The following is a 56,301-nucleotide window of genomic DNA, read 5'->3' on the forward strand; positions in this document are numbered from 1 at the left end:
TGCGATCCAGCGCGCGTGGGTCGCCCTCAAGCTCGCGGAAGGCCGCACGCTCAAGGGGCACAAGATCGGCCTCACGTCGAAGGCGATGCAGAACACGTCGCAGATCGACGAGCCCGATTACGGCGCGCTGCTCGACGACATGTTCTTCGACGACGGCGGCACGATCCCGGCCGGGCGCTTCATCGTGCCGCGCGTCGAGGTCGAACTCGCGTTCGTGCTCGGCAAGCGGCTCACCGGCCCGAACTGCACGATCTTCGACGTGTACGACGCGGTCGATTACGTGGTGCCCGCGCTCGAGATCATCGACGCGCGCAGCCAGTCGATCGATCCCGATACGAAGCGACCGCGCAAGGTGTTCGACACGATCGCCGACAACGCGGCGAACGCGGGCGTCGTGATCGGCGGGCGGCCGGTGCGGCCGCAGGACGTCGACCTGCGCTGGGTCGCGGCGATCATGTCGCGCAACGGCGTGGTCGAGGAAACGGGCGTCGCGGCCGGCGTGCTGAACCATCCGGCCAATGGCGTCACGTGGCTGGCGAATCGGCTGTCGCGCTTCGACGTCGCGCTGGAGCCGGGGCAGGTCGTGCTCGGCGGCTCGTTCACGCGGCCGTGCGCGGCGCGCTCGGGCGACACGTTCAGCGTCGACTATGGCCCGCTCGGGACGATCCAGTGCTATTTCGCGTGAGGTGAGCGAGCGATGCAGATTCCGTCGAATGTCTTCAAGGCCGCGCTCGCGCGTGGCGACGCGCAGGTCGGGTTGTGGCTCGGCCTCGCGAATCCGTACAGCGCCGAAGTCGTCGCGGGCGCCGGTTTCGACTGGCTGCTGATCGACGGCGAACATGCGCCGAACACGGTGCCGACGATCCTCGCACAGTTGCAGGCGATCGCGCCGTATCCGTCGCAGCCGGTCGTGCGCGTGCCGTGGAACGATCCGGTGATCGTCAAGCAGGTGCTCGATCTCGGCGCGCAGACGTTGCTCGTGCCGATGGTGCAGAGCGCCGACGAAGCGCGCGCGGCGGTGGCCGCGACGCGTTATCCGCCGCACGGGATCCGCGGCGTCGGCAGTGCGCTCGCGCGTGCGTCGCGGTGGAACCGCGTCGGCGATTACCTGCATCGCGCGAACGACGAAATGGCCGTGCTCGTGCAGGTCGAGACGCGTGCCGGGCTCGACGCGATCGATGCGATTGCGCGGGTGGACGGCGTCGATGGCGTGTTCATCGGGCCGGCCGATCTGGCGGCCGATCTCGGGCATCTCGGCAATCCGGGGCATCCGGAGGTGCAGGCGGCGATCGACGGCGCGATCCGGGCGATCAAGGCGGCAGGCAAGGCGCCGGGCATTCTCAGTGCGGATGAGGCGGCGGCGCGGCGGTATCTGGAAGCGGGGGCGTTGTTTGTTGCGGTGGGGGTCGATACGACGCTGCTGGCGCGGAGTGCGGAGCGGTTGGCGGCGCAGTTCAAGGGGAACGGTGGGGGCGCGGTGAAGAAGGGGGATGGGACGTATTGAGCGAAGCGGACGGGATCTTTTATAAGGGACGCATTCTGTTTCGTTTGTTGAATCGTACGGGATACGGGAATCGGCTTGCGTCATCGCCGCGCATCGCGCCGACCTTATCGTCCCGCTTCCATATACCTTCCCGGCGTCGTCCCCGTCGCCCGCCGGAACATGTCGATGAACGCGCTCACGTTGTCATACCCGAGATCGAGCGCGATCGTCGTGACCGGCACGCCGTCGGCGATTTTCTCCAGCGCCCGCAGCAGCCGTGCCTGCTGACGCCACTGCGCGAACGTCAGCCCTGTCTCGGCGACGAAGCGGCGGCTCATCGTCCGGGCACCGATGCCGGCCCATGCTGCCCATTCCTCCAGTCGCCGGTTGTTCGCGAGGTTCGTGGCGAGCGCATCGGTGATCTTCATGAGCCGCGGATCCTGCGGCCGCACCAGCCCCAGTGCTTCGACCTCCGACGACGCGATCTCGTCGAGGATCACGTCGGCAATGCGCGCCTGCGCGGCATCGAGTTCCGCATCGCCCCAGCTTGCCGCGCGCTGCACGGCTTCGCGAAGCAGCGGCGTTGTGCGGATCGCGCGCGGCGCGTCAGGCAACCCCGCGCACCGCGCTTCGGCGACGAACGCCGACCATCCGGAAATCGGCCCGAACGAGCGCAGCGAATGCCGGCAATGCGGCGGAATCCAGATCGCATGAATCGCCGGTACGACCCAATCCTGATCGTCGAGGCCGATCGACACCACGCCGCTCAGTGCGCCGACGAGCTGGCCGCGCGCGTGCGCATGCGGCGGCGTGATGCGCGGGTCGCGCTGCGACAGCACGGCGGCGACGACGAACGGGCCGTCGTCGGACGTGACGAATCGGGCGGGCAGGAGTGGATCGGTCATGGCCGGATTTCAGTATCGAATGACTGTTATACCGGAGATCGGCCGGCTGCGCACGCCTAAACTGCGTCCATCGATGACAACCGGAGTACGACGCGATGCGAGCCGAACAGATGCTTCCCGACCATGCCGACCGGATCGAGGCCGGCGGAACGACGATCCGCAAGGGCACCGTCGGCGCGTTCCTGGTCAACGCGCGCGTGCTGACCGATCCGGATGCGGCGCCCGCCGAGCGCGCCCGTGCCGAAGCCGACGCGCTCGACGCATTGCCCGCGCTGCGTGCGCTCGGCCTGTTCGACGTGCTGGAAGTGCGCGATCCAGCACTGCGCGCGTGGCTCGACGCACGCTGATACACGACGGAACCGTCGATCGAGATCCATCAATCAAGGAGTCGGCATGAAAGCAGCAGTCGTGACGGGCGCCGGCGAGCGCCCCGTTCATATGGAGTTCGAAGCGCCGCATGCGATACCCGGCCACCGTCTGATCGACGTGACGGCATCCGCGTTGAGCCGTCTTGCGCAGGCGCGCGCGGCGGGCACGCACTATTCGTCCGGCGGCGGCTATTCGTCCGGCGGCGGCTATTCGTCCGGCGGCGGCTATCCGTTCGTCGTCGGCGTCGACGGCGTGGGGCGCGGCGACGACGGCCGGCGCGTCTATTTCTTCGGCGCGCCCGCGCCGTTCGGTGCGATGGCCGAATGCACGATCGTGCCCGACGCGCAGTGCGTGCCGCTGCCGGACGACCTCGACGACGTGACGGCCGCCGCTATCGCAATTCCCGGCATGTCGTCCTGGGCGGCGCTGACCGAGCGCGCGCGGCTGGTCGCGGGCGAGACGGTGCTGGTCAACGGCGCGACGGGCGCCTCGGGCGGGCTCGCGGTGCGGATCGCAAAGCATCTGGGCGCCGCGAAGGTGATCGCGACGGGCCGCAACGCGGCCGCGCTGGACGCGTTGCTGAACGCCGGTGCAGACGCCGTCGTGTCGCTTCAACAGGACGACGCGCATCTGGCCCGCGCGCTCGAACCGCATTTCCGCGCGGGTGTGGACGTCGTGCTCGACTATCTTTGGGGGGCGAGCGCGCTCGCACTGCTGATTTCCGCCGCGAAGGCGACGCCCGACGGCCGTCGGTTGCGCTTCGTGCAGATCGGCTCGATCGGCGGCGCGGACGTGCTGCTGCCGGGCGCCGTATTGCGTGCCACCGCGATCGAACTGCTGGGCAGCGGTATTGGCAGCGTGTCGCTGCCGGGGTTGCTGGCTTCGGTGCGCGGCGTGTTCGACGCGGCAGGCCCGGCGGGGCTGACGCTCGAAACGCGCACGGTGCCGCTGTCGGCGGTCGGCGAGCACTGGGGCGATGAGAACAGTCGGGTGCGCCCGGTATTCACGATGCGCGGCGATTGACCGGCCGCAGGCCGTGGACATGACGCGATCGGTGCGCGCACCGGCGGCAGCCGGGCATCCACCGTCGCGTCGAGCCGTTAGACGATTGCGAACGCGCGGTGCGAAGCAGGTCGGTGGTGTGTACCGACAACGGGCGGCGCGACATGAAAGTCACCCGCCGCCCGCGTCGTCACACTCAGAACCGCTGCTGAATCCCCGCGGTCACGCCGACCTGCGTCGTGCCATACCCGGCGAAATCGCGCGACACGCCGACCTTCTGGTCGTGTTTCGCGATCGCGAACGCGCCGGCCGCGTACAGCACCGTGCGCTTCGACAGCGCGTATTGCGCCCGAACCGATACCAGCGTCGGGTCGGCATCCGTGCCGCCCTTGATGTTCTGGTGATAGACGGCCGCGATCAGCGAGAACGTCGGCGTGAACTGGTACGACCCGCCGAGCCAGTACATATCGCTCAACTGGTTCGCCGCCGCGGTGCGAAACGTGCGCTTGTAGTTGCGATAGCCGGCCATCGTCTTCAGGTTGCCGAAGTCGTAGCTCAGGCCCGCGTGAATCCCCTGGATGTAGTTGACGGTATCGGCCGGCGTGACGCTGTCGGCCGCGCCGTTCTGCCGGTCGAACGTGAGCACCGCCGCGAACGGGCCGGTCTCGTAGCCGAGCGCGAAGTCGTATTTCGAGCTGGTCTTCACGCTGCCCGGCACGTTGCCGAAGCCGTACAGCGCGCCGAACTTGAAGCCGCTGAATTCACCGTCGTAACGCACCGCATTCGACGAGCGCGTGAACATGCCGTCCTTGCGCCCGCCGGTCGCCATCGACGACGACGCCCACGAATAGTTTTGCGAGTAACCCATCGGGTCGAACGGCATCATGTAGTCGTACGTGACGGTGAAGTTGCGGCCAAGCGTCAGCTCGCCCCATTTGCCTTTCAGGCCCACCGTCGCACGGCGCGCGAAGATCGAGTCGGGGCCGTCGTCGGACGCGCCATTCGCGAGATCGATGCCGCTTTCGAGGCGAAACACCGCCTTCAAACCGCCGCCGAGATCCTCGACGCCGCGCAAGCCCCAGCGCGACGTGTTCTTGTTGCCCGACTTCAGCTTGAACGAATTGCCGCCATCCGGTGCCGCATGGTTCGTGTATTCGATGCCGGCGTCCATGATCCCGTAGATCGTGACCGACGACTGCGCGTGCGCGGCCGGCGCGGCGAGACAGGCTGCCGCGGCTGAACTGGTGAGGACTACTGTTCGAACAGAACGTTCTGCGCGTGACTTCATTTTGACGGTGTCTCCTTGGTTGTTGTGGGTTGGTCGAAACGGAAAACGCGTACTCGGTGCGCCATCGGCGGACGCCATGAAGCGTCCGCCGATTCGAGTCGCAAAAGCATGTCGAATGCACGCGCGGCGGCACACGAGCCGCCGCGAAGCGGTTCAGCCCACTTTCGCGAACGCCCAGCAGTCGTTGGTCGGGAATTCGATCCAGTGCTTGCCGGCCGCGCGCGGCACCTGGCCGAACGCGCGCAGGCGCATCTCGCCGCAATGGAACAGGTATTCCCAGCGGTCGCCGAGATACATCGACGTGACGAGGTCCGCCTGCAGCCGGTTCGCGCCCGGGCCGTCGGTGACCTGCACGCGTTCGAGGCGGATCACGGCCTGCGCGTCCTGGCCCGGCGCGAACGTGTCGCGGGCGAGCGCCTGCAGCTCCCAGCCGTCGCCGGCGAGCGTCACGCGTTCGCCGTCGACGGCCGAGACGCGCGCGTCGATGCGGTTGTTGCTGCCCATGAATTCGGCCGTGTACAGCGAGCGCGGCGCGCCGTACAGCTCGGCCGGCGTGCCTTCCTGTTCGATGCGGCCGTTGCGCAGCAGCAGGATGCGGTCGGACATCGCCATCGCTTCGGTCTGGTCGTGCGTCACGCAGAGCGCCGACAGCCCGAGCGACACGATCAGCTCGCGCAGCCACGCACGCGCTTCCTCGCGCAGCTTCGCGTCGAGGTTCGACAGCGGCTCGTCGAGCAGGATCACCGGCGGGTTGTAGACGAGCGCACGCGCGATCGCGACACGCTGCTGCTGGCCGCCCGACAGCTGATGCGGAAAGCGCTCGGCGAGGTGGCCGAGGCCGAGCTGGTCGAGCGCGGTCTGCACGCGGCGCTTCTGTTCGGCCGGCGCCACGCGGCGAAGCTTGAGCCCGTAGCCGACATTGTCGGCGACGGTGCGGTGCGGCCACAGCGCGTACGACTGGAACACGAGGCCGAGCGAACGCTGTTCGACCGGCAGGTCGACGTGCCGCGCGCCGTCGAAGAACACGCGGTCGTCGAGCTGGATGCGCCCGTCGGACGGCTGTTCGAGGCCGGCCACCGCGCGCAGCAGCGTGGTCTTGCCGCTGCCCGACGCGCCGAGCAGGCACACGACTTCGCCGGCCTTCAGTTCGAACGACACGCCCTTGAGGATCGGGTTGGCGCCATAGCTGAGATGCAGGTCGTCGACGATGAGCTTATCCATGAAGTTTCACTCCGAAGCGCAGGGCCACGCCGAGACCGGCGCCGACCATCGCGATGTTGATGACAGAGAGCGCAGCAACCTGGTCGACGGCGCCGGTCGCCCACAGCGACACGAGCAGCGCGCCGATCACTTCGGTGCCGGGCGACAGCAGATAGACGGCGGTCGAGTATTCGCGCTCGAAGATCATGAAGATCAGCAGCCACGCGGCGAGCAGGCCGAAGCGCACGAGCGGCAGCGTCACGTCGAGCGACACGCGGCTGCGCGTCGCGCCGACGCTGCGGCCGGCTTCCTCGAGTTCCGGGCCGACCTGCAGCAGCGCGCTCTGGATGAGCCGCATCCCGTATGCGAGCCACACGACCGTGTATGCGATCCAGATGCTCCACATCGAGTTCTTCAGCTCGCGCAGACCCGGCACGAACAGGAAGATCCACAGGAACGCGAGACCGGCGAGCAGGCCCGGCACCGCGCGCGGCAGCAGCACGAGGTAGTCGAGCAGTTTCGTCGCCCAGTCGTTGCGGCGATGGCCGGCGAAGGCGACGAGCGAGTAGAAGCCGATCGCGAGCGCACCGCCGATCACGCCGATGCCGAGCGTGTTGACGATCGCGCGCACGAGGTTGTCCTGCTCGAACAGCTCGATGAAGTTCTGCAGCGTCAGCGCTTCGGCGAGCGCGACGCCTTCGCCCCAGTTGCTCACGAACGCGCGCAGCACGATGCCCGAGATCGGCACGATCACCGTCAGCATCAGCCACAGCGCGACGATCGCGAGCGCGACCCAGCGCCATACGCCGAGCGGCAGCACCGTCGCACGGCCGGCCTTGCCCTTCACCGTGACGAAGCGGTTCGCGGTCTTCAGCAGGCGGCGCTGCAGCAGCACGAGCGGGAACGTGATCGCGACGATGCACACCGCGACCGCGGCCATCAGGTGATACGACGGCACGCCGAGCTTGTTGGTCAGCTTGTACAGGTAGGTCGCGAGCACGAGGTGGCCTTCCGGATCGCCGAGCACGAGCGGCAGCCCGAACACCTCGAAGCCGAGGAAGAACACCAGCACGCCGGCGAACAGCAGCGCGGGCATCGTCATCGGCAGGCTCACGTCGAGCGCGACGCGGAACGGCCGCGCCCCCGTCACGCGCGCCGCTTCCTCGACGTCCGAGCCGAGGTTGCGCAGCGCGGCCGACGAGTACAGGTACACGTGCGGCACGTGCGTGAGGCCGACGATCATCGTGATCGCGAAGATCGAATACACGTTCCAGGGTACGTTCTGCACCCCGAACAGTTCCTTGAACCACACGGAATAGAAGCCGACCGGGCCGGCCGCGACCACGTAGCCGAACGCGAGCACCATCGGCGACACGAACACGGGCGTGAGCAGCAGCGGCTCGAGCCAGCGACGGCCGGGCAGGTCGGTGCGCACCATCAGGAACGCGAGGATGCCGCCGAGCGGGATCGAGATGAACAGCATCCCGCCGGCGATGATGAACGAGTTCTTCACGGCCGACCAGAAGTCCGGGTCGGTGAAGATGAAGCGGAAGCCTTCGACGCCGAGCGTCCTGTTCGCGTCGAAGAACGGCGCGGAAAGCAGGCTCTGGAACAGGATGAAGCCGAGCGGCAGCGCGACCGCGACAGTGAGCACCGCGACGACGATCCAGCGCAGCATGCCGGCGAGCGGCTGCAGGTTGCTGACCTGCAGCGCGGGAATCGCGCCGCCCTGGCCGGTGGTGGGCGGAACGGCCGGCGCCGCTCCGCGTGTGCTGGTTGAAAGCATGAGTTCGCCCCTGCGGCCATCCGGATGGCCGCCTCTAGGAAGTCGGTAAGGGGAAGGGGGCCGCCCGCGCGGCGTGCGGCGGGCGGCCGTCGGTCGGCCGAAGCCGATCAGCGAATCAGTGGATCAGCTCTTGATCGCCTGCTGCCATTGCTTCAGGAACGCGAGCCGCTTCGACTGGTCCAGATAGACGAGCAGGCCGGTGCCGATCGGGATCGGCTTCAGCGAATCGCCGAGTTCCTTCGTGAGGCTCGCGGCCGACGTTTCGCCGGTCACGTCCGTGCGAATCGCGTACAGGTTCGCCTGGTTCGCGATCAGCGTCTGGCCGCGCTTCGACAGCAGGTAGTCGACCCACAGCTTCGCGGCGTTCGGGTTCTTCGCCTTCTTCGAGATCGTGGCCAGGCGGCTCACGACTTGTGTGTAGTCCTTCGGGAATACGTAGCCGATCGACTTGTCCTTCTTCGCCTTCGCGTACGCATACGAGCCGATGATGTTGTAGCCGATCAGGTTCTCGCCCGACGAGATGCGCTCCATCATCGCGCCGGTGCTCGACTGCAGCTTCGGACCGGTCGCGCCGATCGCCTTCACGAGCTCCCACGTGACCTTCTCGTTCAGGTGCGCGTCCTGCGTCAGCGCGTTGAAGCCGACGCCGGATTTCTCGACGTCGTACGTCGTCAGCTTGCCTTTGAACTTGTCGGGTTGCGACGTGAGCAGCTTGATCAGGTCGGTGCGTGTCTTCGGCACTTCGTTCTCGGGAATCAGCCGCTTGTTGTAGACGATCGCGAGCGGCTCGAACGTCGTGCCGTACGCCTGCTTCTGGTATTGCGCCCATTGCGGCACGTTCGCGCTTTCCGGCGAATCGTACGACGTCATCAGGCCGTCGTTGACGAGCTTGACCTGCAGGTCCATCGCCGAGCTCCACAGCACGTCGGCGCTGGTGCTGCTCGCGGCGTTCTCGCTGATGTAGCGGTTGTACAGCTCGGTGCTGTTCATGTCGTTGTACTCGACCTTCACGCCATACAGGCTTTCGAAGTCCTTGATCAGCGGGCGCACGAGGCCCGTGTCTGTCGTCGAGTAGACGATCAGCTTGCCTTCCTTCTTCGCGGCGTCCACGACACCTTGGTAGTTACCCGGATACCCGGCCGGGACCTGCGCGGTGGCGGCGCCGGCGGCGGTGCCCAGGACGATCGCCAGCGCGGCGGCGAGCTGCTTCGGTGCAAACGGCATGTCTTCCTCCAGTTATGCGTGTGTGTTGTTCGAGTGACGCGGATGTTAATTGCGACGCACTTTCAGCCTGCTTTCATTTCGGTTCACAATAGCGTCCTTTGTGTCATGGATTTCCCGAGGTCCCCATGCGTGTGCTGCTCGTCGAAGACAACCCGAACCTTGCGCAGTCGTTGAACGACGCGCTGAGTGCCGCGCGCTTCGCGGTCGATCACATGGCGGACGGGGAGGCGGCGGATCACGTGCTGCGCACGCAGGACTACGCGCTGGTGATCCTCGATCTCGGGCTGCCGAAGCTCGACGGGCTCGAAGTGCTGCGGCGGCTGCGCGCGCGCCGCAATCCGGTGCCGGTGTTGATCCTCACCGCGCACGGCTCGGTCGAGGACCGCGTGAAGGGGCTCGATCTCGGCGCCGACGATTACCTCGCGAAGCCGTTCGAGCTGACCGAGCTGGAGGCGCGCGCCCGCGCGCTGATCCGGCGCAGCCTCGGCCACGAGCATTCGCGGGTCGAGTGCGGGCCGCTTTCGTATGACAGTATCGACCGCAGCTTCCACCTCGCCGGCGAACCGCTGCCGCTCACGCCGCGCGAGCGCTCGGTGCTGGAGGTGCTGATCCTGCGCAACGGCCGCGCGATCAACAAGGAGACGCTGTCGGAGAAGATCTTCGGGCTCGACGAGTCGGTCAACGCGGATGCGATCGAGATCTACGTGTACCGGCTGCGCAAGAAGCTGGAGAACACCGGCGTCGCGATCGTCACGCTGCGCGGCCTCGGATACTTGCTCGAAGCGAAGGCGGCCGGATGAACCGCCGCCGGGCTTGCCTTCTTTGCATGGCGCCGCGGTACGCGCCAAAGCGCTGCTCGGGATCGACACGTTCGCGGCCTGCCGGGGGCGCGTCTGCCATCCGCGGCCGGCCTGGCAAAGCCGGCCGGCTGCACGGGCGCGGAGCGAGGCCGCACGCGTTCTCCGCCACGCTGGTCGGTGCAGCCCGGCGGGAAGCATGGTGACACGCCCGAACCTGCGCGCACAGGTCGCGCTGTGGCTGCTGCTGCCGCTGCTCGGGCTGCTCGCGCTCGACTCGTGGCTCACGTACCAGCGCGCGATGAGCGCCGCGCACGTCGCGTTCGACCGCACGCTGTCGTCGTCGCTGAAGTCGATCCGCGAAGGCGTGCGGTTCAACGAGGGCGAGATCGAGGTCGACCTGCCGTATCTCGCGCTCGAGATGTTCGAGTCGGGCGACGGCGGCAAGATCTATTACCTGATCCGCGAGGACAACGGCCGCACGATCACCGGCTATCCGGACCTGCCGCTGCCGCAGGGCGACGGCACGCTGTTCGTCACGCGCTACTACAACGTCGTCTATCGCGGCGAGCAATTGCGCATGGCCGCGCTGCGCGTGCCGGTGCACGACGTGCCGACCGCGCAGACGCGCATCGTGTGGGTGATGGTCGGCGAGACGATCGAGGCGCGCCAGGCGCTCGCGCGCGAGATCCTGATGGGCTCGCTGCTGCAGGAGGGGCTGCTCGTCGTGCTCGCGCTCGGGATCGTGTGGCTCGGCGTCGGGCGCGGGCTGCGGCCGCTGAACCGGCTGTCGGCGACGGTCGCCGCGCGCAGCGACGGCGATCCGACGCCGCTCGATACCGGCGGCATGCCGAGCGAACTCGCGCCGCTCGTCGAGTCGATCAACCAGTACATCGGCCGCACGCAGCGGATGCAGGTCGCGCGGCGGCGTTTCTTCGCGGACGCGGCCCATCAGCTGAAGACCCCGCTCGCGGCGGTGCAGGCCGGCGTCGAGCTGGCGTTGCGGCCGGACGAGCAGCCGCGCGTGAACGTGCATCTGCGGCGCGTGAACGGCGCGGTGCGGCAGGCCGCGAAGATCGTCCAGCAGCTGCTGTCGCTGTCGCGGCTCGATTCGGACAGCGGCCAGGCGGTCGCGCACCAGCCGGTCGCGCTGCACCGGCTCGCGCGCAGCGTGACGCTCGACTGGTCGCCGGTCGCGCGCGCGCGCGACATCGATCTCGGCTTCGAGCACGAGGCGGATGTCGACGTGCTCGGCCAACCGGACCTGCTCGGCGAATTGATCGGCAACCTGATCGACAACGCGATTCGTTATTCGGGCGACCGCGCGGTGATCACGGTGCGCGTGTCGCGCGATGGCGACCATGCGCGGCTCGACGTGATCGACAACGGGCCGGGCATTCCGGCCGGCGAACGCGACGCGGTGTTCGAGCGCTTCCATCGCGGCAGCAAGACGCAGACGGTCGAAGGCACGGGGCTCGGGCTGTCGATCGTGCGCGAGATCGCGCGCGTGCATCAGGGCAGCGTGACGCTGGCCGATGCGGCGGGAGGCGGGTTGATCGTGACGGTGATGTTGCCGACGGCGGCGCAGTAGAAGGGCTGGTTCGCCCAATCGCTCAATCGCCGAACCCGATCTCCGCTTCGAGCGATTGCCCGACCTCCAGCCAGGCTCCCGCGCCTTCGACCACGATCGCATTGATGCCGAACGTCAGCGCGTCGTCGTAGTTCGGATGCGCGCGATACGTCTGCATCGTGTCGGTCGGCTCGTGCGGCCACGCCGGGTTCGGCGCGCCGGTCACCTGGTCGATCGTCGGCATCGGGCAACGCGTGCACAGCTTCACGAGGCGCAGCCGCACGGGTGTGTCGCCTTCGGCGTCGAGATGCTCGACGAAATCCTCTTCATACGCATCGAGATCCGACACGACGATGTTCGGGCGGAAGCGGTTCATCGGAATCGCCGGCGCGCCTTTCGCGACGAGCTTCGCGTTCAGGTCGTCGAGCGACGACTGGCCGATCACGAGCAGCGGATAGCCGTCCGCGAACTGCGTGTGCGTGTCGATGTCGCCGGTCCATTTGCGGTTGCAGCCGCGGCGCGCATCCGCGCCGAAGCGCGCGAGCTTCAGCGGCGTGCCGAGGAATTCGGTGAGCCATGCGGCCGTCGCGGCGCCCGTGTCGATCGCGTCGACGGTGTCGCGCCAGACGGTCGCGGCCATCTTCGGCGTGGCCGGCGTCGCGTCGCCGTCGAGCGGCGTGCGGATCTCGGGCATGCCCGGCGCGTTCAGCACGAGCGCGTCGTGCTCGAGCGCGGTGCGGATCAGCGCGAGGCGCGGGTGCGTGCGCTGCGTGATCATCATCCCGTCCGGGGTGGTGATCAGCCAGTGGCGATCGTACGCGAGGCCCGTTTCGAGCAGTTGCGCGCGCGACAGCGCGATGCCGGCGCAGGATTTGATCGGGTAGACGAAGAGTTCGGAGATGGCTGGCATGACGCTGGCTGACACGGGCAGGATGGTCGAATCGCGATTGTGCCAGATCGTGCGAAAGCCGTTTGGGCGGTTGCCGGCCGCCGCACGGCCGCGGCCGGTTACGCCAGCGGAAAGCCGAGGTCGAAGGTCGTGCGCACGTCGAGCGGCTGGCGCAGCAGCCCGGCCTTCAGGTAGAAGTCGGCCGTGCGCTGCTGCCCGGCGATCACCGTCGCGTCGATCGGCTGCCAGCGCGTGTTGCGGCGCTCGAACTGCAGCTTCGCGGCCGCCGGCGGGATGCCGATGATGCGCGCGAGTGCCGCGGAATACGCGTCGACGTGCCGGTACGACCAGACCTGCGCGCGCACCACCCGTTGCAGGAAGTCGTGCAGCACGTCGCGCTTGGACGCGATCGCCGCGTCGGTCGCCGCGATGTAGCTGAAGCCCGACCACAGGCCGCGGCCGTTGACGAGCACGCGCGCGCGGCCGCTCGTTTCCGCGAGGGCCGTATAGGGTTCCCACGTCGCCCACGCATCGATCGAACCGGTTGCGAGCGCAAGCATCGTGTCGGCCGGCGGCAGGAAGCGGAACGAGACGGCGTCGGGCGGCAGGCCGGCCGCGTCGAGCGCCTTCAACGTGACGAAATGGCCGATCGAGCCGCGCGTGGTGCCGATGCGCTTGCCTTTCAGGTCGGCGGCGTCCTTCAGCGTCGCGTCGGGCCGCACGAGCACGGCGGTGCCGTACGGGTCGGACCGGTTCGCGCCGATCACCTTGATGCGGGCGCCCGAGGCGAGCGCGAAGATCACCGGCGCGTCGCCGATCGGCCCGCAGTCGACGGCCGCCGCGTTCAGCGCTTCGGCCAGGGGCGCGGCGGCCGGGAATTCGGTCCATGCGATGTCGTACGCGAGGCCGTTCAGTTCGCCGGCCGCTTCGAGCAGCGCGCGCAGGCCGCCTTTCTGGTCGCCGGCACGCAGCAGCGGCCGCGCGTCCGATTGCGCATGCAGCGTGGCCGGCGCGGCGGCGAGGGTGGCGGCGGCGAGGGCGCTCGCTTGCGCGAGGAAGTGGCGTCGGGTCGGATTCATCGTGAAGTTCGGTTCGTCGGGAAAACGGTTCAGGGATTCAATGCGGGAGCCCGGCCTGCACGTCGCGTACGGGTTCGGCGTCCACGCGCAGCAGCAGCGCGGTCAGCGGATCGACGTTCGCGGCGTCGGCCGGCGCTCGTGCCGCGGCATCCGAGCGGCACAGCAAGTCGTCGGCCGACCAGCCCGCGCTGCCCGGCAACGCGCGCGCCCGCAGCCAGCCGCGCCGGTCCGCAAGCAGTTGCGTGCCGCCGAACGCAGCGGGCGGCACGCCGGCAATCGTCGCGAACGCTTGCCATGCATCGGGCGTCGATGCGACGCAGTTCGCGCGCGTGCCGACCGGCGGTGGCGGCGTGGACGTATCGCCGGCGGTGACGAGCAGCGTCTGCCAGCGCGGGTCTTCCCGAGGCGGCGTGCCGCCCGGCGCGAGCGCGACGATGCGCACGCGCTGGCCTTCGCGCCAGCGCTCGAGCGGTTGCGGCGCGGCGCTGCCGCAGCGCACGTCGAGCGCCGGCAGCGGAACGGGCACGGGCCACGCTCCTTCCGCCTGCGCGCCGCTGCCGGCCGACAGCGCTGTCAGGTAATCGAGCACGGCCCACGTGTCGGCCGGGCCGAGCGTCGCGGCAAAGCCCGGCATCGACGCCGCGCCGCGCGCGTCGCGCGTACCGTGCCGCATGCGCCAATACAGTTCGCCGTCGAGCCGGCGGGCAAGCAGTGCGCCCGCGAAGGTCGGCGGCCAATGCGCGAGGCTCGCCGCGAGGGGGCCTTCGCCGCGGCCGTCCGCGCCGTGACAGGCTGCGCAATGTTGCGCATACAGATGCGCGCCGCGCATCAGGTTCGCGACGGAAAACGCGGCGGGACTGCGCTGGAAACTCGTGGGCACCGCCGGCGCGAGCCACAGCGACGCCGGCGGCCACGGCGCGAACCACGCGACGGCCAGCGCGGCGATTACCGCTGCCGCCCGCCACTTGCGCGACACGAGTGCGATGCAGCCGAGCGCCGCGGCGAGCGTGGTCATCGCGACGGCAAATGCAAGCTGTCGCGTGAGCCCCGCGTCGATGCGCAGCGTTTCGAGCGCGATGCGGTGTGCCCAGGGCCACGCGGCCTGTCCGTCGGCATCGCCGGTCAGGCCGAGCGCATGCAGCACCCGGGCCAACGCGATCTGTGTGCGATACAGCAGTTGCAGGAACAGGAGCGCCCAGTCGGCGAACGGCGGCGCGTTCATCGGCGCGGCCCTTGCCGCGCACCGGCCATCCTGCGAAAGGCACTGCGCATCTACCAGCTCGCATCGAGTCCGAGATGCCGCAGCGCTTCGTGACGCAGTTCGGCGAGACGCGGGTCGCCGCGATGGCGCGGATACGGCAGGTCGACACGCAGTTCCGCGACGATGCGTGCGGGCCGCGGCCCGAACACGATCACGCGCTGCGCGAGAAACAGCGCTTCCTCGACATCGTGCGTGACGAGCAGCGCGGAGAACCCGTCGCGTTGCCACAGCGCGGTCAACTCGGCCTGCATCGTCAGCCGCGTCAATGAATCGAGCTTGCCGAGCGGCTCGTCGAGGATCAGCAGGCGTGGATCGTTGACGAGCGCGCGGGCGAGCGCGACACGCTGCGCCATCCCGCCCGACAGCTGATGCGGAAACACGTTCGAGAATTCCTGCAACCCGACGCGCGCGAGCGCATCGTCGACGCGATGCTGCGACGTGCGGGCCACGCCGCGCGCCTCGAGGCCGAGCGCGACGTTCGCGCGCACGCGGCGCCACGGGTAGAGCGTCGGATCCTGGAACACGACGATGCGCGACGGATCGGGCCGCTCGATCGGCGTGCCGTCCTGCGCGATCGTGCCTTGCCGCGCGGCGTCGAGGCCCGCGACGAGCCGCAGCAGCGTCGATTTTCCGCAGCCGCTCGGGCCGAGCAGCGCGACGAATTCGCCGGCCGCGACCGACAGCGTGACGTCGTCGAGCACCGGCAGCGGGCCGCCGGGGCCGTCGAACGCGTGGCTCACGCGGCGGATGTCGATGCGCGCGCCGCGCGGCGCCGTGGCGTCGAGCGCGGCGGGCGGCGTGGCAACGGACGATTCGAGAACGGCGGCGCTTACCATTTGACGGTTCCTTTCTGCCACGCGAGCACACGGTCGCGCACCGCGAACAGCAGCGCGATCAGCCCGGAAAACAGCAGCGCCATCACGATCAGCGCCGCATACATGTTCACGTACGATGCCCAGCCCTGCGCCCAGCTCAGGTACCAGCCGAGCCCCGACTTGACGCCCATCATCTCGGCGACGACCAGCACCGTGAACGACGCGCTCAGCCCCATGAAGATGCCGACGAACACGTGCGGCAGCGCGGCCGGAATCGCGACGCGCAACACGAGGAAGCGCGCGTTCGCGCCGAGCGTGCGCGCGACGTCGTAGTACTGTCGGTTCACGCTCGCGACGCCCGACCACGTCAGCACCGCGACCGGGAAGCCGGTCGACAGCGCGATCAGGAACGCGGCGGCCGAATAGCTCGTCGGGAAGAAGTAGAACGTGAGCGGCAGCAGCGCGGTGGCCGGCACGGGGCCGAGCACGCGCAGCACCGGATGCACCCAGTAGCCGATGCGGCGCGACCAGCCGATCGAGACGCCGACCGCGAACCCGACCGCGACGCCGTACGCGAACCCGAGGGAAAGCAGCTTCAGCGTGTTGCCGGCGCTGCCGGCAAGGCGCGGCCAGTCGTCGGCGTAGACCTCGATCAGCGCCTGCGGCGGCGCGAAGAACGGCGTCGGCAGCCAGCCGGTCTTGGCCGTGACGATTTCCCACACGGCGAGCACGAGCGGCAGCGCCACGAGCCACGGGCCGGCCGAGCGCACGCGGGCGAGCCGCGCGCGCGTGGCCGGCACGCGATGGCCGAGCGTCGCGGCGGCCAGCAGCAGCGCGCCGATCGCCCACGCGGCGATGCCGAACGTGTCGGTGTACGCCCAGTCGGTGAAACCGACGACGCGGTTCGGCCACACGTAGGTCACCGCGCCGAGCGCGGCCCACGCGAGCGCCGCGACGACGCCGGTCGGCCAGGTGCGTGCCCGGCGGGCTTCGGCCGCGAGCGTCGCGTCGCAGGCCGTGCACGCGGGACGGGACGTGGCAGTCGCGGGCGGCGCCGCGGTGGCGGCATTGCCCGAGGTGGACGCGGTGCGCGCGGCGGACGCGTGTTCGATCGTCGACATCGCGTCACCCCAGCACGTTCGCATAGACCTGCTGCGCGAAGCGCTGCGGGTCGGTGCTCTTCTTCAGCACGCTGATGCGGCGGAAATCGTCCGCGTAGAACGCGATTTCCTGCTGCAGGTCGACGTTGGTCGGATGGTGCGTGTAGGTCAGCGTCGCGTACAGCTTGCGCAGGTCGTCGGGGTTGATCTTCGGCGAATACTTCGCGAATGCCTTCGCGGCTTCGTTCGGGTTGTCGTGCGTGTACTCGGTGGCCTGCACGATCGAGCGCGCGAGTGCGGCGGCCGCCGGGCGGTCGTTGCGCACGAGGTCGCCGCGCGCGCCGATCACGCAGCACACCTTGCGCGCGTATTCGCCGGACAGGTTCGTCGCGAGTTCGGTGTACGCGCCGTTGCTGCGCTTCTCGAGCAGATAGAGGTTCGGGTCGCCGTCGGCGATGGCCTGGATCTCGCCCTTGTCGACCGCGACGCCGAGCAGGTCGGCCGGATACTGCCGCCACGTGATGTCGCGTTCGGGATCGATGCCGTTCTTCGCGAGCAGGATCGAGAAGAAATGCTTGCCGGGCGCCGCGAGATCGCTGACGCCGACCGTCTTGCCCTTCAGCGCCTGCAGGGTCGTCACGCCCGCCGTCTTCGACCCGAGCAGCCGCACGCAGCCGCCGTGCGAGCTGCCGATGATCTTCACGTCGAAGCCGGCTTCGAGCGGCTTCAGCCAGCGGTGGATCATCCCGACCGCGGCATCGGCCTTGCCGGTCGCGATCGATTCGAGCAGCTGGTCGGTCGATCCGCTGTAGTTGATCAGTTCGACCTTCAGCCCGTTCTTCTCGAAGAAGCCGTTCTCCTGCGCGACGACGATCGGCGTCAGGCAGAACGCGTTCTGGTTCCACGCGAACGTGAGCTTCTTCAGCGGCGGCGCCGACCAGGCCTTGCGGCCGAGCGTGATCGCCGGTGCGGCGAGCGCGGCGGCCCCGGCCGCGCGCAGCAGCCGGCGGCGCTTGTCGTCATGGGCGCCGGTCGGCGCGGGTGCGGTGGTTTTGGTCATGGTGTGGTCTCCGGTTCCGGTCGTGCGGCGGGCGCTCAGTCGAGCAGGTCGGGTTCGTCGGCGACGACGCGCGCGAACAGGCTGTCGAACGCGTGCAATGCGCCGTCGGGGCCGCCGATCTGGCCGTGCGTGTGTCGCGCGGTCGCATGATCGATCGGTTGCGGCGTGCCGGCCGCTTCGGCCAGCAGCTGCGTGTGCGCGGCGTTGTCGAGCGCGATGTACCACCACGCGGCGGCCTCGACCGTCGGGCCGGCCGTCAGGATGCCGTGGTTCTTCAGGATCACGCCCTTGTGTGTGGTGCCGTCGGGCTTCGCGAGCGCATCCGCGATCCGCGCGCCTTCGCTCGTATCGACGACCATCCCGGTGAAGTCGTCGAACAGCGCGTGGTCCTCGTAGAACACGCACGCGTCCTGCGTCAGCGGGTCGAGCGGGCGGCCGAGCGTCGACCACGCCTTGCCGTAGGTCGAATGCGTATGCGCGGCCGCGACGAGGTGCGGATGCGCGTCGTGAATCGCCGCATGGATCGCGAACGCGGCCTTGTTCAGCGGCCGGTTGCCGATCGCGGTTTCGCCGCGCGAATTGACGAGCAGCAGGTCCGACACCTTGATCTGCGAGAAATGCACGCCGAGCGGATTCACCCAGAAGTGGTCGGGCAGTTCCGGGTCGCGCGCGGTGATGTGGCCGGCGAGGCCCGACGCGAAGCCGAAGCGCGCGAACAGGCGGAACGCGGCCGCGAGCCGCTCCTGCCGGTGGCGGCGCTCGGCGGCGACGTCGAAGCGCGGCGCGGGCGGGTCGAACCAGAAATGCTGGCGCGGCGTGTCGGCGAGGACGAGGCCCGACGCGGTGCGCACGGGCGAGGACAAAGACAGGACGGCGGACATGGTCGGCATCTCCCCGTGCGTCAGGCCGCGCGGCGCGCCGCGTCGCGTGCCGCGACGGCGGCGCGCACGCGCGGAATCAGTTCGCGGCCGTAGTCGATCGCGTCTTCGAGCGGATCGAAGCCGCGAATCAGGAACGTCGTCACGCCGAGGTCGTAGTAGTCGAGCAGCGCGTCGGCGACCTGTTCGGGGGTGCCGACCAGCGCGGTCGAATTCGAGCGCGCGCCGGTGAGCTTCGCGATCTCGGTCCACAGCCGCTTGTCGACGCGCGCGCCGCGTTCGGCCGCGGCGAGCAGGCGCCGCGCGCCTTCGCTCTGCTGCGGGCCGCCGGTGGCGAGGCCGGCCGCTTCGCGCAGCCGGCGGGTTTCGTCGAGGATCCGGTGCGCGCGCGCCCACGCTTCGTCTTCGGTCGCCGCGAGGATCGGCCGGAACGACACGGAGAAGCGCACCTGCCGGCCGTGCTTCGCGGCTTCGGCGCGCACGCGCGTCGTCAGGTCGCGCACCTGGTCGAGCGATTCGCCCCACAGCGCATAGACGTCCGCGTGCTTGCCGGCGACTTCCAGCGCCGCTTCCGAGGCACCGCCGAAGTAGATCGGCACGTGCGGCTTCTGGAACGGCTTCACTTCCGAAAAACCCTGCGTGAAGCGGTAGTGTGCGCCGTCGTGATCGAACGGCTGCGTGTCGGTCCAGATGCGGCGCAGGATGCCGAGGTATTCGTCGGTGCGCGCGTAGCGTGCGTCGTGGTCGAGGAAATCGCCGTCGCGCTGCTGCTCGCTGTCCGAGCCGCCGGAGATGAAGTGCACGGCGAGCCGGCCGCGGCTGAATTGGTCGAGCGTCGCGATCTGCCGCGCGGCGAGCGTCGGCGCGGTGAAGCCGGGGCGATGCGCGAGCATGAAGTGGATGCGCTCGGTCGCCGCGGCCGCGAACGCGATCGTCAGCGTCGCCGACGGGCCGGTCGAGTGGTGCGGGACGAGGATCCGGTCGAAGCCGGCCGTTTCGTGGGCGCGGGCGAAGTCGCGCACGTAGTCGGGGTCAACGACGGGGCCGGCAGGCGGATGGATTTCCGACTGCTTCTGGCTCTGGATCATGCCGATGAATTCGACGCTCATCTGGGTCTCCGATGCAAGGACGGCCCGGCGCGGCCAGCGATGGCCGGCCGGGCGGGAATGGAGCGCAGATTACCGCCGGGATCATGCGGAACGGAAATAATCAATCCCGAATTGAATATCAGATTTGCATGGTTTGGGCGCGTGTGCGTTGCGCATACGCTATGGGCTCACGATCGGGCCGAACGGGGCGCCGGTTGCGTGTCGAGCGGGGCTTGCGCGCCGGATCAACACGACGGGAGCGGGATCGGCATCGGGTTCGGAAGCGGGGGATCGGGTCGAAGGCAGAGGTGTGCGGCGGATGCGTGCGCGAGCGCCCCGGATCCACGCCACGCGCCCCCGGCGAATCCGTCGCCGATCGCCGCCGGCTCCACGAGCCACCGCCGCCATTCGCCGACCGATCTTCGCCACGACGTTTTATCCCGCTACCCAGTCACCGAGGGAATCCGTACCGATGTCCGCCAGCCTTGCCGCTTCCTCGCCGCTATCGCCGCAGTCGTCCCAGTCGTCGCTGCGCCACCTGCCTGCCGACGATGCGCGCGTTACCGCGCTGCTCGCGCGTCTCGCGCCCGAACTCGCGGCTGACGCCGCCCGCAACGACGTCGACGGCCGTTTCCCGCACGAGAATTTCGCGCGGCTGCATCGCGCCGGGCTGATCGCGCAGGTCGTGCCGCGCGAGCACGGCGGCGCGGGCGCGACGCTCGCGCAGGCGAGCCGGATCGTGGCCGCGGTCGCGCGCGCCGATCCGGCGACCGCGCTGGTGCTGACGATGACCTATCTGCAGCATCGCGCGCTCGGCCGCGCGGACAACCGCTGGCCCGCGCGCCTGCGGCGTGCGGTGTTCGACAGCGCGGTTGCCGACGGCGCGCTGATCAACGCGCTGCGCGTCGAGCCGGCGCTCGGTTCGCCGTCGCGCGGCGGCCTGCCCGAAACGATCGCGCGTCGCGACGGCGACGGCTGGCGGCTGTCCGGCCACAAGCTGTACAGCACCGGCATTCCGGCGCTGCGCTGGCTGGCCGTGTGGGCCCGCACGGACGAACCCGAGCCGCGCGTCGGCGTGTTCCTCGTGCGGCGCGAGCGCGACACGGAAGTCGATGCGCGCATCCGCGTGATCGAAAGCTGGAATCACCTGGGCCTGCGCGCATCGGGCAGTCACGAGGTGGTGTTCGACGACGTGCGGCTGCCCGCGGATCATGCAGTGGACGTGCGCGCGCCCGATGCGTGGGCCGTGTCGGCCGCGAGTCATGCGGATGTCGATGCGCAGGCCGACCAGCAGGCCTGGATGGTCGCGCTGCTCGGCAGCCTCTACGACGCGGTCGCCCGCGCGTCGCGCGACTGGCTGCTCGATTTCGCGACGACGCGCGCGCCGAGCGGGCTCGGTGCGCCGCTCGCGACGCTGTCGCGCGTGCAGGAGGCCGTCGGCGAGATCGAAGGGTGGCTGCACGCGAACCGCGTGCTGCTCGACGAGCACATCGCGCGCACCGATGCGGGCGACGCGCCGACGGTGACGACGAGCGGCCTCGTCAAGCGGACCGTGACGGAACAGGCGATCCGCACGGTCGAGCACGCGTTGAAGCTGTCGGGCAATCACGGGCTGAGCCGCCACAATCCGCTCGAACGCCACTATCGCGACGTGCTGTGCAGCCGCGTGCATACGCCGCAGGACGATGCGATCGCGGTGGCTGCCGGACGGGCCGTGCTCGACGCGGCGGCGCGACGCGCTGCCACGAACACGGAAGCGGAAGCGGGCGGAACGTCACGCGACGCGCCGGTATCCGGTCGCAACAGCGATGCGTGAGCGGGGCGGCGGGATGGTGGGCGCAAAAGCCAACGCAAAAGCCAACGCAAAGGCCAACGCAAAGGCCAACGCAAAGGCCAACGCCAACGCCAACGCCAACGCCAACGCCAACGCCAACGCCAACGCCAACGCCAACGCCAACGCCAACGCCAACGCCAACGCCAACGCAAACGCAAACGCAAACGCAAACGCAAACGCAAACGCAAACGCAAACGCAAACGCGACGCCGCCGCGCAGGCGCCGTCGCGCGTGGTCAAGCGGCTTCGTCGTGCCCGGCCGCATCCGCCGGCAGCGCGAACGCGGTGCGCGCATGCGCAGCCACGGCCGTGAGCGGCGCCTTGAAGCGCGTGGCGTCCTGCCGGTGCAGCAGCCACAGATCGATCTGCGGCTTGAAATCGGCGAGCGGGACGATGTCGACCGCGTCGCGCAGCGGGCTGCCTTCGACGAGCGGCAGCGGCATCAGCCCGATCCCGAAGCCGTTCGCGACGCTCTGCAATTGCAGGTCGCGGCCGTAGGCGTCGAGCGTGACCGGCATCGGCAGCCCCTGCGCGTCGAGCGCGCGGCGCAGCCCCGCACGAAAGCCGCAGCCGTCGGGATTGAGCACCCAGCCGCGCGCCTGGCAGTCGGCGAGCCGGTAGCTGCGGCGCGGCCAGTCGCCCTTGCGGCCGACCGCGACGAGCCGCGTGGCCAGCAGCCGCTCGCCTTCGACCTGCGGCGGCAGCACCATCTCGCGGGCCAGAAACACCAGCGCGGCGTCGAGTTCGCGGTGTGCGACGCGTTCGACGAGCATGCCGCCCCACGCGGTCGTGACCTGCGTGGCGAGCGCCGGCCATTGCGCGGCGAGCTGCGCGATCAGGCCGGGCAGCATCAACTCGCCGAGCCCTTGCGTGAGGCCCACGCGGAATTCGCCGGCGGGCGGCCGCTGGCCGGCCGTCAGTTCGCGCAGCGCGTCGACTTCGCGCAGGATCGCGCGGCACTGCTCGAACACCTGCAGGCCGATGTCGGTCGGGCGCGGCGGCTTCGTGTTGCGGTCGAGCAGCGTGACGCCGAGCGCCTCCTCGAGGTTCTGCACGCGCCGCGTGATCGCGGGCTGCGTCATGCCGAGCTCGGCCGCGGCCTGGCTCAGCGTCTGGCCGCGAACGACCGCTGCAAAAGCATCGATATCGCTAATTTTCATGTTTGTTCTGCATGGTATTTCAGGTGCATCATGACGATCCATCATATTCGGCATCATATTCGAGGAGGCAGCCGATGAGTACGCTTTCGTTGCAGCAGACGCCGCTGCGTCCGTTCGTCGACGGGCTGGGCGCGCTGCTCGCGTCCGGCGCGAACGAGGCGCGCATCCTCGACGAGGGCGGCGCGCTGCTGGCCGCGCTCGTCGCGCACGACGACTGGCTGCCCGACGCGTTCGCGCAGCCCGATCCCGAGCGTTACCGCCAGTACCTGCTGCATCTCGATCCCGACGCGCGGTTTTCCGTCGTCAGCTTCGTGTGGGGGCCCGGCCAGACGACGCCGATCCACAACCACACGGTGTGGGGGCTGATCGGGATGCTGCGCGGCGGCGAGTTTTCGCAACCGTACCGGTTCGACGCGGCCGGCAGGCCGGTGCCGGCGGGCGACGCGGTACGGTTGCAGCCGGGCGACGTCGAGGCCGTGTCGCCGCGCATCGGCGACGTCCATCGCGTGACCAACGCGTTCGACGACCAGGTGTCGATCAGCATCCACGTGTACGGCGCGAACATCGGCCAGGTCGAACGTGCGGTGTTCCTCGACGACGGCACCGTGAAGCCGTTCGTGTCCGGCTATTCGAACGCGTGACCGGACGCATGACGCCGCAAGTCGCGGGCGCCCCGTTGCGACGGCGTGCCCGCGGGCATCGAGCTGCATCCGTTTTCCGTGTGCTTTCTTCACCGACTCCAACAGAATCCGACAGAGACATCGTGACGCAATCCGTTGATTCCACTTCCCGTTTCCCCGTCGCGTCGTACCAGGACGTACGCGCGCGCCTGCTGGCCCGCGACGAAATCGCGCTGATCGACGTGCGCGAGGAAGATCCCTACGCGCAGGGCCATCCGCTGTGGGCCGCCAACTTTCCGCTGTCGAAGCTCGAACTCGACGCATGGACGCGCATTCCGCGCCGCGACACGCCGATCGTCGTGTTCGGCGAAGCCGGCGGCGACGATCTCGCGCCGCGCGCGGCCGAGAAACTCGCGCAGCTCGGCTATACCGACGTGCGGCTGCTCGACGGCGGCCTCGCAGGCTGGCTCGCCGCGGGCGGCGAACTGTTCATCGACGTGAACGTGCCGAGCAAGTCGTTCGGCGAATGGGTCGAGGCCGAGCGCCATACGCCGTCGCTGTCCGCGCAGGAGGTGCAGGCGCTGATCGATGAAAAGGCCGACGTCGTGATCGTCGACGCGCGCCGCTTCGACGAATACCAGACGATGAACATCCCGACGTCGACGAGCGTGCCGGGCGCGGAACTCGTGCTGCGCGTGCGCGCGCTCGCGCCGAATCCGGCAACGCAGGTGGTGGTGAACTGCGCGGGCCGCACGCGCAGCATCATCGGCACGCAGTCGCTCGTCAACGCGGGGTTGCCGAACCCGGTCGCGGCACTGCGCAACGGCACGATCGGCTGGACGCTCGCCGGCCAGACGCTCGAGCACGGCGCCGCGCGACGCTTTCCGGACGAGATCGCACCCGCGCAGCGTGAGGAAGCACGCCGCGCCGCGCGCGCGGTGGCCGAGCGCGCGGGCGTGCCGCGCATCGCGCTCGCGGAGCTCGCCGCGCTCGACGAACCGGGCCGCACGCTGTACCGCTTCGACGTGCGCACGCCGGAGGAATACGAGGCCGGCCATCTGCCGGGCTTCCTGGGCACGCCGGGCGGCCAGCTCGTGCAGGAAACCGACCATCACGCGGCCGTGCGCGGCGCGCGGATCGTGCTCGCCGACGACGACGGCGTGCGTGCGGACATGACCGCGTCGTGGCTCGCGCAGATGGGCTGGGACGTGCGGGTGCTCGAGCCGGCCGGCACGGCGGCGTTCACCGAGCGCGGCCAGCCGCCGCGCGACGTGCCCGCGACGCCGCAGGTGAGCGAGGTGTCGCCCGCGACGCTCGCGGGCTGGCTGAAGGAGGCGGCCGCGGGCGAGCTCGCGATCGTCGACGTGACGGCCAGCGCGAACTACGTGAAGCGCCATATCCCCGGCGCGTGGTTCGTCGTGCGCGCGCAGTTGCGCGACGCGCTCGCCGCGATCCCGCCGGCGCGGCGCTATGTGTTCACGTGCGGATCGAGCCTGCTCGCGCGGTTCGCGGCGGACGACGCGCGCGCCTTGCTGCCGGCTTCCGCGGCGATCTCGGTGCTGACCGGCGGCACGGCCGCATGGATCGACGCGGGGTTGCCGCTCGAGCACGGCGAGACACGCCTCGCGTCGCCGCGCGTCGATCGCTACCGGCGCCCGTACGAAGGCACCGACAACGCGGCCGCCGCGATGCAGGCGTATCTCGACTGGGAATACGGGCTGGTCGACCAGCTGAAGCGGGACGGCACGCACCACTTCCGCGTGATCTGACCACGGCGCGGCAACCGGCGTGCGGCACGCGATGCGCCGCGCCCGGTTGCCACATGTTCAGCGGCTCATCGTATGCGGCACGTTCAGCGCGCTCAGCGCTTGAACGTATCGACGGCCGTGCGGCCGACGGCCGGATCGTCGGTGAAGAAGCCGTCGATGCCCGCGCGCAGGTATGCCTGGATCTCGCGCACCGAGCCCGCGGGGTTGCGCGTGGCCGGTGTACCGCCGTCCTTCAGCGACGCGGGCAGGAAGTTGTTCTCCGGGCGGAACGTATACGGATGCACGACGAGGCCGGCTGCGTGCGCGTCACGCACGTACGACGTCGGCTGCTGCAGCGTGCCGTCCGCGGCCACCGCGATGATCGACGTCTTGTACGGGCCGACGCCGTTCGCATAGGACGCGATCTCGCGCATCCCGTCGCGCGTCGACAGGTCGCCGTAGGTGCGCTTGTCGTTCGCCTTCACGAAGTCGTACGGACGCTGGCCGGCTTCGTCCATCAACTGCACGAGCTTCCAGTTCGGCTGGCTCGACTTGATCCGGTTGCGGATCGCCTTCAGGTTCGCGACCTCGAACGACTGGATGTAGACGGTCGCCGTGCGCGCCGTGTACGGATCCTTCTGCAGCGCGTCGACGAGACGGTCCTCGAGCGGCAGGCCGATCGACTGGAAGTAGGTCGGGTGCTTGGTTTCCGGATACAGGTGGATCGTGCGGCCGGTCTGCGCGGACATCTGTTTCGCGAGCGCGACGATCTCGTCGAAGGTCGGAATCTCGAACTGGTCGTTGTACGCGGTGTTCGCCGGGCGCACCTGCGGAATGCGCTCGCGGGCACGCAGCGTCTTCAGCTCGGCGAGCGTGAAGTCCTCGGTGAACCAGCCGGTCAGCTGCGTGCCGTCGATCGTCCTGGTCGCCTTGCGGCTCGCGAACTGCGGCAGCGTCGACACGTTCGTCGTGCCGGAGATCTCGTTCTCGTGGCGCGCGACGAGCACGCCGTCGCGGGTCGCGACGAGGTCGGGCTCGATCACGTCCGCGCCGTCCTCGATCGCCTTGCGGTACGACGCGAGCGTGTGCTCGGGGCGCAGCGCGCTCGCGCCGCGATGGCCGACCACCTGGACCTTCGCGGAGATCGGCCGGGCGGAATCGGACGCCGAGACGTCGTCGCCGCCGCAGGCGGCAAGCAGGACGGCGGCGGCACAGGCGAACGGGATGCAGCGCAGGGCGGTCGGGCGCGGGAAGAGCATGTCGATGAACCTTCGGAACGGAAGTCGGTGAAAGGGCAAGCGGTCCGGCGATGCGGGGCCGCGTGAGCGAACGGGACGCGATCGTCGCACCGGAGCATTACATATGTATTACTTGCGCCTTTCTGTTTTGTTGTCGCGTCAGGCGCGAGAATTGCGGAAACGCGTGGCGGTCGAGACGGTGCGATCCGCCCGTCGCCGCCAGCCGGCGCCGCGATCGTCGCGCCGACGCGGTTCGGCGGTTGCGCGCCCACTTCGTCGGACGGATCGCGAGCGTGGTCGCCGGATGCACTAAACTTGCGGGACTTTTGCATCGCCGCGCCGGGCCGACACCCGCCCGCGCACGGCGATGCGGCGACTCGCGGGCCGGCGCGGGCGCCCGGCGCCCGCGTGCGTCCGGGGCCCGCGCCGGCCGATTTTTACCGACCCATGACGACGCATACCGATCCCGCCTACCTGCTCGGCGACCTGCTGAAGAACGTTTCCCGCTCCTTCTACCTGACGCTGCGCGTGCTGCCCGACGGCATGCGCGACCCGGTCGGCCTGGCCTACCTGCTCGCGCGCGCGGCCGACACGATCGCCGACACGGCGCTGGTCGCGCCCGATCGCCGCGCGGCGCTGCTGACCGACCTGCGGAACGAAGTCGAGCGGCTCGGCGACGGCGCGGCGCTGTCGCGCTCGCTCGAGGACGTGACGCGGATGCAGACGGATTCGCACGAACACGTGCTGCTCGGCTCGATGCAGCCGATGCTCGCGCTGCTGCGCGCGCAGCCGGACGCGGACCGCGCGTCGATCCGCAAGGTCGTCGCGACGCTGACGTCGGGGATGGAATTCGACCTGCGCACGTTCCCCGACGAACAGTCGGGCCGCGTCGCGTCGCTGCCGAACCGTGCCGAGCTCGATCGCTACACGTACCTGGTCGCCGGCTGCGTCGGCGAATTCTGGACCGACATGACCGGCGCGCACACGCGCGCCGCGCGCGGCTGGGACGTGCCGGACATGCGCGAGAAGGGCATCCGTTTCGGCAAGGCGCTGCAGATGACCAACATCCTGCGCGACTGCGCGAAGGATCTGCGGATCGGCCGCTGCTATCTGCCGGAGGACGTGCTGGCCGCATACGGCGTCGGCGTCGCCGACCTGATGACACCCGATGCGTCGGCGCGCGCGCGCGGCGTGCTGGTCGACCTGCTGCGCGTGACGCTCGACCAGTATCGCGACGCGTGCCGCTACACGCTCGCGATTCCGCGCCGCTTCGTGCGGCTGCGGCTCGCGTGCCTGTGGCCGATCATGATCGGCCTCGAAACGCTCGAACTGCTGGCCGGCCACGATGCGTGGCTCGATCCGGCGACGCCGGCGAAGGTGCCGCGCAAGCGGATCTATCGGATCATGGCGTCGTCGCTCGCGCTCGTCGGTTCGAACGCCGCGATCCGTGCGCGGATCACCGCGCTCGTCGACGCGGTGAACGCGCGGATCGCGCAGCCGTCCGCGCGCTGAATCGCGCTGAACGATGCCGGCGCGTGACGCGACCTGCATCGGCATCGCCCCTCGGCCCGCGTTCGCCGGGCCGCTCCCGTCTCCCGTCCGATGGTCCGCACGCGGACTGAAACGTTTTCACGATTTCGCTTCCCGAAACGTGGGTGTCATGAATGTCAGCGATCCTGCGCGGCGGCGTGAATCGCGGCGTCAGCCGCGCTCACGCATTCGTAGGAAGGTTGTTGCCGAGGGCGTCTGACGACATCCGGCGGTCGCGATGCACCAGTAAAAATGTAAAGCTAGGGTTTTCACCGGGAAATGCCGGCAAGGCCCGCCGCGTAAGCGTTTTCAGGTGTTATGTAACCGTTTGGTGAACCCGCGCGTTGCGTCGATCATACGATGACCGACTGCACATGTTGGGAAACGATTGGTAATCCGTCAGAATCGCACCGGCATGTACTCGCACATGTGTCAGTCATAAAACCACACCAGAAAAGAAATCATTCTTTGAGGACGGAGAATCAATGAAAAAGCGCGTCGCTTTCGCCATGACGGCAGCGGGTCTCGCAGCCGCTACCGCAGCCCACGCCCAGAGCAGCGTGACCCTGTACGGTATCGTCGATAACGCTATCGCCTGGCAGAACAACTCGTCGGCCACCAGCGCGGTTTCGGGCGGTCACTCGAAGGTACAGATGGCCACCGGCATTTGGGCAGGCAGCCGCTTCGGCCTGAAGGGTAGCGAAGACCTCGGCGGCGGCACGAAGGCGATTTTCCAGTTGGAAGCCGGCTTCAACGCGAACAACGGCTCGTCGCAATGGACGAACGGCATCTTCACGCGTCAGGCGTGGGTTGGTCTGACCAACGCGACGTACGGTACGCTGACGGCCGGCCGCCAGTACACCGCGTACTACACGCTGCTGTCGCCGTATAGCCCGACGACCTGGCTGACCGGTTACTACGGCGCGCACCCGGGCGATATCGACTCGCTCGACACCAGCTACCGCGCGAACAACTCGCTCGTCTACATGTCGCCGAAGTTCTACGGCTTCACGGTCGGCGGTTCGTACTCGCTCGGCGGCGTGGCAGGCAGCTTCAACCGCGGCTCGACCTGGAGCGCGGCGGTCCAGTACCTGAACGGCCCGGCAGGCATCGCGGTTGGCTATCAGCGCATCAACAACGCGACGCTCGGCGGCGGCGTGTGGGGCGCGAACTCGACCGCGCAAAACGGTCTGGATTCGAGCGGCAACGGTGCGGAGCAGGCCGTGTCGTCGATCAACGGCGGCTACAAGACGGCACAGTCGCAGCAACGTGTCGCCGTGACGGCCGGTTACCAGTTCACGCCGGCGTGGGACATCTCGGTGTCGTACTCGAACGTCCAGTACATCCCGGGCAACCTGTCGGCATTCCACAATACGGCGATCTTCAACACGGCGGGCGCAGTGCTGCACTGGAAGGCAGCGCCGCAGTGGGACTTCGCGGCAGGCTACTCGTACACGCGTGCGACCCAGTCGAACGGCATCTCGAGCTCGGCCAAGTACCACCAGGTCACGCTGTCGCAGTACTACAGCCTGTCGAAGCGCACGGGCCTGTACGCGGTTGAAGCGTATCAGCACGCTACCGGCAACACGATCAGCGGCCTGACCGGCGGCATCGTCAATGCAACGACGTCGATCGGCGACGGCGTGGGCGCAGGTTCGAAGCAGAACCAGATCGCGGCCGGCGTCGGCCTGATCCACCGCTTCTGATGCCGCGCGGCGCGCGAGCGCCGCTCACGGCTTGCGGTACGAAAACCGGCCTTCGGGCCGGTTTTTCCATTTGCGGCACGTGTTGTGCTTATTGCGGGTTCGGTCATGGATGGTCGTCGAATGGAAGCGCGCGGCGACGGCTGTCGAGCCCGACAAGTGTGCCGCTCATGCGGTGCATGACGTGCAGGTCGGCAATGCCCGGTCGGCGCCGACGCCGTCGTGTCGATCACCGCGCCGCATCATCCATCCAGTTCCCCGCCAGCGCCTGGAACAGCGCCGCCGTGTCGGCCAGCCGGTCGGCCTGCGCGCGCGTGCGGTCGAGCGCGGTCTGCAATGCCTGCCGCTGCGCATCGAGCAGCGCGAACGCGCTGATCCCGCCCGCCGCGTAACGGTCGCCGGCGATCGCGTTGCCTGCCGCCGCTTCCCGTGCGGCCGTGTCGCGCGCTTGCAGCGCCGTCGCATCGTGTTCGACCGCGCGCATCGCGTCGGCGACCTGCTGGAGCGCCAGCAGCACGGTTTCCCGATAGCTCGCGAACGCGGCGTCGTACGCGGCTTCGGCCGCCCGCTTCCTCGCGCGCAGCTCGCCGCCATGAAAGAGCGGCTGCGTCAGGCCGAGGCCGACATTCCACACATTCAGCCCGCTCACGATATCCGCGATGCGCGTGCGTTCCGAACCGATCCCCGCCGAAATCGAAAAACGCGGATACAGGTTCGCGGTCGCCACGCCGACGTTTGCGCTCGCCTGGTGCAACACGGCCTCCGCCGCGCGGATATCGGGCCGTTCGCGCGCGAGCGTCGACGGCAGTGCGACCGGCAGCGTGCGCGGCAGCGTGAGCGCGTCGAGCGCGAGGTCGGGCAGCTCGGCACCGGACGGCGGCGCGCCCAGCAGGATCGCGAGCCGGTGGCCGGCCTGCGCGTAGCGGGCCGCGAGCGGCGGCAGCGAGGCCTGCGTCTGCGCGAGCAGCGTGCGCTGCGCATGCACGTCGGCCTGCGATACGCCGCCCGCCGCGAAGCGCGCGTCGACGATCCGCAACTGCCGGGCTTGTGCGTCGACGAGCTGCCGCGTGAGCGCGATCTGCTGCGCGAGCGACGCGCGCAGGATCGCAGTCGCGACGACGTTGCCCGCGAGCGTCAGGCGTGCGGCGTCGAGCAGGTACGCCTGATAGTCGACCTGGGCGCGCAGCGCCTCGAGCGCGCGCCGGTTGCCGCCGAACACGTCGAGCGCGTACGACACGCTCACCGACGCGTCGTACAGCGTGAAAGGTCCGGGATTCGGCACGTTGGCGGGCAGCCCGAATGCAGCGATGTCGACCTTCTCGCGGGTGGCGGACAGGTTCGCATCGACGCGCGGCAGCATCGTCGCGCCGGCTTCCGCCGCATGGTTCTGTCGCGCTTCGTCGAGCCGCGCGCGGGCCTCGGCGAGCGTCGGGCTGTTGCGCCACGCGGTATCGACGAGCCGGTTCAGCGGTGCCGAGCCGAACGCGGTCCACCACTGTTGCGGCGTGTGCGCGGCCGATGCGAACGTCTGCGCGTCGCCGGCCGGGCCGGCGGCGGCGGCCGTCGTGACCGGCGGGGCATCGCGCGTGTATTGCCGTGTGGCCGGCGCGTCGGGCGTGCGGAAATCCGGCCCGACCGTGCAACCGACGACGAGCAGCGCAACGGCTGCCCATGCGCTGCGGCGGGCGGCGGGGCGGGCGCGACGCGAAGCCGGTTTCATCGTGCGGCCCCTAGTCGAGCGTGCGCCGGTAGAAGCGCAGCGCGACGCCCATCACGACGAGCGTGAACAGCGCGACGGGCCACACGGACGGCCACAGGTCGGCCCAGCCGTTGCCTTTCAGCAGGATGCCGCGCACCAGGCGGTTGAAATAGGTGAGCGGCAGCAGGTTGCCGATGAACTGCGCCCACTTCGGCATCCCGGCGAACGGAAACATGAAGCCCGACAGCAGGATGTTCGGCAGGAAGTAGAACACCGCGAGCTGCATCGCCTGCAACTGGTTCTGCGCGAGCGACGACAGCGTGATGCCGACCGTCAGGTTCGCGGCGATGAAGAGGAGCGCGGACAGGTAGATCGCGACTAGGCCGCCGACGAACGGCACGTGGAACACGAAGCGCGCGGCCACGAGGATGATCGACACCTGGATCAGCCCGATGAACACGTACGGGACGATCTTGCCCGTCATCACCTCCAGCGGCCGCACGGGCGTCGCCAGCAGGTTCTCCATCGTGCCGCGCTCGCGTTCGCGCGTGATCGCGAGGCCCGTCATCATCACCATCGTCATCGTCAGGATCACGCCCATCAGGCCCGGCACGACGTTGTACTGCGTGATGCCTTCCGGGTTGTACAGGCGGTGCAGCACGATGTCGAACGCGGCCGGGCGGCCGTTCAGGTGCGCGAGCGGGCCCGTCAGGTCCTTGTCGGCGACGGGTTGCACGAGGCCCGGCAGCGCGCCGAGCGCCGATGCGGTCGCGACGGGGTCGGTCGCGTCCGCCTCGACGAGCAGCGACGGGCGCTCGCCGCGCAGCAGCCGCTTCGAGAAGTCGGCCGGCACGCTGAGCACGAACTGCACGTTGCCGCGTGCGAGCGCATGCCGGCCGGCCGCTTCGTCGGGCAGCGTCGCGACGATGTCGAAGTACGCGGAATTGCGCATCGCGGCGATGAAGCTGCGCGCGAAGGGGCTCGAGTCGGCGACGATCACCGCGGTCGGCAGGTGCTTCGGATCGGTGTTGATCGCGAAGCCGAACAGCGCGAGCTGGATGATCGGCACGCCGACGATCATTGCGAACGTCACGCGGTCGCGGCGCAGCTGCAGGAATTCCTTCAGCACGATGCTCCACCAGCGCGCGACCGAGAACGCGTCGCGCAGGCCCGTCCACGTGCTCATGTCGCCGCTCCGCCGGGCGGCCCGGATGCGCGGCCCATCATGTAGATGAAGACGTCTTCGAGCCCGGTGTCGATCGGCGAGACCTGCAGCGGCGCGTGACCGTTCTCCTGCGCGCCGGGCTGCGCCGCGACCTGCGCGAGCGTCGCGTCGAGCAGCGCTCGATCACGGCCGCTCACGTGCAGCGTCGAGCCGAACACGACCGTCTGGTCTACGCCCGGCATCGTGCGCAGGCGCGCGGACAGTTCCGCCAGGTGCCCGCCGGTGACCGTGCGGGTCGACAGGTGCTGCGACGCGACGATTTCCGCGGCCGTGCCCTGCGCGAGCAGTTCGCCGGACGCGATGTACGCGAGCTTGTGACAGCGCTCGGCCTCGTCCATGTAGTGCGTGCTGACGAGTACCGAGATGCCTTGCGCGGCCAGCCGGTGCAGTTCTTCCCAGAAGTCGCGGCGCGCGGCCGGATCGACGCCGGCGGTCGGTTCGTCGAGCAGCAGCAGCTCCGGCTCGTGCAGCATGCACGCGGCGAGCGCGAGACGCTGCTTCCAGCCGCCCGACAACGCGCCCGTGAGCTGGTCCGCGCGGCTCGCGAGACCGAGCCCGTCGAGCGCGCGCGCGACGGCTGCCTGACGATCGGGCATCCCGTACACGCGTGCGACGAAATCGAGGTTCTCGCGGATCGACAGGTCTTCCCAGTACGAGAAGCGCTGCGTCATGTAGCCGACGCGGCGCTTGATCTGCGCGCTGTCGCGCACGATGTCGTAGCCGAGGCAGGTGCCGCTGCCCGAGTCCGGCGTGAGCAGGCCGCACATCATGCGGATCGACGTCGTCTTGCCGCTGCCGTTCGGCCCGAGAAAGCCGAAGATCTCCCCGCGCGCGACGCGCAGCGAGACGTCCTTCACGACGTGCTTGTCGCCGAAGCGCTTGTTCAGGCGGTCGACGTCGATCGCATACGGGGCGGGCGGCGCGTTCATCGCATCCTCACGGCGACGGGCTGGCCGGGGTGCAGCTTCGGCGCGTCGGCGACGGCGGGGCGCGCCTCGACCATGAACACGAGTTTGGTCCGGCTCTCGTTGCTGTAGATCACGGGCGGCGTGTACTCGGCCGCGCGCGACACGTAGGTGACGCGCGCGGGGACGTCGGCCGGGCAGCCGTCGCAGCGGATCGCGACCGTGCGCCCCGGCGCGATCGATGCGACGGCGGCCTCCGGCACGAAGAACCGCACTTTCAGGTTCTGCGGCGGCAGCATCTGCACGACCGGATTGCCGGCCTGCACCCATTCGCCGACGCGGTACAGCGTGTCGTACACGCGCCCGGCCGCGGGCGCGGCGACGCGCTTCTGGTCGAGTTTCCATTGCGCTTCGGTGACGGCCGCCTGCGCGGCATCGACCTGCGCGGCCTGGGCCGCCACCTGCTGCGCGCGGCCCGGCAGGCGCGCAACGTCGACCTGGTTCTGCAACTCGCGCACCTGTGCGGCGGTGGTTTGCGCGGACGTGCGCGAATCGTCGAGCTGCTGCCTCGACAGGCCGCCGGCCGCGTACTGGCGTTCGTCGCGCGCGAATTGCGCGGCGGCCCGCGCGGCCTGTGCCGTGGCCTGCGCGAGCTGGGCCCGCGTGACCGCGACTTCCGGCGGGCGCTTGCCGGTCTGCAGGTCGGCAAGCTGCGCGCGCGCGGCCTCGAGCTGGTGTTGCGCCTGCCGCAGCACGGCCGTTTCGTTGACGGCTTCGAGCGAGAACACCGGCGCGCCGGCCGCGACGGCCTGGCCGCGTTCGACCGACAGCTGCGTCAGCGTGCCCGCCTGCGACGACGACAGGTACACGAATTCGCCTTCGACATAGCCCTGGAAGGTCGTGACGTCGTTCGCCGGCCGTCCGCAACCGGCGAGCAGCGCGACGGCGGCGGCCAGCGCGAGCGGCAGCGGGCGGGGCGCGTTCACGACGGCCTCCGTCGCGAATGCGCGTCGGGATCCGGCGCGGCGGCGGGCGGCTGCATGCCGGACCCGAGCAGCGCGCGGACGTGGCGCTGCAGCACGTCGCGATCGATCGGCGGCAGGCCGCGCGCACTCTGCCACAGCTTTGCGGTGGCGAGCGGCAGCATCACCAGCGCAATGATCGAATGGAACAGGAACGCGGGTTCGAGCGCGGGGTTCAGCGTGCCGGCCTGCTGCGCGGCGCGGATGCGCTCGGCAAACCGCCCGACATGCTCGAGCGGAATGCGCCGGATCATCCGTTCGCGCAGCAGGCCGCCCTCGTGGACGATCTCGCGCAGCCAGATCGACGGCAGCCAGGGCATGCGATGCGTGACGTCGAAGAAGCGGTCGACGAGCTCGGCGACGAGCGCGAACGGATCGTTTTCGATGTGCGGCGCGGTCGGCCGCCACACGAACGCGATGACCTGCGCGAGCCGCTCCTCGACGATCGCGTCGAGCAGCTGCTCGCGATTCGTGAAGTAGTAGTGAACCATCGCCGACGTGACGCCGGCGGCCGCGGCGATCTGCGCGACCGTCGTCGCGGCGATGCCGCGCTCGGCGAACAGCTGCATCGCGACGTCGAGCATATGGTCGCGCAGGTCGAAGTCGTCCACCGACGGGCGGCGCCCGCGCGGCCTGGCGACGGTGGATTTCGCGTTCATGAAATCGACGCTAATTGATGAGTTAGTTAATTTCAAGAAAGGGTTTTCGCCCGCGTTGATCGCGATCAGGCGAGTAGCGAATGGCGGGGCGGACGGGCGGGGCGGCGGCGTGGCGAAGGGGCGTGCGCCGGCGGTGGAGTGTAGGGAGCGGCTAATGCGGAAGCCGCGGGAACTCGCGGGGAACTGGCGGGTGATCGACGGGGGAAATGGCGGGTGAAACGTTGATCGAAACGTGGGTGAAACGGCCGGCGAAACGGCGGCGAAACAGCGGGCGAAACGGCCGCGCCCGACGCCGGCGAGGAAGTCGCGCGGCACGGGGCGGGACGCCGGCCGTGCAGCACGGCGGCGCGCCCGACGCGGCACGGCCTCCTAAATCACTGATCGATCGGCGACTTCAGCGGCACATGCTCGCCCGTCAGCCCGAACACGACGAGTTGCGCGGGCTCGGTCGTGCTCGCATTGCGCGACACCCGGTGGCGCGAACCGGGCGGCTCGTACCAGCCTTCGCCGGCGCGATAGCGGCGCACCGGGCCGTCGTTCACCTGCGACAGCACTTCACCTTTCGACACGACCGCGAACACCGAGCCGAGGTGCTTGTGCGCTTCGGATGCCTGACCGGGCGCATAGTCGACGGTCGCGACGACGGCGAGCTTGCCGGGCGCTTCGGGCACGGCCTGTTGCATGATTGCGTGCACGCTGTCGCCGGTATCGTGCGCGCGGGCGGCGGCCGGCAGCGCGGCGCCGAGCGCGAGCGACGTGCACAGCATCGCGCGGCGGAGCGTGGAGCTGGAGCGCATCATCACCGTCTCCCCTTACTCGGGCATCTTGCGGAACGCGATCGCGAAGCGGTTCCACGTGTTGATCGTCGCGATCAGCATCGACAGCTCGAACAACTCCGTGTCGCTGAAATGGGGCTTCACGGCTTCCCACACGGCATCGGGCACGTGGTTGTCGGCGACCAGCGTCAGCGCTTCGGTCCATTCGAGCGCCGCACGTTCGCGCTCGGTGAAGAACGGCGTTTCGCGCCAGACGACGACCGTCGCCAGGCGGCGATCGGTTTCGCCGCCGTTGCGTGCGTCGGTGGTGTGCATGTCGACGCAGAACGCACAGCCGTTGATCTGCGACGCGCGCAGCCGGACGAGTTCGGCGAGCGGCTTCTCGATCGAGCTTTTCGCGAGGAATTCCTCGGCGTTGCGCATCACCTTGATGGCGTTCGGGCTGGCGGTATAGAAGTTCAGACGCGGTTGCATGGCAGGTCCTGTTCGGTTGGATGCGCCCGGTGGCGCGACAGGACCCACTTTAAGCGTGCCACTGGCCTGCTTGAATGGCCAATTCCGGGAAAATTCAGGTAACCAGTGGCGGGCCCCCGACACGGCCTGAATCCAGCAGCGCGGCCAGCTTCGCGAGCGCGGTGTCGATGCGCAGCGCGTCGATCCCGCCATAGCCGAACAGCAGCCCCGCGCGGGCCGCCGAGCCGACGTGGAACGCGGTGATCCCGTACAGGCCGATGTCGTGCTCACGCGCCGCGCGGACCAGCGCGGCTTCGTCGAGCCCCGGTTTCAGGTGCGCGGCGAGGTGGATGCCGGCGGTCGGCACGATCGTGTCGAACCACGGCGCGAGGCCGCCGCGCAGATGCGCGAGCAGCATCTTGCGGCGCGCGTCGTAGTGTTTCTGCACGCGCCGCAGGTGCCGCGCGAAATCGCCTTCGAGCATGAAGCGCGCGAGCGCCGCCTGCGTCAGCGTGCAGGTGTGCCAGTCGACGATCTGCTTCGCCTTGGCGAGCGCCCCGCGCAGCGCGCGCGGCGGAATCGCGTAGCCGATCCGCAGTTCGGGAAAGATCGTCTTCGAGAAGGTGCCGACGTACGCGACCAGACCCGCGCGGTCGAGGCTCTTCAGCGATTCCACCGGCCGGCCTTCGAAGCGGAACTCGCCGTCGTAGTCGTCCTCGATGATCACCGCGCGGCGGCGCTGCGCCCATTCGAGCAGCGCGACGCGCCGCTCCAGCGTCATCGGCATCCCGAGCGGGAACTGGTGCGACGGTGTCACGTAGACGAGGCGCGCGTCGTCGGGCAGCCGCCCGGTGACGAGGCCGTGCGCATCGACCGGCACGCCGATCACCGTCGCGCCGAGCGACGCGAACGCCGCGCGCGCCGGCGGATAACCGGGATTCTCGACCGCGACGACGTCGCCGGGCCGCACGACCACGCGTGCGATCAGGTCGAGCGCCTGTTGCGCGCCTTGCGTGACGAGCACGTCGTCCCAGCCGCACGCGACCGCGCGGCTGAACGCGACGTAGCGCGCGATCGCGCCGCGCAGCTGCGGATCGCCGGCCGGCGCGTGGTACTGGCCGGGGCCGCGCGCCTGCTGGCGCAACGCGTGATGCAGGCAGCGGCGCCATGCGTCGAACGGAAACAGTGCCTTGTCGGTCACGCCGCCGCGGAAGTCGAACGCGGGCGTGTCGTGCGGCGTGGGCATCGCGAGCGCGTCGGGCAACTCGTCCCATAGCGTGCGTGCGTCGACGGCATGGACGGGCGGCGCGTCCTCGACGAGCGACGGCGTTGCGGCCGCCGCCGCGTGCGGAACCCGCGCGAGGCCGCCGGCGACGGACGTGCCGTCGCCCGCGCGCGTGTTCAGGTAACCCTCGGCGACGAGACGTTCGAACGCGTCGAGCGTCGTCTTGCGCGACACGCCGAGCTGCTTCGCGAGATCGCGTGTCGACGGCAGCCGGGCGCCGCCTTCGAGCCGTCCGTCGACGATCGCGGTGCGCAACTGCCGGAAGATTTGCCCGGTCAGGTCGTGACGGCCTTCGATGCGGATCGCGATGTCCATCGCAGTGGTTACCTCGAATGCGGAGATATGACGTCGATCAGCATACCGGAAGTACATGGCCGGATCGGCGTTCGTGCATGCGCGGGCGGCATCGTTCGGCCGGGCCACGCGCGTGGCGTCGAGGGGGCACGGAACGGCGGCACGTGGCACGCAACGCCCGCCGGATGCGGCAAATGGCACGGCGCGCTGCGGCGCCCCGGCCGACACGGCATCCGCCCTGTGCCGGCAGTGCCATTCGATTGCGCCGGCGCCCGCCGCTGCCTTACGATCCACCTGACCCCCGACCGGAGTGCGCTCATGCTGTCCGAAGACGAACTCGCGCTGCTCGATGCGATCCGCGCCACCGGCAGCCTGTCGCGGGCGGCCGCGCGGCTCGGCAAGGCGCCGTCGACCGTGTCGCACGCCGCGCGGCAGCTCGAAGCGCGCTTCGACGCGCTGCTGTTCGACCGGCGCGGCTACCGGCTGCAGCTCACGCCGGCCGGCCAGCTGCTGACCGACGAGGCATCGCGCCTCGCGCTGGACGTCGCGCGGCTCACGCAGCGCGTGCGGCAGGTCGCGTGCGGCTGGGAGGACCGGCTGTGGATCGTCAGCGACGAGGTGCTGGAATTCGATACGCTGCTGCCGGTCGTCCGCGCATTCGATGCGCTCGATTCGGGCGTGTCGCTGCGTTTCACGCACGAAGTGCTCGGCGGCACCTGGGAAGCGCTGCGCGACGGTCGCGCGGATCTGGTCGTCGGCGCTACCAACGAGCCGCCGGCGATTCCGGGCTTCAAATGGTTCGAACTCGGCGCGATGGAGTGGGTGTTCGCCGTCGCGCCGCGCCATCCGCTGGCGTCGGCGGGCGCGCGGCTGACCCGGGACGCGATCGGCGCGCATCGCGCGGTCGTCGTCGCCGACTCGTCGCGGCAGGCCGTCGGCCGCGCGTACGGGCTGCTCGGCGGGCAGGCGGTGCTCGCGGTGCCGTCGATGCGCGCGAAGATCCTCGCGCAGCGCGACGGGCTCGGCGTCGGCTGGGTGCCGCGCCGGCGGGTCGCGTCGCTGCTGGCGCGCGGCGAACTGGTCGAAAAGGAAACGGCCGATCCGCGCGAGCCGAACGTTTTGTATGTCGCGTGGCGCGGCGACCGCGACGGCCGCGCGCTGCAATGGTGGCTGGAGCAACTGCGCGAACCGCGGCTCGCGCAGCGTCTGCTCGACGGGATCGACGTGTCGGGCTGAGCGCGCCGGGCCGGCACGCGCCGGACGGCCGGGGCAAACACGTTCGAAGATTTCGCACATGTCTGCCGCGCCGGTCGTACGGCAAGGCCGGGCGCCGCGCGCATCCTGTGTTCACGGTCAACTCACCGGTTCAAGGAGAACATCATGCAACGCTTCGAAGGAAAAACGGTCCTCGTCACGGGCGGCAACAGCGGCATCGGCCTGGCGGCCGCACGGGCATTCGCGGCCGAAGGCGCGCGGGTCGTCATCACCGGTCGCGACGAGCAGACGCTTGCCGCCGCGCGCGAGTCGCTCGGCGACGGCGCGCTCGCGATCCGCAACGAGGCCGGCAGCGTCGCGTCGGCGCGGGCGCTCGCGGACGCGATCGCGGCCGCCGGTGCGCGCCTCGACGCCGTGTTCATCAACGCGGGCGTCGCGAAACTCGCGCCGTTCGCGGATATCGACGAGGCGTTGTGGGACCTCGTGTTCGACACGAACGTGAAGGGCGCGTATTTCCAGATCCAGGCGCTCGTCCCGCTGCTGAACCGCGGCGCGTCGATCGTGATCAACGGCTCGATCAACGCGCACATCGGGATGCCGGGTTCGTCCGTGTATGCGGCGAGCAAGGCGGCCGTCAATTCGTTCGCGAAGACGCTGTCGACGGAACTGCTGCCGCACGGCGTGCGGGTGAACGTGGTGAGCCCCGGGCCGGTCCAGACGCCGCTGTACGGCAAGCTCGGCCTCGATGCGGCGACGCTCGACGAGACGGCCGACAAGATCAGGGGGCTCGTGCCGATCGGCCGGTTCGGCACGCCGGACGAAATCGCGTCGACGGTGCTGCACCTGAGCGCGCCCGAGTCGGCGTTCATCGTCGGCGCGGAAATCATCGCGTCGGGCGGGATGGGCTTGCTTTGAGCGTGGAACCGGCGCGGCTGCACGGCCCGACGCGAGGGCGGGCGCCGCAGCCCGCCGTGCAATCGCATCGCTAGCGCGATGCACAGGCGTCACGGACGTCGCCGGCCTGATCGCGTCCGTGGATCTGCGTGACCGTCAACCCCGAGAACGTCGCGCTGCCGTGCTCGGCGAACACGGCGACGCGGTCCGCATCGGGCGGCGGGAAGATCAGGTCCGTCAGCGCGACGCGGCCGCCGTTCGCGAACACCTCGACCGAACCACGATCGACGACGATTTCGAGCCGCAGCTGCCCGTGCTCGAGCGGCAGATCGACGATGTGCTCGCGGCTGAACGTGCCCGCGAAATCCGTGGCGCCGGAGCGCGAGCGGTCGAGCGTCAGCGTGCGCTTCGCCGTGTCGTACACGATCCGGGTGCCGATCGAGCCATCCGCGGAGCCCCGCACGATCAAACCCGCGCGGGCCGCGCGCCGCGGCGCGATCGTCACCGTGATGCGCTGGACGGTGCCGCGGGTGGTGTCCGACAGCGCGCGCGTGGCGGACTCGACGCTCAGGTTGCCTTCATGCACGGCGGGCCGCCCGTCGGCCCACGCATCGAACGCGGCTGCCGGCGTCACGATGAGCGTCGGTTCACCGCCGATCGTCTTCAACGCGAGTTCGCGCGGCACCGTCGTCGCGCCGCGCCAGGGCGCCGTCGGCGCTTTCGCCGCGTAGTCCCAGTTGCTCATCCATGCAATCGCGACAGGGCGCGCGCCCGGCGCGCCGGAGAACGTGCCGGCCGCATAGAAGTCGGCGCCGTGATCGACCCAGCGGAATCGCGCGGGATCGGAGCCGGCCGGTGCGACCCGGTCGGGGACGAACGTGCGACCGTCGAAGTCGCCGACGAAATACATCGCGCCGGAACCGCCGGCGATCGACCACGGGTTGACGTTGACGATCATGACCCACTTGATGTGCCGCGGATCGTCGTCGACGGGCAGCGGCACGAGGTCGGGCATTTCCCACAACGCGCCCGCATGCGGCACGTCCGGCAGCGTGAAATCGCTCAGGAACGACCAGTGAATCAGGTCGTCGGAACGATAGAGCTTCACGACCTGCGCATCGGCGACGACGGTCGTCATCAGCCAGTAGCGTCCCGGCGCGTACCACGCCACCTTCGGGTCGCGGAACTGCTTCGATTCCGGATCGAGCGTGAGCACCGGATTGCGCGCGTAGGGCCGCCAGGTCGCGCCGTGGTCGAGGCTGTACGCGAGCGACTGCGCCTGCGTGCCGGCTGCGTGACCCGAGCCGTCCTTGTAGACGCTCGTGTAAAGCGCAACCAGCGGCGTCTCGCCCGGCGCGCCGAGGCCGGACGTATTGTGCGTGTCGGCGACGATCGAGCCGGAGAAGATTTCCTCCGTCGCGTTCGCGCGCATCGCGACCGGCTGCTCGCGCCAGTGGACGAGGTCGGTGCTGGTCGCATGGCCCCACGACATGTTGCCCCAGTCGTGGCCGAGCGGGTTGTATTGGTAGAACAGGTGATAGCGGCCGTTCTCGTACACGAGGCCGTTCGGATCGTTCATCCAGTTGCGTTGCGGCGTGTAATGCACGGCCGGTCGCCATTGCGGCGTGCCGTTTTCGGGCGGCGTGCCGCAGGGCGCGGCGATGGCGTGCGTGCAGGCCGCGCTTGCCGCACACGCGAACAGCAGCCGGGCGATCCGGAGGGAAAAGCGAAAAAACGTCGATTTCATGCGGGGTTCCGTGCTTCGGCGCGCGAAGCGGGAAAGGAACGCGCATGCCGCTTGCGACGGCGGCATGCGCGATTCTGCGAAGGAGGGAGGCGGCGCGCACGCGACACGCATGACGTGCGCCGCCTCGACGCGGGCGGTGCCCGCCGCGTTCGTAGCGAGCCCTTTACGGACTCGTCACGGGCGGGTGCCCGCGTCGCCGTCAGTGACCGGCGCCCGTCGCCGGCAGGTTCGCCGGGATGTCGCCGTAACCGCCGAGGCCGCCACGTCCGTACGTGCGGTCGACCGCCGTCGACGTGCCGTTGATGTTGACCTTCACCGTCGGCGCGAGCGTGCCGCCGCGACGCGGGCCGATCGCATCGATGAACGACTCGACGAGCCCGCCCGGCATCACGAAGTGCGAATACGACTGGAATTCGCGCGGGTTCTGGTTCGGGTCCTGCGAATACGGCGCGCCGGCCGGTGCGGAGAAGTCGGTCGGGTTGCCGAGCACGAGGCCGCTGCCGCCGTTCAGCGGCAGGAAGTCGCTGCGGATGCCGTTGCCGACGAAGCCGTAGACGCCGTCCGGCCCGTCGACGCCCGCGGCCATCGTCGTGCGGTGGCTGATCGTGAACAGGTAGTACTTGCCGTCCTTCAGATAGATCTGCGGACGCTCGGTCTGGTCGTCGACGCAGTTCGCCGACAGGATCGGCGGCAGGAACTTCCATTCGGTCAGTTGCGGGTTCGTCGCGACCGCCAGGCCGACGTTGGCCTTTTGATACACTGCGCCCGAGTTCATCACGGCGTTGAGGTCTTCGCGGTACGGATCGTTCGGCGCGTAGCCGAGGTCGGCCTCGGTGCAGGTCCGGGCGCCGCGCTGGCCGCCCGTGTTGCCTTCGAACACCATGTAGGTCTTGCCCGGATGCGCGGGGTCGGTGAACACGAACGGATCGCGGAACGAGAAGTAGGTGTTCTGCTGGCCGGTCTGGTAGTAGTTGCCGTCCGGCTGCAGCAGCGCCTTGTGATCGTCGAAGCCGCTGAACCACACGTGCTTGTCGTCGGCATGGATATGACCGTCGGCGCGCGTGATGATCGCCTGCGGCGGCGTGATGTCGGCGCCGCCGGGCGCCGAGCGGTTGAACGACGTCGCGGTGTAGTACAGGCTGACGTTGTCGCCCTGCGTGAGGCGCGCGGAGCCCGACCATTCGGCGTTGTTGGTCATCGGCGACGTGCCGAACACCTTGACGCTCGCACCGTCCGGGAACAGGTGGCCGCCCCAGGTCCAGCCGCCGTTCGCGGGCCGCTGCGACGCGGGAATGCCGGCGCGGCGGTAGAAGAAGCCGATGCGCGCGTGGACGTGACGATCGTCGAACGTGTAGCCGGCATGCGGGTCGGCCGTGAGCGAGAAGATCACCTCCCAGCCCTTGTAGCTGAGCTGGTTCGCGCGCAGGTCGGCGAGCGGCCAGGTATCCCAGACCCACACGTTCGAGTTGATCAGCGGGAAATCCTGCGGGATGTCCGGCATCGTCAGCGCCTGCGGCAGCGAGTTCCTGTCGGCGCCGGCCGTGTGCGACTGCGCGACGATCTGGCGGATGTCCGCGCGGGTCCAGCGCATCGTGAAGTTGCCTTCGGGGTCGTAGGCCTGCTGCGTATGCGGCGTGGGCGCGGGGGCGCCGGTGCTCTGTGCATGCGCGACGCTCGACGCGGACGCGAAGGCGGCCAGTGCCGCGCCAGCGAACAGCAAACGTTTGGCCGCGGTCGCGCGGCAAAAAGGAAAGTAAGTCATGTAGGCGTAGTTTCCGTTGACGGTGAGAAGGAACTGCTGACGGGATATCGATATCCAAACCGGTTTGGATGCTAATTCAAACCGGTTTGGACGTCAAAAGATTAATTTTTGACGGTAATAACTACCATTCGGCAATAATTGCTGCGCGAGCGGCGCGGCCGAATGGCATGCACAACGCGAGGAGCGACGTGAAGGTGAATCTGAAGGCCCTGTCGGATGCGCTCGGGCTGTCGCGCACGACGGTCAGTCGGGCGCTGAACGGCTATGACGACGTGAGCGAGGCGACCCGCGAGCGCGTGATGAAGGCCGCGCGCGACCTTGGCTATGTCGCGGATCCGACCGCGCGCCGGCTGGCGACGGGGCGCTCGGATGCGATCGGCATCGTGTACCCGTTCGACGCGGGAGATCTCGGCGATCCGCGCTTTGGCGAGGTCGTCGCGGGCATCACCGAACGGCTCGCCGAGCGCAATCTCGACTTCATCATCGCGGCCGCGCGGCCGAACGCCGAACTGGACACGTATCGCCGGCTCGTCGACGGGAAGCTCGTCGACGGGCTGATCGTCGCGCGCACGCTGGTCGACGATCCGCGCCTCGCGTACCTGCGTTCGCATGCGTTTCCGTATGTCGCGTACGGTCGCACGCAAGCCGCCGAGCCCTACGCGTGGTTCGATTTCGACAACGAGGCGGGCGCGCGCGATGCGGTGCGGCGCCTGATCGGCTTCGGTCATCGCCGTATCGCGATGATCAGTGCGCCGCTGTCGCTCAATTTCGCGATGCAGCGTCGCGCCGGGTATCTTGCGGCGCTGCGCGAGGCCGGCATCGCGCCCGATCCGGCACTGCTCGTCGAGTGTCCGTTTACGCGCGACGGCGGGCAGCAGGGCGTGCAGGCGCTGCTCGCCCGGGCCGAACGGCCGACCGCGCTGCTGGTCGACAACAACATCGTGGGCGGCGGCGCGTTCCGGGCGCTGATCGACGGCGGCTTGCAGCTTGGGCGGGACATGTCGCTGATCGTCTACGACGGCGTGCCGCCGGACGTCGCGCATCCGCATCGCGTGACGGCGGTGGTGCAGCCGACCGGACATGCGACCGGGCGTGCGCTCGCGGACCTGATGCTGGCGTTGCTCACGGACGGCGTTCGCGGCCATCGGCTCGAGATGCCGGTGATCGACGCCGGCGATACGGACGGGCCGCTGCACGGGTAGCCGACGCGGCGTGAGCCGGGGAGCGGGGCGCGATCCGCAACGGACGTTGCGGGATGCGCTCCGTCGCAAAAGCCATGACGGCGGCAGGGCCGAATGCCGGGTTTCTAGACGACCGGTCTAATTCGACGCTATCATCCAGCCTCATGAATGCGACGTCGCAAAAATGCCATATCGCGCTGCGATGCTGGGCGCGCAGGTGATGCCGTCGTTTTTTTCGAGCCATTTCTAGACGACTGGTCTATTAGGCCTGGCAATATTTTTGGTACGGAGCCGGCACGTTGACGCGCGCCAGCGGCCTAACCCGCAGGCGCGCCGTCGCCGCCGCCGCGACGCGGCCCCGTTCCCCCATTTCTAAGGAGTGTCCGATCATGAAGATTCTGGTTGTCCTGACCTCGCACGACACGCTCGGCGACACCGGCAAGAAAACCGGCTTCTGGCTCGAGGAACTGGCCGCGCCGTATTACACGTTCAAGGATGCGGGCGTCGAGTTGACGCTCGCGTCGCCGCAGGGCGGCCAGCCGCCGCTCGATCCGAAAAGCAGCGATCCGGCCGCGCAGACCGACGCGACGCGCCGCTTCGACGCGGATCCGGCGGCCAAGGCCGAACTCGCCGCCACGCGCAAGCTGGCCGAGGTGTCGGTCGACGATTACGACGCGGTGTTCTATCCGGGCGGGCATGGCCCGCTGTGGGATCTCGCCGAGGACCTGCATTCGATCGGCCTGATCGAGCGCGCGCTGGCGGCCGGCAAGCCGGTCGCGGCCGTGTGCCACGCGCCGGGCGTGCTGCGCCACGTGAAGGACCCGAAGACCGGCGAGTCGGTCGTGCGCGGCAAGCGTGTGACGGGCTTCACCAACAGCGAGGAAGCGGCCGTCGAGCTGACGGAAGTGGTGCCGTTCCTCGTCGAGGACATGCTGAAGACCAACGGTGCGCAGTTCGAGCGCAGCGCCGACTGGGCGCCGCATGTCGTCACCGACGGGCTGCTGATCACGGGGCAGAACCCCGCGTCGTCGGAGCCGGCAGCCGAGGCGCTGCTCGCGAAGCTCGGCCGTCAGTAAGCCGAGCCTGGCGCCGGCATGACCGGCGCCGGATGGTTTCCGTCGTCGGGCGCGACCGTCCCGGCGACGGCTCGCATCGTTCCGCCGTGCGCACCGCGCGGCGGCTCATCCAGTCGTTTCGCAGAACCAAGCAAAGGAGTGGTGGATGTCTGCCCTGTTCGAACCGTTCAAACTCAAGGATGTCACGCTGCGCAACCGCATCGCGGTGCCGCCGATGTGCCAGTACGTCGCCGAAGACGGCGTCGTCAACGACTGGCATCACGTGCATCTGGCCGGTATCGCGCGCGGCGGCGCGGGCCTCGTGATCGCGGAGGCGACGGCCGTGTCGCCGGAAGGCCGCATCACGCCGGGCTGTGCCGGGCTGTGGACCGATGCGCAGGCCGCGGCGTTCGCGCCGTCGGTCGCGGCGATCAAGGCGGCCGGCGCGGTGCCCGGCATCCAGATCGCGCATGCGGGCCGCAAGGCGAGCGCGAACCGGCCGTGGGAAGGCGACGACCACATCGCCGACGGCGATCCGCGCGGCTGGCAGACCATCGCACCGTCGGCGGTGCCGTTCGGCGCGCACCTGCCGAAGACGCCGCGCGCGATGACGCACGACGACATCGCCCGCGTGCAGGCCGACTTCGTCGCGTCGGCGAAGCGCGCCCGCGACCTCGGCTTCGAATGGCTCGAACTGCACTTCGCGCACGGCTACCTCGGCCAGAGCTTCTTCTCCGTGCATTCGAACCAGCGCGACGACGAGTACGGCGGTTCGGCGGAAAACCGCGGCCGTTTCCTCGTCGACACGCTGAAGGCCGTCCGCCAGGTCTGGCCGGAGCACCTGCCGCTGACCGCGCGTCTCGGCGTGATCGAATACGACGGGCGCGATGAAGCAACGCTCGCCGAATCGATCGCGCTCACGCAGCGGATGAAGCAGGAAGGCCTCGACATGCTGAGCGTGTCGGTCGGTTTCTCGACGCCCGACGCGCGCATTCCGTGGGGCCCGGCGTTCCTCGCGCCGATCGCGGAACGCGTGCGCCGCGAGGCCGGCTTGCCGGTGTCGTCCGCCTGGGGGATCGATACGCCGCAACTGGCCGAGCGCGTCGTCGCCGAGCAGCAGCTCGATCTCGTGATGGTCGGCCGCGCGCATCTTGCCGATCCGCACTGGCCGTACTACGCGGCCAAGCAGCTCGGGGTCGAGCGGCCGTCGTGGACGCTGCCCGCGCCGTACGCGCACTGGCTCGAACGCTACCGCGTCGCCGACAAGGCGGCCTGAGCACGCGTTGTACCGCGCGGCGGCGCGTTCGCGGCACGCATTTGACGATGCTTGGCAGTGCGTGCGCATGCCGTTGCGGCGTCGATGGATAGAATGGCGGTTCGTACAGGCTCGCGGCCTGCACGACCGCCATTTTTCATTTCGACCGAGGTGCCATGCGCGCACATGTCTCGCCTTCCCAGGATTCCGCCACGCGGCCGCGTGCCCAGCAGATCGCCCGCGCCGTGCTGTATGCGGCGCTGCTGGTGCTCGCGCTGTGGGTGATCCGAGATTTCCTGCCCGCCATCGCGTGGGCCTGCGTGATCGCGATCGCGTTGTGGCCGCTGCTGAAACGCTTCGAATCCGACCGCTGGTTTCGCGACCGGCCGACCCTGATCGCGACCGCGATTACCGCGGGCGTGTCGCTGCTGGTCGTGCTGCCGGTCGCGATCGCGCTCGCACAGGCGATCTCGCAGGCGCACGACCTGCGCCTCTGGCTGCATTCGATCCAGGACAACGGCATTCCGCTTCCGGACGTCGTCGGCCGGTTGCCGTACGGTGCCGCGCAGGTCACCGAGTGGTGGCAGGCCAATCTCGGTCATCCGCTGCACGCAGGCAGCGCGATGCATGGCGCGAGCGGCGAGAAGTTCATCGCGTTCGGCCGGCAGTTCGGCACGAAGCTCGCGCATGCGCTGTTCGAGTTCGGCTTCATGCTGGTCACGCTGTTCGTGATCATGCGGGCCGGCCACAAGCTGTCGGGCGCGTTGCTGCAGGGCGCGCGGCGCGCGTTCGGCCGCGGCGGCGCGGACCTGATCGAACGGATGGTCTCGGCCGTGTACGGCACGGTGACCGGGCTGGTCGTCGTCGGGCTGGGCGAGGGCGCGATTCTCGGCGTCGCGTATGCGCTCGCCGGGGTTCCGCACGCCGCGCTGCTCGGCCTCGTCACGGCCGTCGCCGCGATGCTGCCGTTCTGCGCGCCGATCGTGTTCTGCGGCGCGGCGCTCTGGCTGTTCGTGCAGGGCGCGACCGCGTGGGCCGTCGTGGTGCTGGTGCTCGGCTTCGTGGTCGTGTTCGTCGCCGAGCATTTCGTGCGGCCGGTGCTGATCGGCAGCTCGACCCGCCTGCCGTTCCTGCTCGTGCTGTTCGGCATCCTCGGCGGGGCCGAGACGTTCGGGCTGATCGGCCTGTTCGTCGGCCCCGCGCTGATGACGGTGCTGACGATGCTGTGGGCGGAATGGGTCGCTTGACGATGCCGCCCGTCGCGCCGACTCGACGCATCGACGTCAGAAGGCGGCTGGGCGCGCGAACGCGTCGGCCACGGCCACGATTCGTGACGATCGGGCACGCGCCGGACTGCGTCGGGCAGCGCATCGGACACAAGTCTCTACATTTCTTTTCGATCCGGACCCAAAGGTCGAGTAGCATGGGGCTTTCGATCACGCCGGCATGGCGCAGCAGATTTCACCAAGCATGCGATTGATTCCGATGTCCCGCCCCGCAGCGACGCTGTCCCTGGCCGCCAGCTGCCTGATGCTGCACGGTTGCGCGTGGTTCGACTCGTGGCTGCCGTTCTCGTATGCGCGCACGCCGCTGGCGAGGGCCGCGTCGCGGCACGGCGCGACGCGCGCCGACGTCGTTCGCGCCGGCGGCAACCCGCGCAGCGTGTGGATGGTCCGCAACGGCAGCGGCGTCTGCTACAACTACTTCATCGAGCACGACAACGATCACCGGGCTTTCTTCGTCGTGTTCGACAAGGCCGGCGCCGTCACGCAACACGGCTTCGATACCTGCATGGACGCCGATCGCAAGGGCACGCTTCAGTCGGACAAGGCCGCCTCGCGCTAGCGCGGCCGCCATGCGCCGCGCGAGCGTGTCACGCCGTCGTCACGCTATCGTGTCGACCACGCCGCCATCGACGCGCAACGCCGCGCCCGTCGTCGCCGAGGCCTGCGGCGAGCACACGTACACAACCAGGTTCGCGACTTCCTCCGTCGTCGCCGGCCGCTGGATGATCGAGCTCGCGCGCTCGCTGCGCACGAAATCGACCGCGACGTCGTCGATGCTGCGGCCCGTGGCGTCGGCCGTTTCCTTCAGCAGCGCGCGCACGCCTTCCGACATCGTCGGCCCCGGCAGCACCGAATTGACCGTCACGCGGGTCCCGGCCGCGAGTTTCGCGAGGCCGCGCGCGATCGCGAGCTGCGCGGTTTTCGTGAACCCGTAGTGAATCATGTCGACCGGGATGTTCAGCCCGGACTCCGACGAAATGAACACGATGCGGCCCGTGTTCCGCGCGAGCATCCCCTTCAGGTAGTGTCGCGCGAGACGCACGCCCGACATCACGTTCATCTGGAAGTAGTGGGCCCATTCGTCGTCGTCGATGTCGAAGAACGCCTTCAGCCCGTAGATGCCCGCGTTGTTGACGAGGATGTCGGCCTCCGGCGTGTGCTGCGTGATGCGCGCGGCGCCGGCGGCGTCGGACAGGTCGGCCGCGACGCCGTCGAGGTCCGCGCCGGGTACGGCGCTGCGCAGCTGCGCGAGCGCGGCGTCGACCGACTTGTCGCTGCGTCCGTTGACGACGACGCGTGCGCCCGCCTGCGCGAGCCCTTCGGCGATCGCCAGCCCGATGCCGGCGGTGGAAGCGGTGACGACCGCGGTCTTGCCTGTCAGATCGATGTGCATGAGCGTACCGGTTGGAAGAGGGAACGGAACCCGCCGGGCGTGCCGCGGCGGCCGGAATTCAAAGCTTAGGCGATCCGGTGACCAAGCGTCGGGTCGCGGTTGCATCGCGCCGCGCAGTCTTGTACGGTGTGCGTTCGCCGTCCGATCCGGGAGCCCGTCGCGTGAGCCGTTCCGCCAACCCCTGCGCCATGCCGTCGCCGTTCTGGCGCGACGCCGCGCTGCCGTTCATCGAGGCGCGCACCGTCGACGACGGGCGGACGATCTGCTACGCGAAGCACACGCACGACACGTTTTCGCTCGGCGCGATCGTCGGCGGCACGAGCACCTACCTGAACGGCGCGACGAAGGAGCACGTCGGGCGCGGCGTGCTCGTGATCATCGATCCGGAGCAGGTGCATGCGTGCAATCCGTACGGCCCCGACGCATGGGCGTACCGGATGGTCTACGTCGACGTGCCGTGGCTCACCCGCCTGCAGCATTCGCTCGGGCGCGACCCGAATCGCGATTTTCACGGCTTTTCGCCGAAGTTGACGCAACGGCGCGACCTGTTCGCACGATTCGGCGGCTTTTACCGCACGCTCGTGGCGCCCGGCGTCGATCCGCTCGGCAAGGAGAGCGCGGCGGTCGAGTTCTTCACACGGCTGCACGGCGCGCTCGATCGCGAACTGCCCGACGCCGCCCGGCGCGGGGCCGACAACGCGAAGCTCGCGCGCGCGGCCGACTACATCGCCGCGCATTGCCGTCAGGCCGTCTCGCTCGATGCGATCTGCGCGGCCGCCGACTTGTCGCCGTCCTACCTGATCCGCGCGTTCAACGCCCGCTACGGGATGACGCCGCATGCGTTCCTGATCGACCGCCGCGTGCAGTACGGGCGGGCCGAGTTGCGCCGCGGCCGGCCGATCGCCGACGTCGCGCTCGATGCGGGCTTCGCGGACCAGGCGCATTTCCAGCGCGCATTCCGGCGCATCGCGGCAGCCACGCCGGGGCAGTATCGAAGCGCCGCGAGCTGACCGGCGAACCGTGGGGCGGTGCCGGCGCCGCGACCACACACCGAAACAATGGCGCTAAACGTCGAGCAGATAAAGCGCGCTGCCCGCGAGCAGCAGCGCCATCGCGCGGTTGAACAGCCGCATCCGCCGCGCATTCGCGAGCCGGTGCCGCAGCGACGCACCCGCATACGCCCAGCACGCGATCGACGCAAAGCAGATCACCAGATACAACGCCGCGAATTGCCACACCTGCGCGGGCTCGCCGTCGGCCGCATACGCGCCCATCGCAGCCACGCACGCGAGCCACGCCTTCGGATTCAGCCATTGCATCGCCGCGCCGGCCGCCGCCGACGGGCCGGCGACGTTCGGCGCAGCCGGATCGTCCGGATCGGCCGACAGCCGGCCGTCGTCGAGCGCGAGCCGCAGCGCGAGGTAAAGCAGGAACGCGATTCCCGACCATTGGGTGGCGGTGGTCAGCATCGGCCAGCGCGCGAGCGCCGCGTGCAGCCCGAGGCCGATCAGCAGGAACAGCGCGACGAAGCCGAGCGTCGCGCCGGCCGCGTAGCGCAGGCTCGCGCCAAGGCCGTGGCGTGCGCCCGCGCTGAGCGCGACGATGTTGACGGGACCGGGCGTGATCGACGACGCCAGCGCGAACGCGGCCATCGAAACCAGCATGCTCATTGATTGCCTCCATGCGAATGTCAAAGTCGCATCGAGACTAAAGAAGCCGTGCGGGTCCGTATTGAAGAAAACTGCCCTCGGCGGCGCTGTCGGGATTCACGTCACGCTGAACCGGGCGCAGCGCTCACCGGCGACCGAAAGCCACTGGACGCAGGCGGCGCAGCCAAAGTCATCGAGTCTCGCGTCACGGACGGGCGGCGGTCGCGAGCGCGTCGAACGCATCGGCTTCCGGAAGCTGGAGCCACGACTCGGGGCCTGCGTCGATTTCTTCGACCGTCAGCAGACAGGCATCGAGTTCGCGACGCAACCGGACGTGATCGATCGACTGCCCGATGAACACGATTTCCTGCCGGCAATCACCGGTCGGCTCTTGCCATTTTTGCAGCACGCCATCGCGACGATAGTCGTCGTGCGGCCAGTCCGACCGAGAAACGAATCGCCACCATCGCCCCACGTAACCCCACTGGAACGCTCCGCCCGTCTGCACGAGCATGGCGATGTCGGCATATCGGTGCGCCGCCCAGACATATCCCTTGCAGCGAAGCAGTCGGCCGTTGGTCCAGGGGCGACGCAGCCACGCGAGCAGGCGCGCCGGATGAAACGGCGCACGTTCGCGATAGGTCCACGACGCGATCCCGTACGCATCCGATTCCGAGGGGCGCTCGTCGACCTGCATGCGTTGCATCCATCCCGGCGATTCGACGAGCGCCGGGAGATCGAAGCGCCGCGTATCCAGGACGTCTGACGGATCGACCTTGCCGTGCTGCATCGGCAGGATTCGCGCAGAGGGATTCAGCGACGCCAGAATGGCGCGCAGCCGGTCGAAACCCGCATGGCCGATCCGGTCGAGTCGGCTCACGAGAATCACGTTCGCGTATTCGACTTGTTCGATCAGCAGGTCCGACAGCTTGCGCGGCGGACCGGAATCGCTGCCGTCCGCGAGCGAGGCATCGCGCGTGACCGGTTCGGCCGACGCGATCATGTCCTCGAACGTCTCGCCGTCGACCACCGTGACGAGCGTGTCCAGCCGGGCGAGCTCGCTGAGGCTGAACCCGTCGCGGTCGAGAAACGCGAACGTCTCGGCGACCGGCATCGGCTCCGAGATGCCGGTCGACTCGATCAGCAGATAGTCGAAGCGACGCTGCCGCGCCAGCGTGCTGATCTGCTCGAGCAGATCGGCGCGCAGCGTGCAGCAGATGCAGCCGTTGCTCATTTCGACCAGTTCGTCCTCGCCGCGATGCAGCTCGACGTTGCGCCGCACATCGTCGGCGTCGACGTTTACTTCGCTCATGTCGTTGACGATCACGGCGACCTTCAGGCCGGCGCGGTTGCGCAGGATGTGGTTCAGCAACGTCGTTTTCCCGGCGCCGAGGAAGCCGGACAGCACGGTGACCGGAATCCTCGGCGGCGCGGCGGCCGGCGCTCGCCGGTTTCCCGGCGTCGTCATGCGTTCTGCCCGGACGCGCGATCCAGGTAGCCTTCGAACAGGTCGACCACGACGTAGCCGTCGTCGGCGGCGTCGCCCCACAGATCCTTCACGCGGAACTCGACATGATAGGTCGGCTGATGCGCGGCGCCGGTGTCGCCGTGGCCGATCGCGTCCGGGAATGGCCACGATTCGGTCGTCCGGTGCAGCACGATGCCTTCCTTGCCGCGCACGTAGCCCGGCGCGCGGATGTGTCCGCTGACGTATTCGTCGCGCACGACGACGCGATCGCCGACCTCGAACCGCGTCGAGTCGGGTGGCGCCGCCCGGCCGCCGGATCGCGGCGGGTTCGCGAGCCGGAAATGCGAACCGAGCGCGCGGTCGAGTTCGTCCTGCGTGAGCACGCCGGTTTCGACGAGCAAGGTTGCGGTCGCGATCACGTAGCGCTCGTAGTAGCGCGTGCCGACATGCTGGCGCACGTCGATGCGTTCGACTGCGTGACGTACCTCGTCGACGCTGAATTTTTTCAGTGGGTCCACGCCGACGAACATCAGGCTGTACGCGAGATGCTCCCAGTCTTCCTTGAAGACCGGCTTGTAGCCGAGACTGTTGATCGTGTGCGGCACCGGGCCGAAACCCTGGAATCCGCCGAGGTCGTGAAAGCCGTCCATATGAGGTGATCTCCGAGATGAAGGTCGAGAGCGAAACGGGGGGCGCGTCAGTGCGCGCGCGGCAGCGCAACGCCGATCAGCACGTCCTTCGTGACGAGCGTGCGCAGTTGTTCCTCGGTCATGTGCTCGCTGCCTGCCGGCCGCACGGGCAGCACGAGATAGCGGCTTTCGGCGGTCGTATCCCAGACCTTCACGACGACGTCGTCGGGCAGGTCGGTGCCGAGCTCCCGCAGCACCGTGCGCCCTTCGCGGACGAGCCGCGCACGATATTCGAAGCCCTTGTACCACTCGGGCGGGAGCCCGAGCACCGGCCAGTTCGTGCATGAGCACAGGCTGCAGACGATCACGTTCTTCAGCGTCGGCGTATCTTCGAGCGCGACGATGTATTCGCCCTGCGGGCCGGTGTAGCCGAACTGCGCGCACGCGGCCGTGCCGTCCTTCAGCAGCAGTTCGCGAAATGCCGGGTAGACCCACGCACGCGCGACGATGCGCGCGCCGTTGGCCGGATCCCACGTCGTGGACATCAGCTCGGTCAGGCCTTCGATATAGCCGTCGGGGATCAGGTTCTTTTCTTTCATCACGCGAAACAGCGCCCAGGCACGTTCGCCGGGCGTCGAGGCTGTTTCCGCGGAAGGGGTCGCGCTCATCGTGGGGCTCCTTATGGTGGTTCGGGTTGACCGCCGCCGTGGCGTTGCGGCTGCCGTGGCGGGGTGCAAAGGCGTGGTGTCGGCCACGCTCGACGAGCAGGGTAAGAAGAGAAAAAGCGCGGTTCTTTGCCGGCACGGATCGGAAACTATGCTGAGACGGCCCCGCCGCGCGGCAGGGGCCGACGCGCACCGGATGCACGGCGATTCGCGGCATCGACGGGGCGCCCGGCACGCGACGGCGGCCGCCTGCGCACGTTTTGCGACCGCCGTATGGCACTGGCAGCACAGGTCCGCCACAGCCAATTTCTTGTTCCGCCGGAAAACAGAAATGCGGATTTTGCCTTTCTATTCTCACCCTCAAGCGACGGCCGTTCGATGTCGCGAATCGCCGGCACTCACCCGAGTACCGGCGGAACAACAGTCAGCCAGCACTCCGCGATTTGATCGTCCGGCAACGGTTCCCGTTCGTCGTACGTCGAGCGTGACGGTGTCTGCGCATCCAGGTGAGGAGCATGATGGACAACGTCAACAGAATGAAACTGAAGCGAATCGCGCGCTGGATCGGCTTGTCGCTGATGGTCGTCGCGTCGCATTACGCGGGCGCGGTCGAGGTCGATCCCGGCGACTACGAGCAGTATCCGGTCGGCGCGACGATCGGCGTGCTGTACTACAACTATTCGGCGACGAACGCGTACTACGCGAACGGCCACCGGACGTCGGATTTCGACCTGCAGTCCAATGTCGGCATCGCCCGTCTGCTGCATGTGTTCCAGCTCACCGACAGGCTCACGATCGATCCGCAGGTGTTGCTGCCGTTCGGTCACGTCAGCAGCTTCGGCAACGCCGGCACGCTTGGCAGTACGAACGGTGTCGGCGACGTGATCCTGACCGCGCCGTTGAAATTCCGCCTGAACGAAGCGAAAGACGTCGTCGCCGCGACGGTCTACGTTTACGCGCCGACCGGGAGCTACGACCAGAACCGCGGTCTCAATCTCGGCGCCAATCGCTGGTCGCTCGATTTCCAGGCGGCCTACATCAAGCACTTTTCGCCGCAGTGGGCGCTCGATCTCGTCGGCGACGCGATCTGGTACGGCAACAACACGTCGTACGGCGCGAGCGGCACGACGCTGCATCAGCGGATGAGCTACAGCGCACAGGCGATGGTGCGTTACATGCCCGATCCGGGCACGTCGCTCGGGATCGGCGTCACCCAGCTCTGGGGCGGTGAAACGAGCGTCGGCGGCGCGGACAACAACGACGCGCTTCGCACGACGCGCATGCGGATCACCGCGGCGAAATTCGTGACGAAGGCCGATCAGGTGCAAATCCAGCTCGGCACCGACCTGAGCGTGCGCAACGGCCCGAAGAACAGCCTGCTCGCCGGCCTGCGTTACGCGCACATCTTCTGACGACCCGCCTGCGCCGGGATACGCCCGGCGCAGGCCGCTCCTTGTCCCCCACGTCGATACCTCGACATCCGATTCCCTTTCCAGAGAGGTCACGCATGGAATCCGCCATCGACAAACACCTGATCTGCCCGCGGACGCTGTCGCGCCGCGTCGCCGACGATTACCAGCCGCCGTTCCCGATGTACGTCGCCCGGGCCGCCGAAGACCTGAGCCAGGTCGTGATGGGCTATTTCGGCGTGCAGTATCACGGCGCCGACAAGCGCGCCACGGCGCTGGCCGCGTTGCGCCGGATCGTCGCCGATTTCGGTGCGCAGGACGGGCCGAACAACTTCGATCTCACGCAACACACCGACGACCAGGGCTACGAGAACCTGATTGCCGTCGGCTACTGGCGCGATCCGGCCGCGTATGCGCGCTGGATCGCGTCGCCGGCACTCGTCGAATGGTGGGCCTCCGACGCGCGCCTCGCGGACGGGATCGGCTACTTCCGGGAAATCGTCGCGCCGCGCGCCGAGCAGTTCGAGACGCTTTACGCATTCACGAGCGATTTCCCGGGCGTCGGCGCGATCATGGACGGCGTCAGCGGCGAGATCGAGGAGCACGGCTACTGGGGATCGATGCGCGACCGGTTCCCGATCTCGCAGACGGACTGGATGCGCGCGGACGGCGAGCTGCGCATCGTCGAGGGCGATCCGGCCCGAGGCGGCCGCGTGATCGTACTGGCTCACGACAACATCGCGTTGATT

At 69.1% G+C, this 56,301-nt stretch carries 51 protein-coding genes (2 of these 51 only partly in view); 21 read left to right on the plus strand and 30 right to left on the minus strand.

Annotated features, from left to right (window positions below):
* Positions 1–685 carry the 3' portion of a 2-oxo-hept-4-ene-1,7-dioate hydratase gene (gene hpaH, locus U4012_RS00715; protein WP_321795288.1) on the plus strand. The gene continues 119 nt to the left of window position 1, outside the view, so 685 of the gene's 804 nt are visible here — the last part of the coding sequence; the start codon falls outside the window, past its left edge; the stop codon is at positions 683–685.
* 12 nt (positions 686–697) lie between these two features.
* A complete protein-coding gene (gene hpaI, locus U4012_RS00720) occupies positions 698–1,504 on the plus strand; it encodes a 4-hydroxy-2-oxoheptanedioate aldolase (RefSeq protein WP_321795290.1) in 807 nt (268 codons plus the stop codon).
* 104 nt (positions 1,505–1,608) lie between these two features.
* Here the strand turns inward: hpaI and U4012_RS00725 are convergent, their stop codons facing one another.
* Positions 1,609–2,388, minus strand: a complete 780-nt coding sequence (locus tag U4012_RS00725; protein ID WP_124665826.1) for an AraC family transcriptional regulator — start codon at positions 2,386–2,388, stop codon at positions 1,609–1,611.
* A 95-nt stretch (positions 2,389–2,483) separates the two neighbouring features.
* Here U4012_RS00725 and U4012_RS00730 point away from each other — a divergent pair, with 95 nt between their 5' ends.
* Together U4012_RS00730 and U4012_RS00735 are read left to right on the plus strand one after the other, a co-directional pair.
* Positions 2,484–2,735, plus strand: coding sequence for a hypothetical protein (locus tag U4012_RS00730; protein WP_044842974.1), 252 nt, complete (start codon positions 2,484–2,486; stop codon positions 2,733–2,735).
* Between the two features lie 46 nt (positions 2,736–2,781).
* Complete coding sequence (locus tag U4012_RS00735; RefSeq protein WP_321795293.1) at positions 2,782–3,780, plus strand: zinc-binding alcohol dehydrogenase family protein; 999 nt, start codon at positions 2,782–2,784, stop codon at positions 3,778–3,780.
* 175 nt (positions 3,781–3,955) lie between these two features.
* Here the strand turns inward: U4012_RS00735 and U4012_RS00740 are convergent, their stop codons facing one another.
* From U4012_RS00740 to U4012_RS00755, 4 genes are all read right to left on the minus strand, one after another.
* The gene (locus U4012_RS00740) at positions 3,956–5,047 is read right to left on the minus strand and encodes a porin (protein ID WP_321795295.1); all 1,092 of its coding nucleotides are present in this window, start codon (positions 5,045–5,047) and stop codon (positions 3,956–3,958) included.
* Positions 5,048–5,200: 153 nt separating this feature from the next.
* Positions 5,201–6,268, minus strand: a complete 1,068-nt coding sequence (locus U4012_RS00745; RefSeq protein ID WP_321795297.1) for an ABC transporter ATP-binding protein — start codon at positions 6,266–6,268, stop codon at positions 5,201–5,203.
* Positions 6,261–8,033 (minus strand): iron ABC transporter permease, encoded by a 1,773-nt coding sequence (locus U4012_RS00750; protein WP_321795299.1) that lies wholly within the window; start codon positions 8,031–8,033, stop codon positions 6,261–6,263. Before U4012_RS00750 ends, U4012_RS00745 begins: the two co-directional genes overlap by 8 nt.
* A gap of 123 nt (positions 8,034–8,156) precedes the next feature.
* Positions 8,157–9,257, minus strand: a complete 1,101-nt coding sequence (locus U4012_RS00755; protein ID WP_044842979.1) for an ABC transporter substrate-binding protein — start codon at positions 9,255–9,257, stop codon at positions 8,157–8,159.
* A 125-nt stretch (positions 9,258–9,382) separates the two neighbouring features.
* Here U4012_RS00755 and U4012_RS00760 point away from each other — a divergent pair, with 125 nt between their 5' ends.
* Both U4012_RS00760 and U4012_RS00765 read left to right on the plus strand, forming a co-directional pair.
* Positions 9,383–10,057, plus strand: coding sequence for a response regulator (locus tag U4012_RS00760; RefSeq protein WP_044842980.1), 675 nt, complete (start codon positions 9,383–9,385; stop codon positions 10,055–10,057).
* A 196-nt stretch (positions 10,058–10,253) separates the two neighbouring features.
* Positions 10,254–11,645, plus strand: coding sequence for a sensor histidine kinase (locus U4012_RS00765; protein WP_321795302.1), 1,392 nt, complete (start codon positions 10,254–10,256; stop codon positions 11,643–11,645).
* 22 nt (positions 11,646–11,667) lie between these two features.
* Here U4012_RS00765 and U4012_RS00770 read toward each other — a convergent pair whose 3' ends face one another.
* The 8 genes from U4012_RS00770 to U4012_RS00805 all read right to left on the minus strand — a co-directional run bounded on the left by U4012_RS00770 (position 11,668) and on the right by U4012_RS00805 (position 19,815).
* Entirely contained in the window at positions 11,668–12,534 is an 867-nt protein-coding gene (locus U4012_RS00770) for an MOSC domain-containing protein (protein WP_321795305.1), read from the minus strand.
* A 98-nt stretch (positions 12,535–12,632) separates the two neighbouring features.
* A complete protein-coding gene (locus U4012_RS00775) occupies positions 12,633–13,592 on the minus strand; it encodes an ABC transporter substrate-binding protein (RefSeq protein WP_321795307.1) in 960 nt (319 codons plus the stop codon).
* A gap of 37 nt (positions 13,593–13,629) precedes the next feature.
* Positions 13,630–14,814 (minus strand): cytochrome c, encoded by a 1,185-nt coding sequence (locus tag U4012_RS00780; RefSeq protein WP_321795309.1) that lies wholly within the window; start codon positions 14,812–14,814, stop codon positions 13,630–13,632.
* Positions 14,815–14,864: 50 nt separating this feature from the next.
* On the minus strand, positions 14,865–15,689 hold the full coding sequence (locus U4012_RS00785; RefSeq protein ID WP_124484935.1) for an ABC transporter ATP-binding protein: 825 nt from the start codon (positions 15,687–15,689) through the stop codon (positions 14,865–14,867).
* On the minus strand, positions 15,683–16,789 hold the full coding sequence (locus tag U4012_RS00790; protein ID WP_321795313.1) for an ABC transporter permease: 1,107 nt from the start codon (positions 16,787–16,789) through the stop codon (positions 15,683–15,685). The genes U4012_RS00785 and U4012_RS00790 overlap by 7 nt, the downstream gene beginning before the upstream one ends.
* Positions 16,790–16,793: 4 nt before the next feature.
* A complete protein-coding gene (locus tag U4012_RS00795) occupies positions 16,794–17,828 on the minus strand; it encodes an ABC transporter substrate-binding protein (protein WP_044842987.1) in 1,035 nt (344 codons plus the stop codon).
* A 35-nt stretch (positions 17,829–17,863) separates the two neighbouring features.
* Entirely contained in the window at positions 17,864–18,709 is an 846-nt protein-coding gene (locus tag U4012_RS00800; RefSeq protein ID WP_321795317.1) for a class II aldolase/adducin family protein, read from the minus strand.
* A gap of 20 nt (positions 18,710–18,729) precedes the next feature.
* A complete protein-coding gene (locus tag U4012_RS00805; RefSeq protein ID WP_321795319.1) occupies positions 18,730–19,815 on the minus strand; it encodes an LLM class flavin-dependent oxidoreductase in 1,086 nt (361 codons plus the stop codon).
* 451 nt (positions 19,816–20,266) lie between these two features.
* Here U4012_RS00805 and U4012_RS00810 point away from each other — a divergent pair, with 451 nt between their 5' ends.
* Complete coding sequence (locus U4012_RS00810) at positions 20,267–21,610, plus strand: acyl-CoA dehydrogenase family protein (protein WP_321795321.1); 1,344 nt, start codon at positions 20,267–20,269, stop codon at positions 21,608–21,610.
* A gap of 253 nt (positions 21,611–21,863) precedes the next feature.
* Here the strand turns inward: U4012_RS00810 and U4012_RS00815 are convergent, their stop codons facing one another.
* Positions 21,864–22,787: a LysR family transcriptional regulator gene (locus U4012_RS00815; RefSeq protein WP_321795324.1), complete on the minus strand. Its 924-nt coding sequence runs from the start codon at positions 22,785–22,787 to the stop codon at positions 21,864–21,866.
* Positions 22,788–22,861: 74 nt separating this feature from the next.
* Here U4012_RS00815 and U4012_RS00820 point away from each other — a divergent pair, with 74 nt between their 5' ends.
* Both U4012_RS00820 and U4012_RS00825 read left to right on the plus strand, forming a co-directional pair.
* Positions 22,862–23,428 (plus strand): cysteine dioxygenase, encoded by a 567-nt coding sequence (locus U4012_RS00820; protein WP_044842991.1) that lies wholly within the window; start codon positions 22,862–22,864, stop codon positions 23,426–23,428.
* A 122-nt stretch (positions 23,429–23,550) separates the two neighbouring features.
* Positions 23,551–25,176, plus strand: a complete 1,626-nt coding sequence (locus tag U4012_RS00825; protein WP_321795326.1) for a rhodanese-related sulfurtransferase — start codon at positions 23,551–23,553, stop codon at positions 25,174–25,176.
* 92 nt (positions 25,177–25,268) lie between these two features.
* Here U4012_RS00825 and U4012_RS00830 read toward each other — a convergent pair whose 3' ends face one another.
* Positions 25,269–26,414 (minus strand): glycerophosphodiester phosphodiesterase, encoded by a 1,146-nt coding sequence (locus U4012_RS00830; RefSeq protein ID WP_321795329.1) that lies wholly within the window; start codon positions 26,412–26,414, stop codon positions 25,269–25,271.
* Between the two features lie 426 nt (positions 26,415–26,840).
* Between U4012_RS00830 and U4012_RS00835 the strand changes: the two genes are divergently transcribed.
* Together U4012_RS00835 and U4012_RS00840 are read left to right on the plus strand one after the other, a co-directional pair.
* Positions 26,841–27,905 carry a phytoene/squalene synthase family protein gene (locus tag U4012_RS00835; protein WP_321795331.1) on the plus strand — a complete coding sequence of 355 codons (1,065 nt, stop codon included), beginning with the start codon at positions 26,841–26,843 and terminating at the stop codon, positions 27,903–27,905.
* A 503-nt stretch (positions 27,906–28,408) separates the two neighbouring features.
* Positions 28,409–29,629, plus strand: a complete 1,221-nt coding sequence (locus tag U4012_RS00840) for a porin (RefSeq protein WP_044842995.1) — start codon at positions 28,409–28,411, stop codon at positions 29,627–29,629.
* A 226-nt stretch (positions 29,630–29,855) separates the two neighbouring features.
* Here U4012_RS00840 and U4012_RS00845 read toward each other — a convergent pair whose 3' ends face one another.
* The 8 genes from U4012_RS00845 to U4012_RS00880 all read right to left on the minus strand — a co-directional run bounded on the left by U4012_RS00845 (position 29,856) and on the right by U4012_RS00880 (position 37,965).
* Positions 29,856–31,346, minus strand: a complete 1,491-nt coding sequence (locus tag U4012_RS00845; protein WP_321795335.1) for an efflux transporter outer membrane subunit — start codon at positions 31,344–31,346, stop codon at positions 29,856–29,858.
* 10 nt (positions 31,347–31,356) lie between these two features.
* A complete protein-coding gene (locus U4012_RS00850) occupies positions 31,357–32,511 on the minus strand; it encodes an ABC transporter permease (RefSeq protein WP_321795337.1) in 1,155 nt (384 codons plus the stop codon).
* The gene (locus U4012_RS00855; protein ID WP_321795340.1) at positions 32,508–33,479 is read right to left on the minus strand and encodes an ABC transporter ATP-binding protein; all 972 of its coding nucleotides are present in this window, start codon (positions 33,477–33,479) and stop codon (positions 32,508–32,510) included. Before U4012_RS00855 ends, U4012_RS00850 begins: the two co-directional genes overlap by 4 nt.
* Positions 33,476–34,441 (minus strand): HlyD family secretion protein, encoded by a 966-nt coding sequence (locus U4012_RS00860; protein WP_321795342.1) that lies wholly within the window; start codon positions 34,439–34,441, stop codon positions 33,476–33,478. The genes U4012_RS00855 and U4012_RS00860 overlap by 4 nt, the downstream gene beginning before the upstream one ends.
* Entirely contained in the window at positions 34,438–35,136 is a 699-nt protein-coding gene (locus tag U4012_RS00865) for a TetR/AcrR family transcriptional regulator (protein WP_321795344.1), read from the minus strand. The genes U4012_RS00860 and U4012_RS00865 overlap by 4 nt, the downstream gene beginning before the upstream one ends.
* A gap of 374 nt (positions 35,137–35,510) precedes the next feature.
* Positions 35,511–35,936, minus strand: a complete 426-nt coding sequence (locus U4012_RS00870) for a cupin domain-containing protein (RefSeq protein WP_044843001.1) — start codon at positions 35,934–35,936, stop codon at positions 35,511–35,513.
* Between the two features lie 12 nt (positions 35,937–35,948).
* The gene (locus tag U4012_RS00875; protein WP_044843002.1) at positions 35,949–36,386 is read right to left on the minus strand and encodes a carboxymuconolactone decarboxylase family protein; all 438 of its coding nucleotides are present in this window, start codon (positions 36,384–36,386) and stop codon (positions 35,949–35,951) included.
* A gap of 94 nt (positions 36,387–36,480) precedes the next feature.
* Positions 36,481–37,965 (minus strand): PLP-dependent aminotransferase family protein, encoded by a 1,485-nt coding sequence (locus tag U4012_RS00880; RefSeq protein WP_321795346.1) that lies wholly within the window; start codon positions 37,963–37,965, stop codon positions 36,481–36,483.
* Positions 37,966–38,262: 297 nt separating this feature from the next.
* Between U4012_RS00880 and U4012_RS00885 the strand changes: the two genes are divergently transcribed.
* Positions 38,263–39,180 (plus strand): LysR family transcriptional regulator, encoded by a 918-nt coding sequence (locus U4012_RS00885; protein WP_321795348.1) that lies wholly within the window; start codon positions 38,263–38,265, stop codon positions 39,178–39,180.
* 144 nt (positions 39,181–39,324) lie between these two features.
* Entirely contained in the window at positions 39,325–40,074 is a 750-nt protein-coding gene (locus tag U4012_RS00890; RefSeq protein ID WP_124665847.1) for an SDR family oxidoreductase, read from the plus strand.
* A 70-nt stretch (positions 40,075–40,144) separates the two neighbouring features.
* Here U4012_RS00890 and U4012_RS00895 read toward each other — a convergent pair whose 3' ends face one another.
* Both U4012_RS00895 and U4012_RS00900 read right to left on the minus strand, forming a co-directional pair.
* Entirely contained in the window at positions 40,145–41,800 is a 1,656-nt protein-coding gene (locus tag U4012_RS00895) for a glycoside hydrolase family 32 protein (protein ID WP_321795352.1), read from the minus strand.
* 199 nt (positions 41,801–41,999) lie between these two features.
* On the minus strand, positions 42,000–43,562 hold the full coding sequence (locus U4012_RS00900; protein WP_321795354.1) for a glycoside hydrolase family 68 protein: 1,563 nt from the start codon (positions 43,560–43,562) through the stop codon (positions 42,000–42,002).
* A 167-nt stretch (positions 43,563–43,729) separates the two neighbouring features.
* On the opposite strand from U4012_RS00900, the gene U4012_RS00905 reads away from it, so the two are divergent.
* The 5 genes from U4012_RS00905 (at position 43,730) to U4012_RS00925 (ending at position 48,898) form a co-directional block, all read left to right on the plus strand.
* On the plus strand, positions 43,730–44,764 hold the full coding sequence (locus tag U4012_RS00905) for a substrate-binding domain-containing protein (RefSeq protein WP_321795995.1): 1,035 nt from the start codon (positions 43,730–43,732) through the stop codon (positions 44,762–44,764).
* 368 nt (positions 44,765–45,132) lie between these two features.
* Positions 45,133–45,819, plus strand: coding sequence for a type 1 glutamine amidotransferase domain-containing protein (locus U4012_RS00910; protein WP_321795356.1), 687 nt, complete (start codon positions 45,133–45,135; stop codon positions 45,817–45,819).
* A gap of 145 nt (positions 45,820–45,964) precedes the next feature.
* Entirely contained in the window at positions 45,965–47,074 is a 1,110-nt protein-coding gene (locus U4012_RS00915) for an NADH:flavin oxidoreductase/NADH oxidase (protein ID WP_321795358.1), read from the plus strand.
* A 155-nt stretch (positions 47,075–47,229) separates the two neighbouring features.
* Positions 47,230–48,300 (plus strand): AI-2E family transporter, encoded by a 1,071-nt coding sequence (locus tag U4012_RS00920; protein ID WP_321795360.1) that lies wholly within the window; start codon positions 47,230–47,232, stop codon positions 48,298–48,300.
* Positions 48,301–48,523: 223 nt separating this feature from the next.
* Positions 48,524–48,898, plus strand: a complete 375-nt coding sequence (locus U4012_RS00925; RefSeq protein ID WP_321795362.1) for a hypothetical protein — start codon at positions 48,524–48,526, stop codon at positions 48,896–48,898.
* Positions 48,899–48,937: 39 nt separating this feature from the next.
* Here the strand turns inward: U4012_RS00925 and U4012_RS00930 are convergent, their stop codons facing one another.
* Complete coding sequence (locus U4012_RS00930) at positions 48,938–49,732, minus strand: SDR family NAD(P)-dependent oxidoreductase (RefSeq protein WP_321795364.1); 795 nt, start codon at positions 49,730–49,732, stop codon at positions 48,938–48,940.
* Between the two features lie 161 nt (positions 49,733–49,893).
* On the opposite strand from U4012_RS00930, the gene U4012_RS00935 reads away from it, so the two are divergent.
* Entirely contained in the window at positions 49,894–50,742 is an 849-nt protein-coding gene (locus U4012_RS00935; RefSeq protein WP_193759902.1) for an AraC family transcriptional regulator, read from the plus strand.
* A gap of 54 nt (positions 50,743–50,796) precedes the next feature.
* Here the strand turns inward: U4012_RS00935 and U4012_RS00940 are convergent, their stop codons facing one another.
* The 4 genes from U4012_RS00940 to nthA all read right to left on the minus strand — a co-directional run bounded on the left by U4012_RS00940 (position 50,797) and on the right by nthA (position 54,146).
* Positions 50,797–51,402 (minus strand): LysE family translocator, encoded by a 606-nt coding sequence (locus U4012_RS00940; RefSeq protein WP_321795367.1) that lies wholly within the window; start codon positions 51,400–51,402, stop codon positions 50,797–50,799.
* Between the two features lie 184 nt (positions 51,403–51,586).
* Positions 51,587–52,849, minus strand: coding sequence for a GTP-binding protein (locus tag U4012_RS00945; protein ID WP_321795369.1), 1,263 nt, complete (start codon positions 52,847–52,849; stop codon positions 51,587–51,589).
* Positions 52,846–53,499: a nitrile hydratase subunit beta gene (nthB, locus tag U4012_RS00950; RefSeq protein WP_321795371.1), complete on the minus strand. Its 654-nt coding sequence runs from the start codon at positions 53,497–53,499 to the stop codon at positions 52,846–52,848. Before nthB ends, U4012_RS00945 begins: the two co-directional genes overlap by 4 nt.
* Before the next feature lie 47 nt (positions 53,500–53,546).
* A complete protein-coding gene (gene nthA / locus U4012_RS00955; protein WP_321795373.1) occupies positions 53,547–54,146 on the minus strand; it encodes a nitrile hydratase subunit alpha in 600 nt (199 codons plus the stop codon).
* Positions 54,147–54,658: 512 nt separating this feature from the next.
* On the opposite strand from nthA, the gene U4012_RS00960 reads away from it, so the two are divergent.
* Positions 54,659–55,555, plus strand: coding sequence for a transporter (locus tag U4012_RS00960; protein WP_321795375.1), 897 nt, complete (start codon positions 54,659–54,661; stop codon positions 55,553–55,555).
* Positions 55,556–55,650: 95 nt separating this feature from the next.
* A protein-coding gene (locus U4012_RS00965; protein ID WP_321795377.1) for a phenylacetaldoxime dehydratase family protein crosses the window boundary here: on the plus strand, positions 55,651–56,301 show its 5' portion. It continues 408 nt past the right edge of the window; only the first 651 of its 1,059 coding nucleotides appear in the window; the start codon lies at positions 55,651–55,653; its stop codon lies beyond the right edge, outside the window.

The sequence above is a fragment of the Burkholderia sp. BCC1988 genome (assembly GCF_905339895.1).
Classification (GTDB): Bacteria; Pseudomonadota; Gammaproteobacteria; order Burkholderiales; family Burkholderiaceae; genus Burkholderia.

Excerpts from the sequence above, each read along its gene's own strand:
- U4012_RS00745 (WP_321795297.1), bottom strand. The coding sequence starts at position 6,268 with ATGGATAAGCTCATCGTCGACGACCTGCATCTCAGCTATGGCGCCAAC.
- U4012_RS00915 (WP_321795358.1), top strand. The coding sequence starts at position 45,965 with ATGTCTGCCCTGTTCGAACCGTTCAAACTCAAGGATGTCACGCTGCGC.
- U4012_RS00735 (WP_321795293.1), top strand. The coding sequence starts at position 2,782 with ATGAAAGCAGCAGTCGTGACGGGCGCCGGCGAGCGCCCCGTTCATATG.
- U4012_RS00875 (WP_044843002.1), bottom strand. The coding sequence starts at position 36,386 with ATGCAACCGCGTCTGAACTTCTATACCGCCAGCCCGAACGCCATCAAG.
- U4012_RS00865 (WP_321795344.1), bottom strand. The coding sequence starts at position 35,136 with ATGAACGCGAAATCCACCGTCGCCAGGCCGCGCGGGCGCCGCCCGTCG.
- U4012_RS00850 (WP_321795337.1), bottom strand. The coding sequence starts at position 32,511 with ATGAGCACGTGGACGGGCCTGCGCGACGCGTTCTCGGTCGCGCGCTGG.
- U4012_RS00785 (WP_124484935.1), bottom strand. The coding sequence starts at position 15,689 with ATGGTAAGCGCCGCCGTTCTCGAATCGTCCGTTGCCACGCCGCCCGCC.
- U4012_RS00940 (WP_321795367.1), bottom strand. The coding sequence starts at position 51,402 with ATGAGCATGCTGGTTTCGATGGCCGCGTTCGCGCTGGCGTCGTCGATC.
- U4012_RS00960 (WP_321795375.1), top strand. The coding sequence starts at position 54,659 with ATGATGGACAACGTCAACAGAATGAAACTGAAGCGAATCGCGCGCTGG.
- U4012_RS00755 (WP_044842979.1), bottom strand. The coding sequence starts at position 9,257 with ATGCCGTTTGCACCGAAGCAGCTCGCCGCCGCGCTGGCGATCGTCCTG.
- U4012_RS00830 (WP_321795329.1), bottom strand. The coding sequence starts at position 26,414 with ATGCTCTTCCCGCGCCCGACCGCCCTGCGCTGCATCCCGTTCGCCTGT.
- U4012_RS00900 (WP_321795354.1), bottom strand. The coding sequence starts at position 43,562 with ATGACTTACTTTCCTTTTTGCCGCGCGACCGCGGCCAAACGTTTGCTG.
- U4012_RS00820 (WP_044842991.1), top strand. The coding sequence starts at position 22,862 with ATGAGTACGCTTTCGTTGCAGCAGACGCCGCTGCGTCCGTTCGTCGAC.
- U4012_RS00805 (WP_321795319.1), bottom strand. The coding sequence starts at position 19,815 with ATGAGCGTCGAATTCATCGGCATGATCCAGAGCCAGAAGCAGTCGGAA.
- U4012_RS00775 (WP_321795307.1), bottom strand. The coding sequence starts at position 13,592 with ATGAATCCGACCCGACGCCACTTCCTCGCGCAAGCGAGCGCCCTCGCC.
- U4012_RS00840 (WP_044842995.1), top strand. The coding sequence starts at position 28,409 with ATGAAAAAGCGCGTCGCTTTCGCCATGACGGCAGCGGGTCTCGCAGCC.
- U4012_RS00810 (WP_321795321.1), top strand. The coding sequence starts at position 20,267 with ATGTCCGCCAGCCTTGCCGCTTCCTCGCCGCTATCGCCGCAGTCGTCC.
- U4012_RS00880 (WP_321795346.1), bottom strand. The coding sequence starts at position 37,965 with ATGGACATCGCGATCCGCATCGAAGGCCGTCACGACCTGACCGGGCAA.
- U4012_RS00855 (WP_321795340.1), bottom strand. The coding sequence starts at position 33,479 with ATGAACGCGCCGCCCGCCCCGTATGCGATCGACGTCGACCGCCTGAAC.
- U4012_RS00730 (WP_044842974.1), top strand. The coding sequence starts at position 2,484 with ATGCGAGCCGAACAGATGCTTCCCGACCATGCCGACCGGATCGAGGCC.
- U4012_RS00770 (WP_321795305.1), bottom strand. The coding sequence starts at position 12,534 with ATGCCAGCCATCTCCGAACTCTTCGTCTACCCGATCAAATCCTGCGCC.
- U4012_RS00790 (WP_321795313.1), bottom strand. The coding sequence starts at position 16,789 with ATGTCGACGATCGAACACGCGTCCGCCGCGCGCACCGCGTCCACCTCG.
- U4012_RS00910 (WP_321795356.1), top strand. The coding sequence starts at position 45,133 with ATGAAGATTCTGGTTGTCCTGACCTCGCACGACACGCTCGGCGACACC.
- U4012_RS00815 (WP_321795324.1), bottom strand. The coding sequence starts at position 22,787 with ATGAAAATTAGCGATATCGATGCTTTTGCAGCGGTCGTTCGCGGCCAG.
- U4012_RS00750 (WP_321795299.1), bottom strand. The coding sequence starts at position 8,033 with ATGCTTTCAACCAGCACACGCGGAGCGGCGCCGGCCGTTCCGCCCACC.
- U4012_RS00845 (WP_321795335.1), bottom strand. The coding sequence starts at position 31,346 with ATGAAACCGGCTTCGCGTCGCGCCCGCCCCGCCGCCCGCCGCAGCGCA.
- U4012_RS00895 (WP_321795352.1), bottom strand. The coding sequence starts at position 41,800 with ATGAAATCGACGTTTTTTCGCTTTTCCCTCCGGATCGCCCGGCTGCTG.
- U4012_RS00795 (WP_044842987.1), bottom strand. The coding sequence starts at position 17,828 with ATGACCAAAACCACCGCACCCGCGCCGACCGGCGCCCATGACGACAAG.
- U4012_RS00800 (WP_321795317.1), bottom strand. The coding sequence starts at position 18,709 with ATGTCCGCCGTCCTGTCTTTGTCCTCGCCCGTGCGCACCGCGTCGGGC.
- U4012_RS00945 (WP_321795369.1), bottom strand. The coding sequence starts at position 52,849 with ATGACGACGCCGGGAAACCGGCGAGCGCCGGCCGCCGCGCCGCCGAGG.
- U4012_RS00765 (WP_321795302.1), top strand. The coding sequence starts at position 10,254 with ATGGTGACACGCCCGAACCTGCGCGCACAGGTCGCGCTGTGGCTGCTG.
- U4012_RS00905 (WP_321795995.1), top strand. The coding sequence starts at position 43,730 with ATGCACAACGCGAGGAGCGACGTGAAGGTGAATCTGAAGGCCCTGTCG.
- U4012_RS00780 (WP_321795309.1), bottom strand. The coding sequence starts at position 14,814 with ATGAACGCGCCGCCGTTCGCCGACTGGGCGCTCCTGTTCCTGCAACTG.
- U4012_RS00740 (WP_321795295.1), bottom strand. The coding sequence starts at position 5,047 with ATGAAGTCACGCGCAGAACGTTCTGTTCGAACAGTAGTCCTCACCAGT.
- nthB (WP_321795371.1), bottom strand. The coding sequence starts at position 53,499 with ATGGACGGCTTTCACGACCTCGGCGGATTCCAGGGTTTCGGCCCGGTG.
- U4012_RS00925 (WP_321795362.1), top strand. The coding sequence starts at position 48,524 with ATGCGATTGATTCCGATGTCCCGCCCCGCAGCGACGCTGTCCCTGGCC.
- nthA (WP_321795373.1), bottom strand. The coding sequence starts at position 54,146 with ATGAGCGCGACCCCTTCCGCGGAAACAGCCTCGACGCCCGGCGAACGT.
- hpaI (WP_321795290.1), top strand. The coding sequence starts at position 698 with ATGCAGATTCCGTCGAATGTCTTCAAGGCCGCGCTCGCGCGTGGCGAC.
- U4012_RS00725 (WP_124665826.1), bottom strand. The coding sequence starts at position 2,388 with ATGACCGATCCACTCCTGCCCGCCCGATTCGTCACGTCCGACGACGGC.
- U4012_RS00870 (WP_044843001.1), bottom strand. The coding sequence starts at position 35,936 with ATGATGCGCTCCAGCTCCACGCTCCGCCGCGCGATGCTGTGCACGTCG.
- U4012_RS00835 (WP_321795331.1), top strand. The coding sequence starts at position 26,841 with ATGACGACGCATACCGATCCCGCCTACCTGCTCGGCGACCTGCTGAAG.
- U4012_RS00760 (WP_044842980.1), top strand. The coding sequence starts at position 9,383 with ATGCGTGTGCTGCTCGTCGAAGACAACCCGAACCTTGCGCAGTCGTTG.
- U4012_RS00890 (WP_124665847.1), top strand. The coding sequence starts at position 39,325 with ATGCAACGCTTCGAAGGAAAAACGGTCCTCGTCACGGGCGGCAACAGC.
- U4012_RS00920 (WP_321795360.1), top strand. The coding sequence starts at position 47,230 with ATGCGCGCACATGTCTCGCCTTCCCAGGATTCCGCCACGCGGCCGCGT.
- U4012_RS00885 (WP_321795348.1), top strand. The coding sequence starts at position 38,263 with ATGCTGTCCGAAGACGAACTCGCGCTGCTCGATGCGATCCGCGCCACC.
- U4012_RS00930 (WP_321795364.1), bottom strand. The coding sequence starts at position 49,732 with ATGCACATCGATCTGACAGGCAAGACCGCGGTCGTCACCGCTTCCACC.